At 40.8% G+C, this 57,671-nt stretch carries 52 protein-coding genes (2 of these 52 cut by a window edge); 25 read left to right on the forward strand and 27 right to left on the reverse strand.

The annotated features are described in order from the left end of the window. The 9 genes from BUB03_RS11090 to BUB03_RS11130 form a co-directional block, all read left to right on the forward strand. A protein-coding gene (locus BUB03_RS11090; RefSeq protein WP_228417843.1) for a peroxiredoxin crosses the window boundary here: on the forward strand, positions 1-125 show its 3' end. It extends 478 nt beyond the left edge of the window; 125 of the gene's 603 nt are visible here — the last part of the coding sequence; the start codon falls outside the window, past its left edge; the stop codon is at positions 123-125. Next, on the forward strand, positions 115-1,557 hold the full coding sequence (locus BUB03_RS11095; protein ID WP_073063032.1) for a leucyl aminopeptidase family protein: 1,443 nt from the start codon (positions 115-117) through the stop codon (positions 1,555-1,557). The genes BUB03_RS11090 and BUB03_RS11095 overlap by 11 nt, the downstream gene beginning before the upstream one ends. Then, positions 1,550-2,521 carry a ribonucleoside-diphosphate reductase small subunit gene (locus tag BUB03_RS11100; RefSeq protein ID WP_073063745.1) on the forward strand — a complete coding sequence of 324 codons (972 nt, stop codon included), beginning with the start codon at positions 1,550-1,552 and terminating at the stop codon, positions 2,519-2,521. Before BUB03_RS11095 ends, BUB03_RS11100 begins: the two co-directional genes overlap by 8 nt. 14 nt (positions 2,522-2,535) lie before the next feature. Then, positions 2,536-3,120, forward strand: a complete 585-nt coding sequence (def, locus tag BUB03_RS11105) for a peptide deformylase (protein WP_073063035.1) — start codon at positions 2,536-2,538, stop codon at positions 3,118-3,120. A gap of 19 nt (positions 3,121-3,139) precedes the next feature. After that, positions 3,140-5,479, forward strand: a complete 2,340-nt coding sequence (locus BUB03_RS11110; RefSeq protein WP_073063039.1) for a ribonucleoside-diphosphate reductase subunit alpha — start codon at positions 3,140-3,142, stop codon at positions 5,477-5,479. Between the two features lie 20 nt (positions 5,480-5,499). Beyond that, positions 5,500-6,270 (forward strand): type I methionyl aminopeptidase, encoded by a 771-nt coding sequence (map, locus tag BUB03_RS11115; protein WP_073063042.1) that lies wholly within the window; start codon positions 5,500-5,502, stop codon positions 6,268-6,270. 16 nt (positions 6,271-6,286) lie between these two features. Beyond that, positions 6,287-6,922, forward strand: a complete 636-nt coding sequence (locus tag BUB03_RS11120; RefSeq protein ID WP_073063045.1) for a 2,3-bisphosphoglycerate-dependent phosphoglycerate mutase — start codon at positions 6,287-6,289, stop codon at positions 6,920-6,922. Between the two features lie 125 nt (positions 6,923-7,047). Beyond that, positions 7,048-7,341, forward strand: a complete 294-nt coding sequence (locus BUB03_RS11125; protein ID WP_228417845.1) for a hypothetical protein — start codon at positions 7,048-7,050, stop codon at positions 7,339-7,341. After that, the gene (locus tag BUB03_RS11130; protein ID WP_073063050.1) at positions 7,338-7,787 is read left to right on the forward strand and encodes a BT0820 family HAD-type phosphatase; all 450 of its coding nucleotides are present in this window, start codon (positions 7,338-7,340) and stop codon (positions 7,785-7,787) included. The genes BUB03_RS11125 and BUB03_RS11130 overlap by 4 nt, the downstream gene beginning before the upstream one ends. An 82-nt stretch (positions 7,788-7,869) precedes the next feature. On the opposite strand, the gene BUB03_RS11135 is transcribed toward BUB03_RS11130, so the two are convergent. Beyond that, entirely contained in the window at positions 7,870-8,247 is a 378-nt protein-coding gene (locus BUB03_RS11135; protein ID WP_073063053.1) for a metal-dependent transcriptional regulator, read from the reverse strand. 228 nt (positions 8,248-8,475) lie between these two features. Between BUB03_RS11135 and BUB03_RS11140 the strand changes: the two genes are divergently transcribed. The 5 genes from BUB03_RS11140 (at position 8,476) to BUB03_RS11160 (ending at position 13,216) form a co-directional block, all read left to right on the forward strand. Continuing rightward, positions 8,476-9,396 carry a metal ABC transporter solute-binding protein, Zn/Mn family gene (locus BUB03_RS11140; RefSeq protein ID WP_073063056.1) on the forward strand — a complete coding sequence of 307 codons (921 nt, stop codon included), beginning with the start codon at positions 8,476-8,478 and terminating at the stop codon, positions 9,394-9,396. Between the two features lie 4 nt (positions 9,397-9,400). After that, the gene (locus tag BUB03_RS11145) at positions 9,401-10,186 is read left to right on the forward strand and encodes a metal ABC transporter ATP-binding protein (protein ID WP_073063059.1); all 786 of its coding nucleotides are present in this window, start codon (positions 9,401-9,403) and stop codon (positions 10,184-10,186) included. 63 nt (positions 10,187-10,249) lie between these two features. Then, the gene (locus tag BUB03_RS11150; RefSeq protein ID WP_262484333.1) at positions 10,250-11,482 is read left to right on the forward strand and encodes a metal ABC transporter permease; all 1,233 of its coding nucleotides are present in this window, start codon (positions 10,250-10,252) and stop codon (positions 11,480-11,482) included. 15 nt (positions 11,483-11,497) lie between these two features. After that, positions 11,498-12,394, forward strand: a complete 897-nt coding sequence (locus BUB03_RS11155; RefSeq protein ID WP_073063065.1) for a metal ABC transporter permease — start codon at positions 11,498-11,500, stop codon at positions 12,392-12,394. 24 nt (positions 12,395-12,418) lie between these two features. Continuing rightward, positions 12,419-13,216, forward strand: a complete 798-nt coding sequence (locus BUB03_RS11160; protein ID WP_073063067.1) for a hypothetical protein — start codon at positions 12,419-12,421, stop codon at positions 13,214-13,216. 47 nt (positions 13,217-13,263) lie between these two features. Here the strand turns inward: BUB03_RS11160 and BUB03_RS11165 are convergent, their stop codons facing one another. Next, the gene (locus BUB03_RS11165) at positions 13,264-13,935 is read right to left on the reverse strand and encodes a metal-dependent transcriptional regulator (RefSeq protein ID WP_073063070.1); all 672 of its coding nucleotides are present in this window, start codon (positions 13,933-13,935) and stop codon (positions 13,264-13,266) included. 208 nt (positions 13,936-14,143) lie between these two features. Here BUB03_RS11165 and BUB03_RS11170 point away from each other — a divergent pair, with 208 nt between their 5' ends. The 4 genes from BUB03_RS11170 (at position 14,144) to BUB03_RS11185 (ending at position 17,962) form a co-directional block, all read left to right on the forward strand. After that, positions 14,144-15,244, forward strand: coding sequence for a di-heme oxidoredictase family protein (locus tag BUB03_RS11170; RefSeq protein ID WP_228417847.1), 1,101 nt, complete (start codon positions 14,144-14,146; stop codon positions 15,242-15,244). Between the two features lies 1 nt (position 15,245). Continuing rightward, positions 15,246-15,689 carry a Rieske (2Fe-2S) protein gene (locus tag BUB03_RS11175; RefSeq protein WP_073063076.1) on the forward strand — a complete coding sequence of 148 codons (444 nt, stop codon included), beginning with the start codon at positions 15,246-15,248 and terminating at the stop codon, positions 15,687-15,689. Further along, on the forward strand, positions 15,682-16,923 hold the full coding sequence (locus BUB03_RS11180) for a hypothetical protein (protein WP_073063078.1): 1,242 nt from the start codon (positions 15,682-15,684) through the stop codon (positions 16,921-16,923). Before BUB03_RS11175 ends, BUB03_RS11180 begins: the two co-directional genes overlap by 8 nt. A gap of 220 nt (positions 16,924-17,143) precedes the next feature. Next, positions 17,144-17,962, forward strand: a complete 819-nt coding sequence (locus BUB03_RS11185; protein WP_068944920.1) for an RteC domain-containing protein — start codon at positions 17,144-17,146, stop codon at positions 17,960-17,962. 8 nt (positions 17,963-17,970) lie between these two features. Here the strand turns inward: BUB03_RS11185 and BUB03_RS11190 are convergent, their stop codons facing one another. Together BUB03_RS11190 and BUB03_RS11195 are read right to left on the reverse strand one after the other, a co-directional pair. Continuing rightward, the gene (locus tag BUB03_RS11190) at positions 17,971-23,409 is read right to left on the reverse strand and encodes an N-6 DNA methylase (protein ID WP_073063080.1); all 5,439 of its coding nucleotides are present in this window, start codon (positions 23,407-23,409) and stop codon (positions 17,971-17,973) included. After that, entirely contained in the window at positions 23,399-23,833 is a 435-nt protein-coding gene (locus tag BUB03_RS11195) for a DUF1896 domain-containing protein (protein ID WP_073063083.1), read from the reverse strand. The genes BUB03_RS11190 and BUB03_RS11195 overlap by 11 nt, the downstream gene beginning before the upstream one ends. Before the next feature lie 171 nt (positions 23,834-24,004). On the opposite strand from BUB03_RS11195, the gene BUB03_RS11200 reads away from it, so the two are divergent. Further along, positions 24,005-24,181 (forward strand): histone H1, encoded by a 177-nt coding sequence (locus BUB03_RS11200; protein WP_073063086.1) that lies wholly within the window; start codon positions 24,005-24,007, stop codon positions 24,179-24,181. A 35-nt stretch (positions 24,182-24,216) separates the two neighbouring features. Here the strand turns inward: BUB03_RS11200 and BUB03_RS11205 are convergent, their stop codons facing one another. The 6 genes from BUB03_RS11205 to BUB03_RS11230 all read right to left on the reverse strand — a co-directional run bounded on the left by BUB03_RS11205 (position 24,217) and on the right by BUB03_RS11230 (position 30,510). After that, on the reverse strand, positions 24,217-25,101 hold the full coding sequence (locus BUB03_RS11205) for an ORF6N domain-containing protein (protein ID WP_073063089.1): 885 nt from the start codon (positions 25,099-25,101) through the stop codon (positions 24,217-24,219). Between the two features lie 38 nt (positions 25,102-25,139). Then, positions 25,140-27,218, reverse strand: a complete 2,079-nt coding sequence (locus tag BUB03_RS11210; protein ID WP_073063092.1) for a type IA DNA topoisomerase — start codon at positions 27,216-27,218, stop codon at positions 25,140-25,142. A gap of 2 nt (positions 27,219-27,220) precedes the next feature. After that, the gene (locus BUB03_RS11215; RefSeq protein ID WP_073063094.1) at positions 27,221-28,672 is read right to left on the reverse strand and encodes a DUF3945 domain-containing protein; all 1,452 of its coding nucleotides are present in this window, start codon (positions 28,670-28,672) and stop codon (positions 27,221-27,223) included. Positions 28,673-28,772: 100 nt separating this feature from the next. Further along, positions 28,773-29,054, reverse strand: a complete 282-nt coding sequence (locus tag BUB03_RS11220) for a helix-turn-helix domain-containing protein (protein WP_073063098.1) — start codon at positions 29,052-29,054, stop codon at positions 28,773-28,775. Positions 29,055-29,059: 5 nt separating this feature from the next. Next, entirely contained in the window at positions 29,060-29,413 is a 354-nt protein-coding gene (locus BUB03_RS11225; protein ID WP_073063101.1) for a helix-turn-helix domain-containing protein, read from the reverse strand. A gap of 251 nt (positions 29,414-29,664) precedes the next feature. Continuing rightward, positions 29,665-30,510, reverse strand: a complete 846-nt coding sequence (locus BUB03_RS11230) for an RteC domain-containing protein (protein WP_073063103.1) — start codon at positions 30,508-30,510, stop codon at positions 29,665-29,667. 397 nt (positions 30,511-30,907) lie between these two features. Here BUB03_RS11230 and BUB03_RS11235 point away from each other — a divergent pair, with 397 nt between their 5' ends. Continuing rightward, positions 30,908-31,510 (forward strand): Crp/Fnr family transcriptional regulator, encoded by a 603-nt coding sequence (locus BUB03_RS11235; RefSeq protein ID WP_052352591.1) that lies wholly within the window; start codon positions 30,908-30,910, stop codon positions 31,508-31,510. Positions 31,511-31,939: 429 nt separating this feature from the next. After that, positions 31,940-32,284 carry a mannan-binding lectin gene (locus BUB03_RS11240; RefSeq protein WP_040995112.1) on the forward strand — a complete coding sequence of 115 codons (345 nt, stop codon included), beginning with the start codon at positions 31,940-31,942 and terminating at the stop codon, positions 32,282-32,284. Positions 32,285-32,359: 75 nt separating this feature from the next. On the opposite strand, the gene BUB03_RS11245 is transcribed toward BUB03_RS11240, so the two are convergent. Continuing rightward, positions 32,360-33,142, reverse strand: a complete 783-nt coding sequence (locus BUB03_RS11245) for a helix-turn-helix domain-containing protein (RefSeq protein ID WP_073063106.1) — start codon at positions 33,140-33,142, stop codon at positions 32,360-32,362. 73 nt (positions 33,143-33,215) lie between these two features. Here BUB03_RS11245 and BUB03_RS11250 point away from each other — a divergent pair, with 73 nt between their 5' ends. After that, the gene (locus tag BUB03_RS11250) at positions 33,216-34,418 is read left to right on the forward strand and encodes a CynX/NimT family MFS transporter (RefSeq protein ID WP_073063109.1); all 1,203 of its coding nucleotides are present in this window, start codon (positions 33,216-33,218) and stop codon (positions 34,416-34,418) included. 60 nt (positions 34,419-34,478) lie between these two features. On the opposite strand, the gene BUB03_RS11255 is transcribed toward BUB03_RS11250, so the two are convergent. Both BUB03_RS11255 and BUB03_RS11260 read right to left on the reverse strand, forming a co-directional pair. Continuing rightward, a complete protein-coding gene (locus BUB03_RS11255) occupies positions 34,479-35,186 on the reverse strand; it encodes a DUF421 domain-containing protein (protein WP_083538920.1) in 708 nt (235 codons plus the stop codon). A gap of 66 nt (positions 35,187-35,252) precedes the next feature. Continuing rightward, a complete protein-coding gene (locus BUB03_RS11260; protein ID WP_073063114.1) occupies positions 35,253-36,017 on the reverse strand; it encodes an MBL fold metallo-hydrolase in 765 nt (254 codons plus the stop codon). 90 nt (positions 36,018-36,107) lie between these two features. On the opposite strand from BUB03_RS11260, the gene BUB03_RS11265 reads away from it, so the two are divergent. Beyond that, positions 36,108-36,425 (forward strand): winged helix-turn-helix transcriptional regulator, encoded by a 318-nt coding sequence (locus BUB03_RS11265; RefSeq protein WP_040995119.1) that lies wholly within the window; start codon positions 36,108-36,110, stop codon positions 36,423-36,425. Here the strand turns inward: BUB03_RS11265 and bioA are convergent. The 5 genes from bioA to BUB03_RS11290 all read right to left on the reverse strand — a co-directional run bounded on the left by bioA (position 36,379) and on the right by BUB03_RS11290 (position 41,258). Further along, on the reverse strand, positions 36,379-37,704 hold the full coding sequence (gene bioA / locus BUB03_RS11270) for an adenosylmethionine--8-amino-7-oxononanoate transaminase (protein ID WP_073063117.1): 1,326 nt from the start codon (positions 37,702-37,704) through the stop codon (positions 36,379-36,381). The two genes, BUB03_RS11265 and bioA, sit on opposite strands and share 47 nt — an antisense overlap. Positions 37,705-37,880: 176 nt before the next feature. After that, positions 37,881-38,867 (reverse strand): biotin synthase BioB, encoded by a 987-nt coding sequence (bioB, locus tag BUB03_RS11275; protein WP_073063121.1) that lies wholly within the window; start codon positions 38,865-38,867, stop codon positions 37,881-37,883. A 2-nt stretch (positions 38,868-38,869) separates the two neighbouring features. Then, entirely contained in the window at positions 38,870-39,484 is a 615-nt protein-coding gene (gene bioD / locus BUB03_RS11280; protein WP_073063123.1) for a dethiobiotin synthase, read from the reverse strand. A 57-nt stretch (positions 39,485-39,541) separates the two neighbouring features. Further along, positions 39,542-40,642 carry an aminotransferase class I/II-fold pyridoxal phosphate-dependent enzyme gene (locus BUB03_RS11285; protein WP_073063125.1) on the reverse strand — a complete coding sequence of 367 codons (1,101 nt, stop codon included), beginning with the start codon at positions 40,640-40,642 and terminating at the stop codon, positions 39,542-39,544. Beyond that, positions 40,635-41,258 (reverse strand): hypothetical protein, encoded by a 624-nt coding sequence (locus BUB03_RS11290; protein WP_073063128.1) that lies wholly within the window; start codon positions 41,256-41,258, stop codon positions 40,635-40,637. The genes BUB03_RS11285 and BUB03_RS11290 overlap by 8 nt, the downstream gene beginning before the upstream one ends. Positions 41,259-41,468: 210 nt before the next feature. Between BUB03_RS11290 and BUB03_RS11295 the strand changes: the two genes are divergently transcribed. Then, positions 41,469-42,956 carry an aminotransferase-like domain-containing protein gene (locus BUB03_RS11295; protein WP_073063131.1) on the forward strand — a complete coding sequence of 496 codons (1,488 nt, stop codon included), beginning with the start codon at positions 41,469-41,471 and terminating at the stop codon, positions 42,954-42,956. 213 nt (positions 42,957-43,169) lie between these two features. Here BUB03_RS11295 and BUB03_RS11300 read toward each other — a convergent pair whose 3' ends face one another. From BUB03_RS11300 to BUB03_RS11340, 9 genes are read right to left on the reverse strand one after another with little or no spacing between them, the layout of a single operon-like run. Then, positions 43,170-44,354 carry a PepSY-associated TM helix domain-containing protein gene (locus BUB03_RS11300; protein WP_073063134.1) on the reverse strand — a complete coding sequence of 395 codons (1,185 nt, stop codon included), beginning with the start codon at positions 44,352-44,354 and terminating at the stop codon, positions 43,170-43,172. Between the two features lie 2 nt (positions 44,355-44,356). After that, positions 44,357-46,798 carry a TonB-dependent receptor gene (locus BUB03_RS11305; protein ID WP_083538905.1) on the reverse strand — a complete coding sequence of 814 codons (2,442 nt, stop codon included), beginning with the start codon at positions 46,796-46,798 and terminating at the stop codon, positions 44,357-44,359. After that, positions 46,785-48,173, reverse strand: a complete 1,389-nt coding sequence (locus BUB03_RS11310; RefSeq protein ID WP_073063137.1) for an AMP-binding protein — start codon at positions 48,171-48,173, stop codon at positions 46,785-46,787. The genes BUB03_RS11305 and BUB03_RS11310 overlap by 14 nt, the downstream gene beginning before the upstream one ends. A 4-nt stretch (positions 48,174-48,177) precedes the next feature. Next, a complete protein-coding gene (locus BUB03_RS11315; protein ID WP_040995130.1) occupies positions 48,178-48,423 on the reverse strand; it encodes an acyl carrier protein in 246 nt (81 codons plus the stop codon). A 1-nt stretch (position 48,424) separates the two neighbouring features. Then, positions 48,425-49,828, reverse strand: coding sequence for an MATE family efflux transporter (locus tag BUB03_RS11320; RefSeq protein WP_073063140.1), 1,404 nt, complete (start codon positions 49,826-49,828; stop codon positions 48,425-48,427). Next, a complete protein-coding gene (locus BUB03_RS11325; protein ID WP_073063143.1) occupies positions 49,825-51,639 on the reverse strand; it encodes an IucA/IucC family protein in 1,815 nt (604 codons plus the stop codon). The genes BUB03_RS11320 and BUB03_RS11325 overlap by 4 nt, the downstream gene beginning before the upstream one ends. A gap of 8 nt (positions 51,640-51,647) precedes the next feature. After that, positions 51,648-52,964 carry a lysine N(6)-hydroxylase/L-ornithine N(5)-oxygenase family protein gene (locus BUB03_RS11330; RefSeq protein ID WP_083538906.1) on the reverse strand — a complete coding sequence of 439 codons (1,317 nt, stop codon included), beginning with the start codon at positions 52,962-52,964 and terminating at the stop codon, positions 51,648-51,650. Continuing rightward, a complete protein-coding gene (locus BUB03_RS11335) occupies positions 52,957-55,383 on the reverse strand; it encodes a GNAT family N-acetyltransferase (protein ID WP_073063146.1) in 2,427 nt (808 codons plus the stop codon). The genes BUB03_RS11330 and BUB03_RS11335 overlap by 8 nt, the downstream gene beginning before the upstream one ends. Further along, a complete protein-coding gene (locus tag BUB03_RS11340) occupies positions 55,355-56,881 on the reverse strand; it encodes a pyridoxal phosphate-dependent decarboxylase family protein (RefSeq protein ID WP_073063164.1) in 1,527 nt (508 codons plus the stop codon). The genes BUB03_RS11335 and BUB03_RS11340 overlap by 29 nt, the downstream gene beginning before the upstream one ends. 217 nt (positions 56,882-57,098) lie before the next feature. On the opposite strand from BUB03_RS11340, the gene BUB03_RS11345 reads away from it, so the two are divergent. Continuing rightward, on the forward strand, positions 57,099-57,671 hold the 5' portion of the coding sequence (locus tag BUB03_RS11345) for a TauD/TfdA family dioxygenase (RefSeq protein WP_073063169.1). Its footprint extends 525 nt past the window's final position; only the first 573 of its 1,098 coding nucleotides appear in the window; its start codon is at positions 57,099-57,101; its stop codon lies off the right edge, out of view.

Genomic DNA, 57,671 nt, shown 5'->3' on the forward strand with positions numbered 1-57,671 from the left:
GCAGAAATGTAAACGAAGTGCTTCGGGTACTGGACGCTTTGCAAACCGAAGAACTCACCGCCTGTGGCTGGACGGCAGGAGAACAGACTTTAACAGCAAAACTAAAAGAACAAAATGCAGGATAGCTACTTGAATGTAAACCTTTTATCTTATGTAAAGAAAGAAGATGTTTCCGAAGATGCTGCGAACATCATACTCATAGCAACAAAAGAACAGTCTGAACGCTATGCGTTTCAAAAATCTTTGGCACAAAATATAGATAAGGCATTTGCTGAAAACCGGACGGAAGTTATTATCACACTTGGCGATAAACAGAATTTTATTACCATCACTCCGAACAAAGAAACCGAACCTTTGCGGCTGGCAGGAGCTTCGTTGTACACCGCTCTGCAAAAACAGCAAACCCAAACGGCAAAATTGCGGGGGCTGGAAGAACTTACGGAAGTAGAACGCTATGCCTTTCTGGAAGGAATGCTGTTGAGCAGTTACGATTTTAATAAATACAAAACAAAAAAGAAACAGCTTCCCATTGAGGTATATATCCGTAACCGTTCCTTTCCGAAGGATAAAATTACTGAACTGAAAACAGTTGCGGAAGCCGTTTCATTGACCAAAACATTGGTCAATGAGCCGGTCAATTATATGGATGCTTTGCGGTTTTCTTCGGCAGCAACGGAAGCCGGAAAACAGTTCGGATTTGAAACCGAAATCCTGCATAAAGAACAGATTGAAGAATTGAAAATGGGCGGGTTACTTGCAGTAAACAAAGGTTCGGAAACACCGCCTACATTCAATATTTTTCATTACAAGCCCGAAAATGCTGTCAACGAAAAACCGTTGGTGCTTGTAGGCAAAGGCGTAATGTTCGACACGGGTGGCTATTCGCTGAAAATAAACGGGAATATGCTCACGATGAAATGCGATATGGCAGGCGGTGCGGCAGTATTGGGAGCAGTTGCCGCTATTGCAGGAAATAAATTGCCTTATTATGTAATTGGGCTTGTTCCCGCTACCGACAATAAGATTTCTTCCAATGCTTTGGTAGTGGATGATGTGATTACGATGATGGATGGCACTACGGTTGAGGTGCAGAACACCGATGCCGAAGGCAGATTGGTACTGGCTGATGCTTTGACCTATGCCAAAAGGTTTGAACCGGAACTGGTCATTGATATGGCTACCTTAACAGGTGCTTCGGCTGCCATTACAGGCTCGTTCGGTATCGCCGTGTTGGGGAATAGTCAGGAGAAAATAAACGAACTCAAAGAAGTCGGAGAACAGGTTTACGAACGTTTGGTTCAATTACCGCTCTGGAAAGAATACAAAGATTTACTGAAATCCACAGTTGCGGATATGAGCAATCTGGGTGGTCCCATAGGTGGTGTAAGCACCTCTTCCATTTTCCTGGAGCATTTTACCGATTATCCGTGGTTACATCTTGACATTGCCGGAGCTGCATTTGTGAAAGAAAACAAAGGCTACAGGCAGAGCGGAGCGACGGCTGTGCCGGTACGGTTGCTATATGAGTTTATTAAGAGAAAATGCAAAGATGATTGAACCGATTTTACAGGATAACAAAGACCGTTTTGTCATCTTTCCCATTCGGCACGATGACATCTGGCAATTCTATAAAAAAGCAGAAGCAAGTTTTTGGACGGCAGAAGAGGTGGACCTCTCTCCGGATATGAACGATTGGCAAAACAAGCTAAGCAAGGACGAACGTTATTTTATCTCACACGTACTGGCATTCTTTGCTGCAAGTGACGGCATCGTTAATGAAAACCTCTCCGTAAACTTTATTCAGGAAGTACAATATCCCGAAGCTCGTTGCTTTTACGGTTTTCAGATTATGATTGAGAATGTCCATTCGGAAATGTATTCCTTACTGATTGATACGTATGTGAAAGACCCAAAGGAAAAAGATTACCTGTTACGAGCTATCGAAACCATTCCCTGTGTAGGCAAAAAAGCCGATTGGGCATTACGCTGGATAGGGAGCGAGAACTTTGCCGAAAGGCTGATTGCTTTTGCTGCGGTGGAAGGAATTTTCTTTTCGGGTAGCTTTTGTTCCATTTTCTGGTTGAAAAAACGTGGTCTGATGCCGGGTTTGACTTTTTCCAACGAACTGATAAGCCGTGACGAAGGACTGCATTGCGACTTCGCTTGTCTGTTATATGTCAATCATTTGGTAGGCAAACTGCCGGAGGAAACTGTACAGAAAATAATAATAGATGCGGTTGATATTGAAAAAGAATTTGTAACAGATGCTTTACCGGTAAGGCTTATCGGGATGAATGCCGAACTGATGTGCCAGTATATCGAATTTGTAGCCGATAGGTTGCTTGTAGCATTAGATTGTAAAAAGGTTTGGAATGCTACCAATCCTTTCGATTTTATGGAGCTGATTTCCTTACAAGGCAAGACCAACTTCTTTGAACGCCGTGTAGGCGAATATCAAAAGTCGGGCGTAGCACAGGGAGCAAAAGAGAACAATACCTTTTCGATGGATGAGGATTTTTAACAGAATAAATAGAAATGGAATTAGCGGTTTACGGATATGGAAATAATGTGCTGAAAATGACGGCAGACAAGGTAGATACAGGCTTTCAGGGACTGGATACGCTTATCGCTGATATGTGGGAAACAATGGAACAAGCCCAGGGATGTGGATTAGCAGCTCCTCAAATCGGAAAATCACTACAACTCTTCGTAGCCGATAGTAAGATTTTGTATGATAATATGGACGAAACAGAACGACAGGCAATTTTCACAGAAGGTGATACCGGGATACGGGAGGTATTTCTCAATACGGAAATCATAAGCCTTTCCGATAACAAATGGGAAGAAACCGAAGGCTGTTTGAGCCTGCCGTTTCTTTCAGGAAAAGTAGTCCGCTCGTGGTCGGTGGAAGTTCAATATCAAAATCAGGATTTTGAAACCATCAGAAAAACTTTCAGTGGAATGACAGCCCGTGTAATCCTGCACGAATACGACCATACGCAGGGCATTTTATACATAGACCGGGTAAAGCCATTGAGTAAAAAACTGATGGAAGGAAAACTGAAACAAGTGTTGAAAGGAAAAGTAGCAACACCCTATAAAATGAAATTTAAAGACTAAAATAATTTAACGCAACTCAATGTTTGTAATAAAAAGAAACGGAAAACAGGAAGCGGTACATTTCGATAAAATTACAGCAAGGCTTCATAAATTAGTGTATGGACTTGCAGTCAACGAAAAGGATGTCATAGAAATTGCCAAGAAAGTAATCCAAGGTATCTACGACAATGTAACCACGACCGAACTGGATAATCTTGCCGCTGAAACCGCTGCGGCTTATACTACAGTGCATCCTGATTTTGCTGTGCTTGCCGCACGAATTGCGGTCAGCAACCTGCATAAAAATACCTTAAAGTCGTTTTCCAAAACGGCTAAAATACTATACGATTATATCGACCCGGTAACCAATACACACGCACCCCTGCTGTCCAAAGAAACTTACGATATTATCCGTAAAAATGCCGATGAAATAGACAGCAGAATTATCTATGACCGTGATTATAATTTTGACTATTTCGGGTTCAAAACGCTGGAACGCTCATACCTGATACGAACCAACGGCAAAGTAACTGAACGACCACAACATTTGTTTATGCGTGTGGCAATCGGTATCCATAAAGAAGACATTGAGGCAGCAATCGAAACCTACAACCTGATGAGCGAAAAATGGTTTGTTCACGCTACGCCCACATTATTCAATGCCGGAACTCCTAAACCACAGATGTCATCCTGCTTTCTGTTGAGTATGGTCGAAGACAGCATCAGCGGTATTTTCGACACACTGAAACGCTGTGCATTGATTTCCCAATCTGCCGGCGGTATCGGTATCAGCATTCACAATGTACGGGCAACGGGCAGTTACATCAAAGGTACAGGAGGTATTTCCAATGGCATTATTCCGATGCTTCGGGTGTACAATGACACGGCACGCTATGTTGACCAGGGCGGCGGTAAACGCAAAGGAGCGATTGCGGTTTATCTCGAACCGTGGCACGCCGATATTTTTGATTTCTTAGACATCCGCAAAAATCACGGGAAGGAAGAAATGCGGGCAAGAGATTTGTTTCCGGCACTTTGGATACCCGACTTGTTTATGCAACGGGTAGAAGAAAATAGCGATTGGTCATTATTTGACCCGAACGAAGCACCGGGATTGTGTGATACATACGGTGAAGCGTTTGCTACAATGTATAAACAATATGAACAGGATGGAAAATTCCGTAAACAGGTTAAAGCCCGTGAATTGTGGAATGCCATTCTGGAAGCACAAATAGAAACAGGAACACCGTATATGTGTTACAAAGATGCGGTCAATGAAAAATCCAACCAGAAAAATATAGGTGTTATCCGTAGTTCCAACCTTTGTACGGAAATAATGGAATTTACCAATGCAGATGAAGTGGCAGTATGCAATCTGGCTTCGCTGGCATTGCCCCGTTATGTTTCCGAAAACGGTTTTGACTTTCAGAAGCTGTATGAGGTAACCAAAATCGTAACCCGAAACTTGAATAAGGTTATAGACGGCAATTATTATCCCGTACCCGAAACCGAAAATTCCAATTTCAAACATCGTCCGATAGGTTTGGGCGTACAAGGTTTGGCAGATGTGTTTATCCTGTTGCGATTGCCATTTGAAAGTGAAGAAGCAAAGCAATTGAATATTGACATTTTTGAAACCATCTACTTTGCCGCAATGGAAGCCTCTATGGAGCTGGCAAAGGAACAAGGTGCTTACGAGAGCTTTAAAGGTTCGCCTTTATCCGAAGGTAAATTTCAGTTTGATTTATGGGATGTGGAGCCGTCCGAACGATGGGATTGGAAAGGCTTACGCAAAGACGTAATGGAATTTGGAGTACGCAATTCGCTGTTGCTTGCACCGATGCCTACGGCTTCTACCTCGCAGATATTGGGAAACAACGAATGTTTTGAACCTTATACCAGCAATGTGTACAATCGTCGGGTTCTTTCAGGAGAATTTGTGGTGGTCAACAAGCATCTATTGAAAGACCTTATCGAATTGAATTTGTGGGATGCCAAGATGAAAAACAGGCTGATTACCGAAAACGGCTCCGTTCAAAATATGGAAGAAATTCCAACGGACTTAAAAGAATTGTACAAAACCGTGTGGGAAATCAAGCAGAAAACCATTATTGATATGGCAGCCGACAGAGGTGCTTTTATCTGCCAGTCCCAATCGCTCAACCTGTTTATGGCAGAACCGAATATGGCAAAGTTGACTTCGATGCACTTTCATTCTTGGAAAAGCGGACTAAAAACAGGGATGTATTACCTCCGCACCAAAGCGGCGGCAGATGCTATAAAATTTACGGTAGAAACGGTACAATCAGCAGAAGACAAACAGGCAGCTATTTCCTGCTCACTGGATAATCCAGAAGAGTGTATTGCCTGTGGGAGTTAAACAATTAATAATCAAAAGCAATGTCAATATCAGCAGAAACAGATTTAATCGGAATGCAGGCAGTAAGCAAAGCGGTCGCCCTTACATTAAGGGCAATGCAGAGTTATGCCCAACCCGGTATGTCCACAAAAGAACTGGATGATTTCGGAGCGAAGATGCTTTACAGTTTTGGAGCAAAATCAGCCCCTTATTCCACATACGAATTTCCGGGTTGTACCTGTATTTGTGTCAATCAGGAGGTGGCACACGGCATCCCTTCAGCCGCAAAAATATTGAAAGAAGGTGATTTGATAAACGTAGATGTGTCTGCCGAACTAAACGGTTTTTGGGCTGATAATGGCGGTTCGTTTGTATTGGGAAACGATATTCATAACCACGCTGTTTTGGTTGATGCATCCAAGCAAATCCTAAAGAAAGCAATAAGCAACATCAAAGCCGGTGTACGAATAAAAGATGTGGGGTATATTATTGAAACGGAAGCTAAAAGAAGAGGCTACAAAGTGATACACAATCTAACGGGACACGGCATCGGAAACAGGCTGCACGAAGAGCCGTCCATACCCAATTTCAGGGACAAAATGAATTTTAGCCGATTTAGGAAAAATACAGTTGTTGCCGTGGAAACATTTATAGCCACGCATTCTACAATGGCTGTATTGAGCAATCCGAAATCGGATGAATGGACACTTGTAGGGAATAAAGGCGGCTATGTAGCCCAGCACGAACATACCATTATCATTACTGACGGCACTCCTGTTATTTTAACAGAAGCCAACGGCATTTGGAATTAAAACTAAGCATAACATTATGGCAAAATTATTTTTAGTCCGGCACGGACAATCACAATGGAACCTTGAAAACCGTTTTACAGGTTGGAAAGATGTGGACATCACCGAATTGGGTGAAGAAGAAGCCCAACGGGCAGGTCAAAGTCTGAAAGACGAACAGATAGACCGTGCTTTTACTTCAAAATTGGTCAGGGCACAGCATACGCTGAACATCATACTGGATGAATGCGGAAATACGGATATACCGGTGATTATGAATGAAGCATTAAACGAACGCTCTTATGGCGACCTCGAAGGGCTTAACAAAGCCGAAACAGCTCAAAATTTCGGAGCCGAACAGGTACATATCTGGCGACGTTCATTCGACATAGCACCTCCGGGTGGGGAAAGTTTGAAAGACACCTATGACCGTGTGATACCATATTTTGAAAGTAATATCAAACCTCAGTTGGAACAACACAAAAATGTACTCATCGTGGCACACGGAAACAGTTTGAGAGCATTGATTATGTACCTGGAACATCTTTCTCCCGAAGAAATACTGAAAAGGGAAATTGCCACAGGAGAGCCTTTGACGTATGTTTTTGATGAACAGATGAATGCTGTTAAGCTGGGAAGGCTTACTACCCACACAAGTAATGAAGTCATAACTTAAAATAATATTCTATAACTAATACCTTTCGTTCAAAAACAAACTTATTTCAGGTTATGTATCTAAACAAATTCGACAATCCGAAAGCTGAACCATTTAATCATTAATAATATCAGAAAATGGAAAAAATGAATTATCCGATAAGCCTGATTGCCGATAAACTTCAGATAGATGAAGTTTTATCCAAACGTTCAAATCAGGAAAAGTTTGAGGCACTGGCAGATTATTTAGATGGTTTGATACAATCCGATTTCAACAGATTATTGAATATCCTGTACCGTATAGATGTGTCAGAAGAGAAGGTCAAAAGAGCTTTGGCAGAAAACCAAAATAAGGTTCCGGCAGGACAGGTTATCGCAAAGTTGCTGATTGAACGGGAAACAGAAAAAATAAAACTTAGAGTAAAATACAGTAAGGAATGAACCTCATTGATACAAAAGGGAAAGTAATTGCCGTAGATTTTGACGGCACTATTGTAGAGCATAAATACCCCGAAATCGGAAACGAAATGTTGTTTGCTTTTACCACATTAAAAGCACTTCAATCCAAAGGACACCGGCTCATTTTGTGGACATACAGAAAAGAAAAAGAGCTGGAAGAAGCGGTTGAGTTTTGCAGGCAGAACGGAATGGTATTCTATGCTGTTAATGAAAATTATCCGGGAGAAACTGCCGAGGGTGATTTCAGCAGAAAAATCAATGCCGATATTTTTATTGACGACCGCAATGTAGGCGGATTTTTAGGATGGGATATTATTTGGCAAACCCTTCATCCCGAAGGAAGTGAATATGCACACCAATTAAAAAATAAAGAAGCTCATATCAATTACAAAAAGAAAAAAAAGAGCTGGCTTGGATTTGGAGGATAGAATAAGATATAAATTTAAACCAGCATTCACCTGGTTAGGTTTGTGTTCAAGTCAATTTTCAGATACGCTGTATCATTTAAGCCTAATTTAATACCTGTCTTATCTTGTCAAATAGTACAGGAACATCCAGCGTAATGATTTTTTCTGCGATATGTTCGCTGTCATCTATATTCATATCCAGATGTGTAATAAGAAACTGTTGTGTTAACGTCAATTGCTCCAAAATCAGCGATGCAATCCTGATACCTTCCGTTGTCATTTCACAACCGTGATATTTGCTGTACAAGACCAATTCTCTGCAAGACAATCTTTTCAGCATATCTGTGACAGAAGAGGCTTTAACTTGAAGTAATTTAGCTATTTGAGTAGTAGAAATATGCTTTCCCTCAGCTATTGAGGTTTGATAAATCTTTAACAGGTACATTTTTTCAGCATATGTCAGGTCGTTTATTTCTTCCATATTTCACTGTATTGGATTAAAATGCTTCGGGTCAAAATGCAAATATTAAGTATCTAAATATTTCAATAATCCGCATTAATACCTATCACAATAATCAGTTTTTATAAAAGCAAATATAGAATACTATTACTTAAAAGTTACACAAGTCTAACTTTTTAATTATATTTGCCTAAACATTTATTTTGAATATTCAATGAATGACTTAGAAAAAACGTATTTCAGATGAAGATGAAAAATCACTTACATTGTCTTTATGTCTTAACCGTTGCGTTCCTATTGTTTTCCTGTAGGGAGAACAAGAAATCGGTCACAGGCGAAAAACCCTATATCGTTACCACAACGGGAATGATAGCCGATATAGTAGAAAACATAGCCGGAGATTCGGCAAAGGTAGAAGCCATTATGCAACCCGGAGTGGACCCGCATTTGTACAAAGCAAGCCAGGGCGACCTCAAAAAAATAATGGATGCCGATTATATCTTTTACAACGGTCTGCACCTTGAAGGTAAAATGGGCGAAATACTGGAGAAACAGACCCACGTAAAGCCTGTGATTGCTTTGGGTGACTCCATCAGCCGGGGAAAAATAATCAGTGTATCCGACAATACGTATGACCCGCATATCTGGTTTGACGTACAGCTTTGGAAAGAAGCTGCGGAAATAACATTGAAAAGCCTTATCCGGCTCAATCCTGAAAACACGGTGTATTATCAGCAAAATGCCGATAAATACCTGAAAGAACTGGACAGCCTCGACCATTGGGTGAAAGCCGAAATTTCTACCATTCCCGAAAACAGAAGGGTACTGATTACCGCACACGATGCGTTCAGCTATTTTGGAAAGGCTTATGGAATTGAGGTAAGGGGATTGCAAGGTATATCCACGATGTCGGAAATCGGTTTGCGGGATGTTACCGATTTGGTCAATTTTATTATCAAAAATGATATTCCCGCAGTATTTGTCGAAAGTTCCGTATCAGACAAATCGCTCAAGGCTGTGGTGGAAGGCGTGAATAACAAAGGAAAAAAACTGTCCATCGGAGGTAATCTTTTTTCGGATGCAATGGGCGAAAAAGGAACTTCCGAAGGCACATACACCGGAATGGTAAAACACAATGTGAATACCATCGTAACCGCATTAAAACAGTAAACAAATGATTATTCAATCTGAAAATCCGGTATTGGAAGTACACGACCTCACGGTAAGCTATTCAAGCAAACCGGCTCTTTGGGGTGTTGATTTCAGTTTACCCGAAGGAAGCATTACCGGTATTATTGGTCCGAACGGTTCCGGTAAATCCACTTTGCTCAAATCCATAATGGGCTTGATTCCTCTATCAAGCGGCTATGTAAAAATATTCGGAAAAGACTTAGACCAGGTGCGCAGCCGGGTGAGCTATGTTCCCCAACGGGAATCGGTGGACTGGGATTTTCCGGTATCAGCACTTGATGTGGTATTGATGGGAAGATATGCCAAAATTGGAATGCTTCGCAGCATACGCAGTTCGGACAGGAAAATCGCAATGGAATGTCTTGAAAAAGTGGGAATGACTGATTTTGCCAAACGGCAGATTTCCCAGCTTTCGGGCGGACAGCAGCAACGTGTCTTTATAGCAAGGGCATTGGCACAGGAAGCCGATTTTTACCTGATGGATGAACCGTTTGCCGGTGTGGATGCAGCAACAGAAGAAGCCATTATCACTTTATTACGTGAAATGGTCAATGCCAAAAAGAACGTCATCGTTGTACATCACGATTTGGATACCATTACCGAATATTTTGATTGGCTCGTAATGCTCAATATGCGACTTGTAGCTTCGGGTCCGATGAAGCAGGTTTACATTCCCGAATTGCTCAAAAAAACCTACGGCACACGCTTATCTGTATTGGCAGAAGCAGGAGATTTACTGGCAAAAGATAAATTTTCCGAAAAAAAATAATCAACAGATACAATGGATAATTTCGTTAACTTTTTTTCATTCAATGACCCCAACGTCAGGTACGTGGTACTCGGGAGCATCCTGCTTTCGGTAAGTGCAGCCATTGTGGGTTCATTCATTGTGCTGAAAAAAAAATCTCTTGTGGGAGATGCCGTTTCGCATTCGGTATTGCCGGGTATCTGTGCTGCTTTTCTTTTTGCAGGTACTAAGAATACTTCACTGATGCTTGTCGGAGCGTTTATTTCAGGGTGGCTTTCGCTCGTTACGATAGACTATATAACCGCAAAATCAAAGATAAAGAAAGACGCTGCCATCGGGCTGGTGCTTTCGGTGTTTTTCGCATTGGGCATTGTGCTGATGACTTACATTCAGCAATCAGGTAATGCGGCACAAAGCGGTATGGACCGTTTTATATTCGGGAAGGCGGCAACACTTATAGGCAGCGACCTGATAACCTTTTCTGTTATTGCCGTGGTACTGATTGCGGTTACACTTGCTTTTTTCAAAGAATTTACGATTATAGCCTTTGACGAGCATTATGCCGAAGTATTGGGATTGCCTGTTCGGAAATTGGATTTGTTATTGACCAGTCTTACCGTATTGGCGGTAGTATCGGGTATTACCGCAGTAGGCGTTGTACTGATGGCTGCGATGCTTATTACACCTGCCGCTGCCGCAAGATATTGGACACACAATATCAGGCGGATGGTCTTGTTTGCCGCTATATTCGGTGCCGTTTCGGGACTGGCAGGAGCTTACATTTCATACATCGCTCCGGCGATGCCGACAGGTCCGTGGATGGTGGTGGTTTCGTCATTGATTGCTTTTTTCTCGTTCTTTTTTGCCCCGTTGGGTGTTGTCCCAAAAACGTTGAAACGCAACAAGAACAGCCGTACTATGATGGATGAAAATATCCTGAAGCTGTTTTACCAAATAAGCGAAAAGGGCGACAATTTCAAAATGAAAAGAACGGTGGAGGAATTGCTGGCTTTCAAAAAAATGCAACCGACCCAATTAAAATCAGGAATGAAAAGATTGAACCGGCAAGGTCTTTTGGATTACAGTAACCAACAGGCACAACTGACCGAAACAGGGCTTGTAAAAGCTAAAAAAATCGTTCGGTTACACCGTTTGTGGGAATTGTACCTGACAAACTTTATGGAAATAGCTCCCGACCACGTACACGACAATGCCGAAGAAATGGAGCATTACATCACGCCCGAGCTGGAAAAACAATTGGAAAAATATTTAGATAATCCTGAAACAGACCCGCATGGGACTGTGATACCGAAGTAATACAAAACAGATAAAATGATAGCATTGTGGATTATATTGACCGGAGCATTGGTGGCGATTTCCTGCGGATTGCTGGGCAGTTTTCTCGTACTCCGCAAAATGAGTATGGTAGGCGATGCCATCAGCCATGCCGTGCTTCCGGGCATCGTCATCGCCTTTTTATGGAGCGGCAGCCGTGATACGCTTCCTATGCTTCTTGGCGCAGGAGCCACGGGATTATTGGCGACATTCTTTATTGAATATCTGCACCGTAAAGCCCGCTTACAAACCGATGCTGCTATCGGGATTGTCTTTACCTTTATGTTTGCCGTGGGCATTATCCTTATCAGCACCTTTGCCGGAAAAATTGACCTTGACCAGGATTGTGTACTATACGGTGAACTCGCTTATGTACCTATCAATCTCTGGATACTACCTGACGGCACAAGCATCGGTCCAAAACCGGTGTATATACTTTCGGTAGTGCTGCTCTTGGTGGTACTGTTTATTTATTTCGGCTACAAAGAACTGAAGCTAACCTCATTCGACCCGTCTTTTGCTGGGAGTATCGGCATTTCTACCGCATTGTGGCATTACCTGCTGATGGCAGCAGTGTCTTTTACCACCGTAAGTGCTTTTGAATCTGTCGGAGCGATACTGGTTATTACCTTTCTTATTGGTCCGCCCGCAGCGGCTTATTTGCTTACAGAAGATTTAAAGAAAATGCTGTTCATTACCGTTGGCATCGGTATTCTGGTTTCTTTTACCGGATATTGGCTGGCTTACTGGCTCAATGCGTCTATTGCCGGATGTATGGCGTTAATGACGGGAGTTGTATTTGCCCTTGTTTTCGTGTACACACAGTTTGTACTGAAAAACAAAAGATTGAAGTTGGCAGCAAGGAATACTTTGCTTTCGCAAAAAATAGAGTAAACAGATTTTAAAAAATTATAAATAATGAAGAAGACATTTAGGATAATCGGGACTAACGTTATTGCATTAATACTTCTTTCAGGGTGCAATAGCAAAGGGCAAAAAGAACACAATCAGACAAACGAAGGCAATTTATCGGTTACTCCGGTAGAGCATTCCAGGGCTTTTCCCGGTGCAACGCTGAAAATACAGGGCATTCAGGTAAAAGAAACGACTTCATCGGATTCGGTGACTTTCAAAGTAAATTACGGCATTGAGAATTTTACGCTTACGGAACACACCGAGGACCACAATGCCCGTCATCTTGCCAATTCGCACGACGGACAGCATATCCATTTCATTATGGATAATTCGCCCTATACGGCATTGTACAAACCTGAAAATGAAATAAAACTCAAAAAAGGAACAGAACATTATTTACTGTCTTTTCTTTCCCGTTCGTACCACGAATCCATAAAAGAACCGAAAGCATTTGTACTGAACCGTTTCCAAGTAACAGATGATGGTAAATATCAGGAATTGGAAACATCCAAAACACCAATGCTGTTTTACAGCAGACCAAAAGGAGAATATGCAGGAAAAGATACCGAAGCTGTTTTGTTAGATTTTTATGTGGTAAATGCCAATCTTTCTGAACAGGGACACAAAGTAAATGCTGTAATCAATGGTGATACGTTTGTGCTGAACAAATGGCAGCCCTATCAGATAAAAGGTCTTCCACTCGGTGAAAATACCATCAGACTGACTTTAATTGATGCTTCGGGTAAGCAGGTGACAGGAGAAAATACATCTATTGAGCGAACAATTGTTTTGAAGGAATAGGAATTGATTAAATAGTAGTGAATAGTTGAACCTTTCTATGATACGGTTCAACTATTTTTTTTTCGCTTCTTACTGACAAGCAATTTATCACAAACTTTACTGCTCAGCATTTCATTTTCCTTATTGGCATAGCTAATAGCCATACTGCCGTCAAACGGTTCAATTTGTTTTATTTTAAGTTCAAGCCCTAAAGAAAGTTCACGACTGGTGAGGAACTTCAGCAAATCTTCAGAAGATAACTGTACAGCCATAAAAGTAACACTTTCACCTACTTTACAGTCACTTAATTTTAGGTAATTGTCTGATGCTATATTTCCATCAGCATCCGGGATAGGAGAACCGTGTGGGTCCACTTTAGGAAAGCCCAATAATTCATCCATTTTGTCAAAAAATTCTTGAGCCTGAATATGTTCGATTTGTTCGGCTATATGATGAACTTCCTCCCATCCAAACCCCATTTTCTCTACCAGGTACATCTCTGTCAATCGATGTTTACGGATAATAAGAGCAGCCTGCTTTTTGCCCTCATCCGTTAGTTTCAGTGGCTTATAGCTTTCGTAAACCACGAGTTCCTTTTCGGCGAGCCGTTTCATCATACTGTTTACAGTAGGCATTTTTATGTCTAACTGTTTACTGATGTCATTGACACTGGCTTCTCCTTTCAAGCTGGTCAGATTGTATAGAACCTTCAGGTAATTTTCTTCCGTTTGTGATATCATTCAGCAAATTTATCAAATATTAGCTCTGCCTAACAACAAAGTTAGAAATTATTTTGTTAGTATCATCTAACTTATTACTTTTGCTAAAGTAAATTTAAATATTAGACTAATGAAAAAAACCTGCATTGTTTTGCTTGGGATTATTACGCTCATTGCCTGTATTCAATCATGTGATAAGTTTGAACCTGATGAACCTGCTGAAGACGCATTGTTAGATGGTCCTATAGACGGATTAAGTTACGAGGAAACACAGCGATTTTTGGATGGTGATGTAACTTTTAATGATGAAGTATTTACCGTTGAAAAGGGTCTGGGACCTTTGTTCGTTGCCAATAGTTGTGTAAGTTGTCATGCTGGTGATGGTAAGGGACATCCTTTCAGTACACTTACACGATTTGGACAGGTCGATGAAACGGGAAATATGTTTCTTCATTTAGGAGGACCGCAGTTGCAAAACAGGGCTATCCCCGGCTATCAACCTGAAACAATACCTTTTGGAGCGACATTTTCAAAATTTACTCCTCCTGCCGTTACAGGTTTAGGATTATTGGAATTTGTTCCCGACAACGTTTTATTGGCAATGGCAGACCCGAACGATGCAGATGGTGACGGGATTTCGGGAAGGGTCAACTGGATTGATATTCCTTCTTTTGTAACGCCCCGCAGTGGCGGTGTTACCCAGGGAGGGAAATACATTGGTCGTTTCGGTAAAAAGGCAAGCGTATATGACCTGCTTCACCAAACAGTGGATGCTTTGACACAGGACATGGGCATTACCTCCGTGTATAATCCCATTGATGTTTATTCGGGAGAGGAAATTGACCCGGAAATAGCGACTCAGAAAGTTAATAATCTCGCTTTTTATCTTAAAACCCTAAAAGCCCCTGTACAACGAAAGCAAAACGACCCCGAAGTCGTATATGGCAAAGCCTTATTTACATCTGTTAGCTGTATAAGTTGCCACAAACCTCAGTTAACCACCGGAAACGCACCCATACCAGCTTTGTCATTTAAAGATTTTTATCCTTATACCGACCTTTTACTCCATGATATGGGACCGGACCTCGACGATGGTTACACCGAAGGGTCTGCTAAAACTTATGAATGGAGGACACCACCGCTGTGGGGCTTAGGGCTGTCTCCTGATGCACAAGGGGGGACGTATTTTCTGATGCACGATGGCAGGGCAAGAAGTATAGAACAAGCTATTGAAATGCACGGAGGAGAAGCTACGCAGGCTCGCCAAAACTACAGGAACTTACCTCAAAAGGATAAAGATGCATTAATTAAGTTTCTAAAGTCACTGTAAAATGGACAGGAAAAAATTTATCAAACAATGTGGGTTTGCTTGCATTAGCAGCAGTATTGCTATGCTTTTGTTAGAAAGTTGTGCATCGGCTAAAACGGTTACCGGTAATATAATAGATACTGACATGGTAGTACCCCTGGATAGTTTCTTAACCGGTAATAACAAAACAGACTTTAAGAAATATATTGTTGTGGAACACCCACAGTTAAAGTATCCAATTTGTGTGTTCCGGTTTAGCAATGATGAATATGCAGCCTTATTGATGCAATGTACCCATCAGGGAGCGGAGCTGCAAGTATTTGGTGACCGGTTACAATGTCCTGCACATGGAAGCGAATTTGACAATAAAGGGAATGTTCAAAATGGTCCGGCAGATACCCACCTTCGCTCATTCCCCACTTTTATTGCTAATAATCAAATCAAAATCTCTCTTAAAAATGTATAAAAAATACTTATCCTTCTCAATATTAGTAAGCATGACCTGCTTATGTACTACTGTAAATGCACAGATAGATTCTACGCTTTTCAAACGAGTGACTCCACACGATTCACTAAAAAACAGTATGAACATGGATGCTATCTATAACCGTCCATTATTGTCTATGGGAAAATTGCCCGTTGCCGTAGGTGGATATATGGAAGCCAACTGGCAGCATTTGGGAGAAGATGGCGTTAGTGAAGGGCATCAGTTCCAGTTCAGGAGGTTCACCATATTTATGGCTTCTACCATTAGTAAAAGAATCAAATTCATGTCGGAATTGGAATTTGAACCGGCTGAAGGTGAAATAGCCGTTGAGTTTGCAGCTTTGGATGTAGAATTTCATCCATTGTTAAATTTAAGGGGAGGTATGATTGTGAACCCGATTGGTTCTTTCAACCAAAACCATGATGGTCCCAAATGGGAATTTACCGACCGCCCCATATCGGCAACGCAATTGCTTCCGGCGACCTGGAGTAATGCCGGGTTTGGTCTATATGGAAAAAAATATAGTGGCAACTGGATGTTTGGTTACGAAGCCTACTTGTCCAGTGGATTTGACGGAACTATAATCAATAATGAGCAGAATAAAACTTATCTGCCGGCAGCAAAAGATAATGCAGAACGTTTTGAGGAATCTACCAGTGGAGAGCCTCTTTATACGGGCAAAATAGCAGTCAGAAATAACAAGATTGGAGAAATCGGTTTATCTTATATGGGAGGTGCTTACAACAGCTACAATGATGATGGTTCGGATATTGACGACAGAAGGACATTAAGTGTATTTGCCGTTGACTTCAATACAACACTTCCTACACTTAATACATTTATTACAGGTGAATGGGCATGGATAAATGTTGATGTTCCCGAAACCTACACACAGCAATATGGCAATAAACAATATGGAGGTTTTGTGGATATTGTACAACCTGTTTTAAAAAGAAAAATACTGGGATGGGATAATGCCACACTAAACCTTGCTTGCCGGTTGGAATATGTCGACTGGAATGTTGGAAAATTTAGAGAAACAGGAGAAAAAATGGGTGATGAAACTTGGAGCGTTGTCGGCGGCGTAAGTTTTCGACCAAATGCTCAAACTGTGATGAGACTTAATTACAGACATCAACGGACAAAAGACCTTTTAAATAATCCACCTGCATTATTGGGAGGCTTTAGTTTTGGTATTTCTACATATTTTTAAACAATTGAATAGCATTTTATAAATACCTCAAGGATATAGTTACGGAGGAGAAAAAATTGCTTTTCCAACCTGGGTTTTTCTTAACTCTAAATATCAGGTATTGTTCAGATACAGCGGAGTATTAAAGCCTCTGGAAGTAAAAGAATTACTAAAAGCCATTGAACAATCTCAATAAAGCTTCTTTGATGGATTGCTTTATTTTTCTGTTATATGAAAATATATGGATATAGCCTATAATAAAATATCACAAAAACTTGAAAGAGAAATTAGAGAATTGGAGATTGAATACGATTGTTCGATACAACGGATAGAAGACGTAATTCAACTTATTATCCAAACCTTGTCAGATTTAAAGAAGTTTGTTTTAAAACAAGGGTTTAAAAATGCTGATGAGGAAATCTATTTTTTCAAACATCAGAAACCTGTCATTGTTGCAAAGCTCATTTACTACAATGCCGTCTATAAAATCGAAACAAAAAAACCTAATGGAGCAAAGGCTATTAAAAAATACCTCAATGAAGAATTGAGAAAGCTAAAAAGGTATTTTGACAACAATCTTGAATTTTATAAGTACTACCGTACAAACAACACCTTTATTGATGATAAGCTGTTTATTCGGGGCAAATACGATATAAAATTGAGCCTGGATACCATTTATTTTGAAACCGACCATAGATTTTCAACTTCCCACGATTATAAAGCGGCAAAGATTATCGCCAACGACCAGATACAAATTTATATTGAAGACCAACTGAATAATAACAATCAGAAGAAGCCATCTAACAATTTTGCTTTAAATTGGGCGGAAAGCAAAACAGCATTAACCGAATTGATTTACGCCCTGCATTCGCAGGGTGCATTTGGCAATGCAGATATAATAGCCATCGCCAAAACATTTGAAAGTACGTTCAATATCAGTTTAGGCGATTTCTATCATACGTTTATGGAACTTAAAGCAAGGAAAATAAACCCCACAAAATTCCTTGACAGCCTGCGTGATGCCCTAATCAGGAAAATGGATGAAGAGGACGAAATGTAGGAACATTTTTATAATGTCCCACGAGACAAATGAATACCTTTTGTCCGTACAATATTCTCCGAATTGTTTGGCGTTTCTTTCTGCTTTTCTACCTGCTCCGCAGGCTCTCTTTTAGTTTCCGGCGTAATGGATAACTGTATCTTTCGCTCAACAGCAGCAAGTTCCGTTTTAAGTTCGCTCAATCTGCCTTCTTTAGACCACGTACCGTTTACCACTTCTTGAAGAATGGGCAGGTCTTTTTGTATCTCCGCAATTTTCTTTTGTTCCTGCTCGATATAGCCGGGCAATTTCTCCAGTGCGTTGAGGAAGTTCATAGCCGCCAGCTTTTCATCTTTGGCAATCAGACCGTTATTGTAGGTGTATTTGATATTGCCCTCGCCTTGTACCAAAAATCGGTTTACCCGTATATCCACGCCCTCCTTTTCGGACATTTCGGTTTTTACCAACAGCGTAAATCCGTACAAACTACCGATTTCTTCATACTGACCTCCGGTGCGGGCTTTGTCCGCAAGCTGGTTGAGCTTTGCACCGATTTGTTTAATATCCGCATTGGGCGGTAAACCGTCCAACTGTACAGGATTTGCAATTGTACCGTCCGAACGTTTTTGTATGCGTTGCTGTAAGTTTTCCCAATCGAGGTTCATTCGGTTGAAACGGGATTGCGTGCTATCCAACAATTCCGTATAATCTTGCACCTTGTATTTGGCACTGAACTTGGAACGGTTGAACGCTTGCTTTTCGCTTTCCAACCCGGCAATCTGTTTCTCCAATTTGGCTTTATCTAACAGGTCTGTATTTCCTGATAGGATAGCCACGTATTCCGAAAAGTTCATTCCCGATTTTTCATCCATACTGCCCTCGTCAATGGTACGTTTGCCGAGGTTATTGTTTTTTAATTGGTCTATAAAAAGTTGCTTATTGTACAACAGGTTGAACTTATAACTATCCAATGATTTTTCAACGGCATAGATGATTACATCTACTTTGTTGTTGGCAAAGAACTTGGCAATCTCATTGCCTTTGCGGATTGCCCGACCGTCCCTTTGGGCAAGGTCGCTCGGTCGCCACGGCGTATCTAAATGATGAATGGCAACGGCTCTTTTTTGTGCGTTTACGCCTGTTCCCAACATACTTGTAGAACCGAACAGCACACGGATTTTACCCTCGTTCATTCCTTTGATAAGTTCCTTACGTTGCTTATCATTTTTGCCCTCCTGTATAAAACGGATTTCGTTTGCGGGTATGCCGTGGTCTTCCACGAGCTTGCGTTTGATTTCGGAGTACACATTCCATTCGCCCGGCTTGTATGTTCCCAAATCGGAGAAAACGAATTGCGTTCCTTTCTGTGCGTTGTATTGGTTGTAATACTTGGCAATGTTTGCCGCACAATACGAAGCCTTATTATCGGGGTGGTCATCATACGCACCGCTTACCATCCGCATATCCAAAGACATTTTGCGGGCGTAGTCCGTTGCGATAAGCATCTTTGCTTTTTCTTCGCTTTGTGATAAAGGTTCTCTTCCTAATAAGGTAGCATTTCCTGTTTTGGCAAACTCCATTAGCTTTTTGATAAAATCTTCCTGGTCGGGAGTAGGCGTTATGTTATACAATACCTCGTTCTTGTTGGGGCGGTCAATGCCTATATCTTTTGCCGTTCGGTAATCCGTGATTTCCGAGTAGAATTGTGCCAGCTCCGGCACTTTGATAAAGTATCGGAAACGCTCTTTTGCTACAATGTTGTTAGCAACCGAAAATTCATAATCGGTCGTTTTCCTTGCATAAATAGCAGCCCACGCATCAAAGGAGTTAATGCCCTGTTTTGCCAATGCCCGTGGTCGCAGGTATTTGAACAATAAATAAAGTTCAGTAAGTGAGTTGCTGATTGTTGTTCCCGAAAGAAAGGTCGCACCCATATCCGATTGGGTACGCTCCTGTATGGTTCGGATTGCAAACAGTAGGTTCAGTGCCTTTTGGCTTCCCTGTTGATTGCCCAATCCCGCAACCCTTGAATGCCTTGTGTTGAACATCAGGTTTTTGAATTGGTGGCTTTCATCAATAAATAAATGGTCTATGCCCATCATTTTGAAGTCCACAATGTCATCTTTGCGGTTTTCAATATCGTGTTGCAGGGTTTTGAGCTTGACTACGAGGTTGTCTTTTTGTTTTTCCGCTCCTTTGAGCATCCATTGCGTTATGTCATCGCCTTGACTTCGCATAACGTCAAGGTTTTCCTCTACGCTGTCCAATTCGTCTTGGAGAATTTCCTTTTGTATCTCGGGCGATTGGGGTATCATTCCGAATTGGTCGTGTGTCAATATCACGCAGTCCCAATCATTGTTTTTTATATCGCCAAAAATCCGCAGGCGTTTTTCGGGCGTAAAATCATCAACGCCGGGATAGAGGATTTTGGCGTGGGGATAAGCGGTGCGGTAGGCTTCGGCTATTTCGGGAATATTGGCTTTCAGCCCGATAATCATCGGTTTATGAGCCATTCCCAAACGCTTCATTTCCTGTGCACCTGTACACATTATCAACGTCTTTCCTGCACCTACTTCGTGGTCGCAGATAGCTCCGTTGTTGAGCTTTATCATCCAAACGGCATCTTTTTGGCTCGAATACAGGTCTTCAATGCCTAATCCCTTGCGGTCTAATCCCGGAAACTCCTGATGTGAGCCGTCATAGTCCGGTCGGACGAAGCAGTTAAAGGTATCGTTGTATTGGTCGGTCAGCCTTGTTTTGAACTCATCGTTTTGGGCGTGAAGCCAATCGGTAAAGGCGGTACGGATTTCGTCAATCTTGGTATTTGCCATTTGTATGGCTTCCATATCCCGCACCTTGACATCTTTGCCATCAACCGTTATTGTTTTTGAAATATCGGGTGTGGTATTGACAAGGGCGTGTTTGAGCAGGGCAATCCCGTCATACGTCCGGCTTTGGGCTTTGACCGCATATTTGTCCCAAATATGTACGTTCTTCTGTTTGCAGGTTACGGAAAAGTCATCGGTACTATCGGCATAATGGATATGCACTTCTGCCTCGAACAAGTACGAAGCAAATCGGGCGTAAATGCCTGTGGGTATCCATCGTTCGCCGAGATTAAAATCGAGTTCCTCAAATTCGATACGTCTTGGTCTTGCTTCCTCTAATACGGTAAGGCTTTCTTTGGCTTGGGCATCATCGGGATTGTTTTCGAGGTAGGCTCTTACTTCATTGGCTTTCTCCACTACATTGCCTGCAATCCAGCGTTCGGATATTTCATATTCCTTTTCTAATGGATTGTAATAGATACGACCGTGTAAGGCTTCTTTCAAAGTATCGGCAGGCATACCGCTGATTTCGGACATATAGTCCAAATTCACGCTTCCGTATTTGTTCAGCGAAGCCGATAAGGCTTCTTCGGGATTGTCCGTTGCTATGGTTGCAATGGAGAAACTTACAGGACGGTTGAATATATCCGCTTTGTGTATCACGCCACCAATGACACGCTCCAAATAGGGCATTTCTTTACCTGCACTGTCCGTTTTGATAAGTTCGATGTTTTTAGCATCGTTGAGATTTCCGTATCTTTTTACAAAGGCATTGTAAAGGCTGTTGAGGGTTTCCCGTTCGTCTTTATGTTCAGTGTGTAGTTCCGCTTCTTTGTTGTAAAGCTGTTGGTAAACATCACGTACAGCTATGTACGCTTCGGCTCTTGCTTTTTGCAAGGACGGTAATTGTAGTGGGTGGAAAACAGCCGTACCGTCTATTGTATCAACTTCTTGCAGATGACCGACCCAACCATTGTCCACAACAAGGCAGTCGTTTCGGTGGAACGGTTGCAGTTCGCCACAGTACGGAGCAGGTTCGGGAATAGTATTAGGAACGGTTACGGGAATGGCTGGCGTGTTCGCTTGGCCATTCCCACCCAAACCCGAAAACAGGAAGCCATTGGCGACCTGTTTTTTGCCGTTTATTTGTGATGTACCGTTTGTAGCTCCGTTAGATTTTGGCGGTGTATAAGACTGTTGCATCGCACCACCGAACAGGTCGGTTTGACGACCTATTGTACCCCGTCTTTTTTTAGTAGTTTGTCTTTTGGCTTGTGTGGTTCTTTTGGGTGGAGCAACCACCATTACGGGTTCATTCGCATTTTCAAACAGGTCAAAAATGCTCAATTGTTTTAATTCCTGCGGGCTTTCTCGATGAATGACCGGAGTTGGTGTAGGTTGTGGCTTTTGTTGAATGATAATAGGTTCGATTACTGGAGGCGTTACCTTTGGCTCAATCGGAATTTGTATTATAGGTTCATCATTCCGTTCGCCTTTGTACAAATTCAAATTCAGGTGCTTTCCAAAATCTTCTGAAAGCATTTGCTTCAAATCTTTGGCAATGCCCTCAGCTCCGTCCTTATGTGTATAGATGATTGCAGGTTGTCCGTAGGGGTCGGTATCAATTTTACGGTCGGTATGGATTACCCTCGTACCGTTCTGAAAGAAAGCATTGCTTGGCGTACCGTATTTGGTCTGTTTACTTTGGCAAAACAGTTCTTCCGTTTCGGTCAGACCTTGTTTTGCCGTATTCTTTTGCAGGATAATCAAATCGCTACCTACTTCCGTACCAGCATAATCGGTAAACAGGTTGTTGGGCAACCGGACAACCGAAACCAAATTATTTTTCTCCATTAACGCCCTGCGTATCGGCTCATTCTTCGGGCTGTTTAAAACGCCTTGCGAAGTAATGAACGCCTGCAAACCGCCCTCACGGAGCATATCATTTCCTTTCAGAAAGAAGTAATTATGAATGCTTCGGGCTGCCTGTACTTTTGCACTGTTCTTGCTTCGGGAAAAGGATAAATCAAACACGGAGGTATCGCCAAACGGAATATTACTTGCGACTACATCATAGCTGTTTTGTTCCTTTTCGGGGATTTCCTCAAAACCACTTATACGGATAGTACTTTCGGGATAAAGCTGTTTTAAAACCTTACCTGTCAGCAAATCCTTTTCATAAGCAGTAATTTTGGGTTGTTGGTTTTCGGAAAATGATTGTATAAATGAGCCGATACCTGCGGAGGGTTCAAGAAATTTCTGAATATTTACACCACTTTCACGCAAGGTTTCGGAAATCGCATCAATGACCTGTGGCGGGGTATAAAAAGCCGTCAGTACGGAGCTTTTCATACTATCCACATACCTGCGGTATTGCTTATCGTCTTCGGAGTTTTCTTTGAGCAGTTGGTGGAGTTCCTGCGTAATGGGGAATAAATCGTGGTCGGTTTTCCGCCAATGGTTGATGTCTATTTCGTCCGTTATGGGGTTCAGAACGAATTTAAGACCGCCAAATCCGCTGTAACGCATCAATGACAGTCTTTCGCCTACGGAGGCTTGTCGTTTCTCCTTTTCCAATGTAAAAGCAATCCGCAGCGCATCAATATTCTGTTGGAGGTGTTGCTTTTTACTAAAGCCCATTTTCCTCTATCCATATTGCAATTGCCCCGGTTATTTCGGTATAGAGCAGGTCAAACTCATAACCGTATGCAAAATCATCGGTTAGTGTATATCTTAGAAAAACAGGCTTGCAGACAGGGAGCATTTTAAGGGCGAACGGTCGCAGTTCTTCATCAGCCATCAGGGTATCAAACTCATTGCAGACCACTTGGAAAACCGTATCAAACTTGGAAAAGTGCAGCCCCTCGAAAAGTATGTAATTGGCTATTTCGTTGCATTGGTCGATAGCATTTCCGGAGCGAAACGCACCCTCGTAGGCATTGGCAGCCCACGATGAACGCTGGTCTATAAATTTTTGGTCGTTGGCTTTTTCGGGGAAGCTACTGTTTAATAGTTCTTGCAGTCGTAATCTGAAATACGACAAGTCTTTTTGCTGTGTACTCATACTATAATTTTGTTTAGAATTTTATTTAAAGCCTAAAATTATAGCGGTACATAAGTGTCTCTGAAGAAGTGGCAGGGTTTGGCGTTGAGAGGTAGGATTTGGCGTAAAGTGACAGGATTTAAAGGCAGAAAGTGTATTTTTGCCTGTTATAAATTTTAATCCATTATCATAATGAACGAACTAATTGAAAAAATCAACGCAAGCTATGAAGCGTTGAAAGCTGATGCAGAATTACAGGCAGAAAAAGGGAACAAGGCAGCAGGTACGAGAGCCCGAAAGGCTTCTCTTGATTTGGAGAAACTTTTAAAAGAGTTTAGAAAGGCTTCTTTGGAAACATCTAAAGCGTAACAATAAACCCTCCAAAATCGGAGGGTTTATTGTTGTTACTTGTTTAAAATTTGAAGCATTCTGCCGACCTCAATATCCATTCTCGAAAAGGCAAACCATTTTTTACCCAGGTCTTTTAGCGAAGCTCCAATATGGTAAAGTTCCGTTTGGTCAATAATCAAAAAACGGTCGTGAGCATCAGAGAAAGTCTTAATATCAATCGGAGGATATTGGCTGTTATAGCGTTGCAGGTCTAACCGTAACTGATTGCTGATGTTTTTGGTATAAATTGTTGCGGTTACGTTGTCATTGCGTTTGCCCAATAAGGTCAGTACTGTATCGTCCACATAATTATCCAACAGAATAATGGAGTTTTTGGCACTTCGGATAATATCGGAAACAAAGGTATAAGCATCAAAGACCTGTCCGTTGTAGAAAATACCTTTTTCGCTGTGGAGCTTATCGCTTTCCAAAGCCTTAAATATTTCCTCAAATTTTTGGTCGGCTTCTAATTGTTTCAGTTCTATATTGTCCAAACGATGAAACAGCGAAGCATTGCTGATGAGTATTTTTCGCATTTCTACAAAGGCATTCATAATCTCAATACTGACCTTTATGGCTATTTCTGAACGGAGTACCGAAGCCAGCATCGCTATTCCTGTTTCAGCGAAAACATAGGGTAAATAACGTCTTCCGCCATAATTCAAACTTGAGGTCACAAATTGTGACCTCAAGTTGATAGCATCAAATTCATCCTGTGTCAATTGAAAACGGAAATTTTCGGGAAAACGCTCTTCATTACGTTTTACTGCCTGATTGAAAACCTTGGTTTCCACTTGATAAATCCTTGCGAGGTTACTGTCCAACATCACTTGTTTGCCCCTTATGGTGTATATCAGGTTTTCAATTTCCTTTTGTGCTATTATAAGTTTATCTGTCATTATTACATTACAAAGAGGTTTTCCAAAAGCTAATATAGCTATTTCTTCTTTTTCTTCTCAAACTCAAAAGAGGTTTTGCAATCCGCATCCAATACGATATAGGCATCGAATTTCTTTCCCGCCTTACTCGTCATTCCTTTGATAAGGGAAGTTTTGCCCTTATTGACAAGGTTTTCAATATCGGCAATACCAATTTGTACACCGCAGATATTACGGAACTGCACCCAACTACAACTTTCATCAGGACATTTGACAATCTTATCACGGATAATAAGCTGTTGGCTTTTGCATTTCGGACAGGTAAGTCTGGGCAGGTTCGCATTGGCAATGGAGGTATGCAACAGTTCATCGGTAATGGATTCCGCATAGGTTTCCATTTCTCTTTGGAACACTCTTGCATCAATCTCGTTATTTTCGATTTTCTGCAAAGCCAATTCCCATTCGGCGGTCATAGAAACGTCCGCAATTTTTCTGTCTTTTACCAATCCATACACCTGCAATCCTTTTTCGGTAGGGATTAGGGATTTCTTATCTCTTTGGATATAATTACGGGTAAACAGGGTTTCGATTATTGCGGCTCTTGTAGCAGGAGTTCCGATACCTATATTTTGCAGGGCTTTCCGTTCGTCTTCGTTTTCGATTTCCTTACCTGCGGTTTCCATAGCCGACAAAAGTCCGGCTTCTGTATATAGCACAGGCGGTTTGGTTTTCTTTTCCAAAACTTCGGCTTCCTTGATTTTAAGTTCATCGCCTTTTTTCAGGTCGGGTAAATCCTGTATCGGCTCTGTGTCTTCGTCCGAAAAAGCACCTTTTATCGAACGCCAACCAGCTTCCAAAACCTTACAGCCTTTCAACGTAAAATCATAGTGTGATGCTTCCATTGCTATATCGGTTATCTCTTTGATACAGGCTTGCGAAATGGCTTCGAGCAGTCTGAACGCAATCATATTATAAACCTTTGTTTCGTCTGCATTGAGGGCAGACGGTATCTTGTCGGTAATCAACAAACCGTGGTGGTCTGTTACACGCAAATCGTTTACAATTCGCTTATTAAACCGACCCCATTTCAATTTGGATGTAGCTTGTTTGAAACTATCATTGTCCTGTAATGCCCTTACGAGGTTGGGGATTTCAGCCCACATATCTTCGGGAATGTATTTACTTCCGGTACGGGGGTACGTGATAAATTTCTTTTCGTAAAGGCTTTGAGCAATATTGAGGGTTTGTTCGGCTGATAGGTTCAGCTTTTTGTTGGCTTCTTTTTGTAAGCCCGTGAGGTCAAAAAGCAGTGGAGGTTGCTCCGTTACATTCTTGCTTTCCACAGATACAACCGTAGCAGTGCCGTGTCTTTGGATTGAACGCAAGGTATCTTCTGCCAGCTTTTGTTCGTCCCATTTCTTTTTGGATATGCTTTTGAAATCAATATCCTCTTTATGGTGTAATAGCTGAATTTGCCAATACTTTTTAACCGAGAAATTCTTGTTTTCCAAATAGCGTTTGCAAATTAAAGCCAATGTAGGCGTTTGCACTCTGCCCAGCGAATAAATACCATTGCCTGCGGCTATGCTCAATGCCTGTGTAGCGTTGATACCCACGAGCCAATCGGCACGGCTTCTTCCTTGTGCCGCCTGATACAATCCGTCAAATTCTTTTCCGTCTTTCAGACTGTCAAACCCTTGCTTTATGGCTTTTTCGGTAAGCGAACTTATCCAAAGCCGTTCAAAGGGTTTACGGCATTTCAGATATTCATAAATGTATCTGAAAATAAGCTCTCCCTCACGACCTGCATCGGTCGCAACGATGATACTGTCGCTTTTATTGAATAGTTCTTTAATTACTTTCAGTTGCTTCAATGCTCCTGTATCGGCTTGATAGCCTTTGTCCTTTTTGACCTTACGAACGGTCAAAACAAACGGGTTCGGGAGTATGGGCAATGAAGCCTTGTCAAACCCCGAAATCCCGTAATCTTCGGGCATTCCCAAACCTATAAGATGTCCGAATGCCCACGTAACAAAATAGCCGTTGCCTGTCAGGTAGCCGTCCTTTTTATCGGAAGCTCCCAACAAGCTCGCTATTTCCCTTGCTACGCTTGGTTTTTCTGCAATGATTGTTTTCATAATTAACTCACTTTTCTACCTTTTGATTTTGCAGGCTTGTTTTGTTGCTCCTGTTGCTTTTCATTTTTTGGTCTTTGTTGCCCCGACTTCAAAGGCTCTTTGATGTTTTTGGTCGCTTCGTTGGTTTTGCCCTGCGAATTGACGGCAGTTTGCGTTTTGTGGGCTTCGGTAGGTTGTATTCTTTCCTTGTATTGATTAGGAAACTCAAAGCCTGTTTTTCCGGTGTCTTTGTTGAATGTGATGTAACCGTTGTACGTTTGCCCTTTCTTATCAACCAGACCTGCCATATACACGGTTTGACCCGCTTTGAAATCCTTGTACTGCTCATCGGTCAGTTCCTTGCCACGGAATGCTCTTGGAGCTTCCTGCGGTTGGCTTTGCTGATTGCTTTGTTGGTTATTTTGCTTTTGTCCGTTGGAGTTGCTACGGTCAAACAAAAATTCGGGATAGCGTTTTTCGGCATTGTACTGTACCGTTGCCGAGAACTCCGTTCCTTTTGTAGAAATCATACCCTCCAATTTGAGCGGTTTGCCCTCCATTAAGGTTTGCTTTTGTTCATCAGTCAGCTTCACACCCTTTATATCATCTTGAATTTTAATGAAATCCGTTCGCAGTGCGATTACATCATTGGTAAGCCTGTCAATACTGATAATAGACGGCATTAGTTCGCCTGTTTTAGAATTGATTAGATTAACCACACGCCCCATATTGCCTGTTTCGAGCAGGTTTTTCTTGTCCTCATCTGTAAACTTGTGTCCGAAGAACTCAAAGTGCAGGTTAGGTTCTTTTTTGATACCGTGTATTGCCACGATAACATTTCCGTCTTCGCCTTGCTGTAAAGACAGACGGGCATCCGTGCGGAGAATTGTACTACCGAGATTAATGCCAATCGGTAAAAGCTCATTAGTTTTGTAACCTCTTAATAAGGGGTCAAGCAGGTTTCTTTTTTCAAGATATTCTTTGCTCAATCCGAGATTTTTCATTGTGTCCCAATCAATCTGTTCCGGCTGGTAGCGGTATTCGCTTTTTTCCGGTGTTGTTTGTGTTGTTGCCATATCATTATTATTTTCTTGTTTATTATTCTCTTTTGTATCGGTTTTCACTTCGTGCTTTTTCATTTCCTTTTCGCCCTCGGGAGTAGGATTATCAACCTGTTTCTGCATTTCCTTTGCCTTTTCGATAGCTTCGGGTTCAGCTACCTTAAAAAATGAAAAGTTGGTCGGGTTTTTCAGTTGGCTGAAAAAGTTGGAGAAGAAATTGGAAAAGAAATCACCGTGTTTGTCCACACGCATAAACTGATTTTGGTTCTTTTTAGTTGGGTCAACGGTTTCCATTTTTCCGTTTTCGTCAATACTCTTTACAGCTTGGATTTTCATTTTTTCTTTATCCAACACCAATAATATGTCCGATAACTGTTCGGGCATTTCCTGTTTGTTCGTTGTTTCTTCGCTCATAATCTGAAAATTTTAAAGTTTTAGTGCCGAAAGTAAATGAAGTAGTTACTGTATAACTTGAAGTGGCAGTCAAAGGCAGTGTTTGGCACTCATTGGCTTTCTATTTGTTAAAACTATCTCTGATGAATTGATGTACATCGGATAGCTTGTAATACAGTTTTCCGCTTATCGTATAATAGGGTAGCTTTCCGATGGAACGATACCGTTGCAGGGAACGGTTACTGATTTTCAGCATTTGCAGTAAATCCTGATTATCCAACAATTCTTCGCCGTCAATACTGTTACGTTTCTTTTTTAAATCGTCTATATGGTCGCTTAACATATCCAGCCTGTCGATTAGTCGTTCCATCCACGATATAAATTCCATTCTGTCAATATTCATAGCACTTACTTTTTGTCTGTTTTCAGCTTTCTACCTTTTTCGATATAGCTTTTGCCCTTTGCCATTAGTTCCTGTACATACTCGTCACTACTCTGTATGGCATTAGCGTTGAGCATATCTTTGATTGCTCCAATGGTGTAGAAGTATTGTCCATAAATTTTGGAGTACGCTATTTCGCCTTTGGTACGCATACGCCATAAGGTCTTTTCGCTGATGTGCAGATATTGGCATACCTCGTGATTGTTGAGCCACAAGTCATTATAACTGGTGTCTTCCTGTCTTTTCAGGTAGTCGGCAATGGCGTTGATACGGCTGTTTAGCTGTTGCCACGCTTCTTCTTCAATAGTGATTATTTTCATCGCATTGCTTTTTAATGTTCACAATGCAAAATTGGTAAGGGTGGCAGAGTTTGTCCGCCAAGCCTCGCCAATTGGTTGGGTGGTTTTTTGAAAATTTTTGCAATCGGGCAAAGCCCTTTTCAGACAAGCATTTTAGGGGATTTGGTATGTTTTGTATTCGGCTATTGGAAGTGTTCGCCCATTGGCGGATATTGGCACAAAAAAAGCAGTACACTTTTGATGTACTGCTTTGAACATATCTAATAATATAGCTAAAGGTCTTTGTCCATATATTCTTCGAGGGACATTTTAAGTTGGTCTAAAAATGCTGTTCTTGAACCAGCTCTTGTTTTCATACGGTGGAAAGAATGATGAACGTCGTTTAACGGAGTTCTGAACAGCACTTGAAAAATTAAGGCTAATTTTCGGATGCCGATTTTTCCGTGTGCAATGGAATTTGAGGCATACAGGGCGTAAATCAGTTCGATAAGTGCATTTTGGGAATTAGTCCAAGAAATATCCTTGTTTGCATCTCCATTTATTAAAATCGCATCAGGATTTTCTTCGGGATTGATTTTGGTAAGCAGGTAAGTGTAGAGGAGTTCGTTGGCTATAATGTGGGCAATCTTGTTATCATAATAGGTAGAAAAGCTAAGGTCAATTTCAAATACGCCACTCTTTAATCCATCGTGGTAATTGATTTGACCGAGCCGGAAGTAAATATGGTCCCGGTCAATTCTGCAAGCCCGATAGTACCTATAAAAATCCTCGTTGCAGATACTTTCTTTATATTCTGCTTTCAGCGTTTTCAATAGGTTCTCGTAATAGCTTTGATGTATCTTACCATTACTCACGGGGCAGGTCGTTTCAATACGAAACACTTTATTATAGTAAATGAGCTTTCCTAAAACCTGTGGCTTGATATTCTTGAAAAAGTCAATCTCCTGCTGTTCATCCACAAAATTATCCTGCAATACTTTTGCTTTTATGCTTCCCAGCATTTCATTTAGGAATAAGGTCATTTGGTATGCCTCGTCTGCCGTTCGCATCATTTGAGAAGACAGGTCATCTTCCTGATGTCTAATTTGCGATAATATTTTACTCAACACGATTTCCATAGCATAGTCTTTTTTGAAGTTATCACTATTTGTTTCGGAATTGCAACTATTGTTGTATGCCAAAATTTGGAAATAATATTGAAACCAATATCACAGGCTCTCCCCAGTGTGGGAATTTTTTCAAAGATTTTTATATTAGGGGGATGAAAAAAGGGTAAAGCAGTAATATACTTTACCCATTAATTTATTACATTTGCAGTAATGATTTACAAGGTAATCAAATGAAAGCAAGTGCAGTAAGCACCATTACTAAATCGTTACCGATAAGGTTTTCAATTCTTGTAAACTACTCTTTATTAGCCACTTTAGGCTATATTAATCTTTTTTGAATAAAAAATTAAAAATTGTAGAGATAAACCAATTTAAATTTATTTTTGCAACTTCAGAACAGTTGTATATGCTTATGATAATAGATGAAGAACTTTTATTTTCGTCAGGAGCGGAGCTGATGAATTATGCAGCAAATGATATCATTTTTAAAGAAAATGATTATCCTAAATATTATTTTCAAATCAAATCCGGAACCGTGAAGATCAATAACTATCATGAAAATGGACGCGAAATTATGCATAGTGTGCCTTTTGATGGTCATTGCCTTGTGGAAAGCTCCCTTTTTACGGATAAACCATATGCTGTCAACGCAGTAGCAATGGGCAACTGTGAGATTATCAGGTTGGATAAAAATAAATTCCTGGAACTTGTCGGAAATTCACCTGATCTGCTTCTTAAGCTCTACAGCTATACTGCGGAACGGATGTATTACAGACATGTAATGCTGAACAATCTTTCTTCACCCGACCCCGGAACCAAAGTTAAGCGGGTAATGGAATGCCTGAAATCGTATAACCAGTTTACAGATAAGTATTCTTACCAGTTTCCATTTACCAGGCAGCATCTGGCTTCCCTTACCGGTCTATGTGTAGAAACTGTTATCAGGGTTGTGAAGAAAATGGAAAAAGAAAAAACAGTGAAAATCCAGAATGGTAAAATATTTTACTGATGTTTTTTTGAAATGAGTATTCAAAATGAATGGAGCTCATCCTAAGTACTTTTTATCCTCTTTAAATATATACACTTTTTTATCAATTTATGACAATGTATTATCAGGCAGGAATACTATAAATGGGAAGAAAAATAAGGTTAACCGGCACCCTATTTATAAATAGAATTAATAAATTTTTTAAAATTTATGCTTATAGAATGTTTTACATAATATAAATTTTATTTATATTTGTGGATCGAAATAATTTTTTTTCATCATTTGTGTTTTTTTAAGGTCTCCTCTAGGGGGCCTTTTTTTATGGTCAAATATGAAATGTATAGGTTATAGGTAAAAATACGGAAAGAAGAATTTGGTACTTTCTACTCTACTATATATCTCTTTAAAGTGACAACTTTGTAATGTTAAACAACTTAAAAACATTACACCATGTCAACATTCAAAATCAACATCATTGCAGGACCACTTTGGAGCAATGACGAAGCACAAAAAATCGGAGGCCGTATTGCTGCGGCACATTTAGGAAAATTCACAGGACAATGGAGCACTATTGTCGAAGGCCAGATGAGCGTTATCGAAGTTGAATACGATACACAGCCATCCGGAAGTACAGAGTATACAATGGACGTTTTGGCAGGACCGATCTGGAGCAATGAAGATGCTAAGGAAATATGCCCTTCCATCTGTGCTTCTTACGGAGGTACCTGGAACGGACAATGGACAACAGTCGTTGAAGGCAAAATGAGCGTTTGCGGATGCACATTCAAGTTCTAGAACTTACTTTAGATTAATATGAATCTCCGGGGAATCCTGGAGATTTTTTTGCTCCGTGATATTACTTTAGCGAAATTATTGCGTAGTCTTTATAAAATCTGTGGGCCTGGACTGCATCACAGACTGGAAACTTCTTGTAAATGCCTGAACACTTTTATATCCCACCGCATATGCCGTTTCCGAAATGGTCAGGTGTCCCGAGGTCAGGAGTTCAAGGCTTTTTATAATTCTCAGAATCTGCTGGTATTTGCTTAAGGTCATACCGGTTTCCTTTTTAAAGATACGTTCCAGGGTTCTTAAGGAAAGGCTTGACATTTCACTCAGATCTTCAATTTTTATTTCTTCACGATAGTGATTATGCAGGTAAGCAATGGGCTGCGACAACCGTTTATCCGCAGGAAGTCTGATATGAAGCTTCAGCGAATGTTCTACAAATTGCGGCAATTCATTGAAAAGTGCTTTTAAAAACAGCATTTCATCACGATTATGATCCATATTCTTTGACCATCTTTCCGAATACCTGATCATTTCCTTTAAAACAGGAGGAACTGAAAAAACATTGGTCTGGAGGTGAAAAGAACTGTCTTTGTCCACTTCTGCAAACATAATCATAAGCTTGATTTTCTCCGAATGCGAATTGGTTTTGTGTAATGCGCCGGGAGGAATCCACGCGGCATGATTCTGAGGGAGGAGGTACATTTTTCCCTCTACCGTAATATACTGGAATCCACTTTCGACATACACCAACTGCCCTTTTTCATGGGAATGAAGGATATCGTCATGCCGCCAGTCCTCTTCAAACCATACAAAATAAGGCTTGTCCAGTTCGTCAAGATTTATAGCATCATGTGGATTCATGTCGTTTTAAGTTAAAACTTTGGCAAAATTAAACAAATCAACTGAATTAATTTTGCCTTAAATAAATTATATCATGAAGAATCAAACAAGAAAAAATGCTTCTTACGTTTTAATGCTGATTAATGTATTGGTTGTAATTCTGGTTTCCAGTAATCTGAGATCCCCTATTATTGCTGTTTCTCCGGTCTTAGGCGATATACGCGAAGCATTGAACCTGAGCAGTTTTCAGGTCAGCATGCTTACTTCTATTCCTTTGTTTATGTTTGCCACCTGTTCTGTTCTGGTCAGCAGGTTTTCGCATCAGCTCAGCATCAGCAGATTCCTGATGTATTCATTGATTATTCTGAGCTTCGGATTATTCCTTAGGATTACAGGGTCGCTTTGGATGCTGTTTGCCGGTTCGGTGTTTATCGGTCTGGGAATCTGTATCGGGAATGTGGTAACTCCGGGATACATCAAAAACAATTTTCCTAAACAGATTGGTTTAATGACAGGAATTTTCGCCGTCTCTATGAATCTCACCGCTGCACTGGCTTCAGGCTTCAGCGTAAGAATTGGGGAATGGACAGGTTTCGGATGGCGCGGTTCACTCGGCATATGGCTGGTGATTGCCGGACTTGGATTATTTGTGCTTGTTCTTGAGCTGTTGTTTAATAAGAAAAATAAAAATCAGTCAAAAACGGCATTAACTGTTTCTGATTTTAATATGTTCAAATCTGCACAGGCATGGAATATCAGCCTGTTTATGGGATTGCAGTCGTTATTCTATTACTGTATGATGGCCTGGCTGCCTTCTTTTTTAACTGATTCCGATATGCAGGTTGAAAGTGCAGGCTGGGTCCTGTTTGCTATTCAGATCACCATGATTCCTATTGCTTTCTGTGCACCGATTATTGCCAGTAAAATGAAAGATCAACGGGTTCTTATCATTTTCATCTGTACATTAATGTTTGGAAGTACGATGATGTTTATCGGGCTGAAGATTCAATGGATCTATGTTAATGCTGTGATTATCGGAATCTCTAATGGTCTTTCTTTCAGCTTATCCATTCTTTTCTTTTCCACCAGGACAAAAAACAGTGCCAATGCTGTGAAAATATCAGGAATGGCTCAGTCTGTAGGCTATCTGATTGCAGCGTTCGGGCCTCCGGTCTTTGGAAAACTGCATGATTGGGACATTTCGTGGAAAAGTTCTTTTGGCTTTCTAAGTGTTGCTGTAATCCTTATGTTCTATTTTGGGATGAAAGCAGCCAGAAATAAGTGTGTGGAAGATTAAAATGATAAAGGTGGCTGTATCCCTGCAAAAGATACAGCCTTTAATAGTTCTGCCAGTTTTTTATGTGACTCTTTTCCTGCCGCTGGCTTCTACCCATTCATCTTTTTTGCATTTGGCACAGTTTCCGGCATTCCCTTCGGTTTTGGATTCCGTATGTCCGCAGAAAGTGCAGGAATAAAAACCTTCTTTCTGTATATTTTTCAAAGGATTTTTTAATGAATCAGGCATAATAGGAAGTCCCGGCTTCACCTGTTCATCTTCATAGTAAAATACACTGATCTCACCGGAAATCTCTTCAATAGCCATTTCTATCTGTCCAAGCTGAGAAACTCCCTTCAACCGGAGCTCTGCGAAAAATTCGTCACTTCCAAGGTTTTCCTTTTTAAAATTATCAATGGAAAATTCGCCATTCCGGATGAGACAGATAGAACTTCCTTCCACCAGCTTTTCGAATTTTTTACTTCTGCCGATAAAATAAGTAACGACGCTGTATAAAAGAATGATGATGATAAAAACAAGGATGGAAGAAATAATTCCTACATCTTTATTAAACATGGGGTCACCCGCAGCAGACCCCAGCCCTATGATCACCACCAGCTCAAAAATAGAAAGCTGCTTCACCCCTCTTTTACCCAAAACTCTAAGCCCGATGATGATAGCGAGAAACATAATGGCAGTACGGAGAATAATCTCTAAAAGAAAGGACCATTCTTCGTGGCCCAGGAATAATTCTTTCCAGTTAAGTTCCAAAAGAAATAGTGGCATCATAGACATTAATTTTTAAAAAACATCCAAAAAATACGCCATTCGGGAAACAAACTGTTTTTCAATCCATCAGTCAAGAGAGCGGGTTTCTCCGTCCTGCAAAATAAAACATCTGTCCTGAAGATTATTTTCATTGATTTTGTCCTTAATAAATGAACGGTTTTCCTTACAATGGCTCACTGCCTCAAGGTGAGTCACCCAAACATAAGCTTCCGGCGCATGCTTGCAAACCTTGATAATATCCGAAGCGGTCATTATTATAGGATCTCCCACCACAAAAGTAGCGGCACCTCCTGCCACTATGATATGTTGAGGCTGATGTCTGTCGATTTCAGCAGCAATACCTTCATACCAGATACTGTCCCCGACAACGTATATGCTTTTTTCTTCCGTTTTAAAAACAAATCCATTAACCACTCCCATTTTCTTTCCTATTTCTCCGGTTCCGTGACGTCCTTCCGTCATGGAAATATTGATGTTCTGCCAGGCAACAGCATCTTTAACAGGAATAATATTTGTAAAACCTGATTGTGAAATCTGCTCTGCGATGCTTTCCGGACATAAGAGCGGAATATTTTTATCTAAAATCTCAATGGCTTTTTCATCCCAGTGATCAGGATGAAGGTGAGTAACCACCACAGCATCAATTTCGGACAGCCTTTCTTTCAGTATTTCTTCAGTGAATGGAAGATTTACCAGTGGATTCAGCAATTCATTGTCTGTCATCGGGAACAGTCCCAGGGAACCTTTCTTTCCAAGCATGGGATCAATTAAAATGTTTTTCCCTCCAATCTGGAGTACTAATGTGGCATTGCGCCATAATTCTAGTGTCATTTTGCTTAATTTTGTTCCGTAAAACTAGGACTCAATCAGAGCTAAATAATAGACGGTTACCAAAAGGTTAACCATAAATATTTGTAACATATGAATTTTGAGGAATTTAAAAACTGCGGGCTCAGAAGAAGCCTGGATATTCTCTCCGGAAAATGGAAACCATTAATTTTTCAGAATCTTTTTGAAAAAGACGAGGTCCGTTTTATAGAATTGTGGCGCAATATGCCGAGGGTCTCCAAGAAAGTGCTTTCGGAACAGCTGAAACAACTGGAAGAAAATCATATGATCCAACGGATTGAAGTCTATAATTTCCCTCCTGAAGTTTATTACAAGCTTACAGATAAGGCCCGTGAATTGGGTCCTATTCTTGACCAGCTGCACCAATGGGGAAATGAGCTGGCTCACTAAAAAGGTTCAGAACGTCAAGAATAGTCTGATAAATAAAATCCAGCTCTTCTGAAGTGATGCAATACGGCGGAACCAGATACATGATATTTCCCAACGGACGCATAATGATTCCTCTTTGCAGAAATTCATCATAAAGAATTTTTCCGGTTTCATTAAAATAAGAGGTATTTTGCTCTGTTTTATATTCAAAAGCGAGAATAGTTCCGGTTTGACGTACATTTTCAACATTCGGGTGGAATGACAGAGTTTTCACAAAATCTGAATGCTGTCTGCTGATACGGTCAATAGCAGCCAAAGTTTCTTTTTTCAGTAAAAGTTCCATGCTCGCCAGTGCTGCAGTACAGGCCAGAGGATTTGCGGTAAAAGAATGTCCGTGAAACAAAGTTTTATATTTGTCATCCGATAAGAAAGCATTGAATATAGCCTGTGAACAGGTGGTGATTCCCATAGGCATTGTTCCTCCGGTCAAGCCCTTTGAAAAGCACATGATATCCGGATCTTCGGTAAGATGATCGGCTGCAAACAGTTTTCCTGTTCTTCCAAAACCTGTAAAAACTTCATCCTGGATCATCAGAATTCCCAGTTTTCTGCAAAATTTCATAAGTTCGTCAAGATGTTCAGCTTCATACATCAGCATGCCTGCAGCGCCCTGCACCAGCGGTTCATAAATAAAACAGGCTGTTTCCTCTGCTATATTCCCAATTTCAACTTTCAGACGTTCAATATTTTCAGCATTGGGGGTATCAATAAAAACCACTTCGAAAAGCATACTTCCGAAAGGTTTTGTCCATACACTTCTTCCGCTTACAGACATGGCTCCGAAGGTGTCACCATGATAAGCCTCTTTAAAAGCAAGAATCTTAGTTTTTTCATTTCCAAGATTGTAGGCATACTGGATACACATTTTCAGAGCTGCTTCCACTGCAGTAGAACCATTATCCGAATAAAATACCTTTTCCTGATTACCGGGAAGCAGTTTTAAAAGGTTTTCTGAAAGCTGAACAGCAGGCTCATGGGTAAAACCCGCAAAAATAACCTGCTCCAATGTATTCAGCTGCTGAGAAACCCGTTCTGCTATGTAAGGATGGGCATGCCCATGTAAAGTCACCCACCATGATGAAACAGCATCAATATATTTTTTCCCATCATCACCATAAAGATATGCACCCTTCCCCCTTACAATGGGAACAGGATCTCCTGCCGTTTTCATTTGGGTGTAGGGATGCCAGTTGACAGCTTTATCTCTTTCCGCAAGGCGGGATTGTAGTGAAGTATTCATATAGAATGTATTTATGATTATTTTAAAGGGTGAAATGGCAAAGAAAGCAGAAAAAGCTAAGGGATCGAATAAGCGATTATGTAAATTTGTTACTGATCATGAACAAGCAAAATTCAGTAACAAGCATCTGGTTAAATAACCCGAACCACTTTTATTCCGCATCCCGAAACTCAAAACTAACAACAAGTATTTTCCTTCATCTTCATCGGCTTCAGACCCAGTTTTTCCAGCATCTGCATATCTTCAGAAACACCGGGATTAGGAGTCACCAATAAGGTTTCTCTTTCTCCGGTGAAAATAGAATTGGCTCCTGCCATAAAGCACCATGCCTGCTCTGTTTCATTCATTTCGATGCGTCCTGCGCTCAGTCTTACCATTGAGGAAGGCATGACAATTCTGGCGGTAGCGATCATTCTTACCATTTCCCAGGTATCTACTTTTTCATTATCTTCAAGTGGTGTTCCTGCTACCCTAGCCAGCGCATTGATAGGAACGGATTCCGGATGCTTAGGCATAGTGGCAAGCGTTAAAAGCATTGAAATTCTATCCTTGTGTGTTTCTCCCAGACCGATAATACCTCCGGAGCAAACTGTTATTCCGGCTTTTCTGACATTATTAATGGTATTGATCCTGTTGTCGAACGTTCTGGTTGAAATAATTTCTTCATAATACTGTTCAGAGGTGTCAAGATTATGGTTGTAGGCATACAGACCTGCTTCCTGAAGGCGTATCGCCTGTTCTTCGGTAAGCATTCCCAGGGTACAGCAAACCTCCAGCCCCAGTTCATTTACTCCTTTTACCATATCAATTACCCTGTCGAAATCACGGTTGTTTCTTACTTCACGCCATGCTGCCGCCATACAGAAACGGGATGAACCGTTGTCTTTAGCCTTTTGTGCATGAGCAATGACCGTTTCTGTGGGAAGTAATGCCTGAACTTTAATATTGGTGTGATAACGGGCGGCCTGGCCGCAGTACGAACAGTCTTCAGGGCATCCTCCGGTTTTGATGGAAAGTAATGTGGAAATCTGTACTTCTGAAGGATCATGCCACTCACGATGAACGGTTGACGCCTTGTAAATTAGTTCAAGAAGAGGCTGATGATAAATTTCTTCTATTTCTTCTTTCGTCCAGTTGTTTCTGATGGTTGTTTTTTTGTCCATTATCATAAATTTGTTTTTGTTAATTGTTCTGCAGCGGCTTTGATGCTTTCTTTTGTGGGCCGATCCATTTCAGGAATGCGGATGATCCTGGTTTCTTTTTTTATATATCCGGTGATTACTCTTTCTGTATCCGGAGGAAAAGTTCCGTTTAGGATGAGAAATTGCAGTTTAATTTCTTTTTGATATAATGCCATGACAGAGAGCAAAGTATGGTTAATGCATCCTAAATAATTTCTCACCACCAATCCTACAGGAAGTGAAAGTTTTTCAATCAGGTCGATCATAAAAACGTGGTCAGAAAGAGGTACCATGAGCCCTCCTGCTCCTTCCACAATGAGATTGTTATCTGTTTTGGGAAGTTTAAAATTTTCAATGTCAATTTCAATATTTTCTTCCGCTGCCGATTGGTGCGGAGATGCAGCGAGCTCGAAACGGTAGTCTTCGGGATGGCAGATCGTGTTTTTCGTCCAATGCTCAATTTTATGGCTGTCGGAGTTGTCTAAGTCTCCGGATTGTACCGGTTTCCAGTAATCTGCTTTAAAATACTCTACCAAAACAGCTGAGCAGATGGTTTTTCCTACTTCGGTTCCTATGCCGGTGATGAATAGTTTGTTCATTAGTGTTACGGGTTTCGAGATTCGGGATATTTATTTGCTATCTTAGCTTTCTTTGCCTTAAACAAATTCCTTTATAACCCCTGCCATTTCTAAGATTTCCTCTTCGGTATTAAAACTGTGAAGACATATCCTGAGTCTTTCAGTTCCGGTTTTTACCGTCGGGCTATAGACCGCATAGGTTAGAAATTTTCTGGCGGACAATTTTTCCTGCAGAGCTTTAAGCTGATGATTGTCAGGAATTATGATGGCTTGTATCGGGCTTATTTCTGATGAAGATGTTTTTATATTCTGATTTCTGAAGATGTTTATATTCTGATGGAGTTTTTGCGGTAGTTCAGGTCTTTGTTTTAAAAAATCATAACCTGCTTTTATACTCAGCCATATAAAGTCCTGGGCAGCTGTTGTGTAAATAAACGGTGAGGCAAAATTCACTAAATAAGATTTTACGGTTTCATTACAAAGAATGGCAGCTCCATGAGCACCCAAAGCTTTTCCATAGGTTACTACAACGGCAAAAACATCGTTCTGCAAATTATATTTCTCAACCAGACCATACCCGAAAACTCCGAAAGCATGGGCTTCGTCTACAATCAATGCTGCGTTATATTTCCTGGCTAAGGCTGCAATGCCCTTAAGAGGAGCAAAATCGCCATCCATCGAATAAAGACTTTCTATAGCTATATAGCATGTTCCGGTCTGCCTTTTCAGGATACTTTCCAGATCTTCAGGATCATTATGTCTGAATTTTATTTTTTTTGCATAAGACATTCTGCACGCATCATGAACCGACCGGTGAATCTGCTCATCAATGATAATGGTATCGTGCCGGTCCGGCAATGCAGAAAACAAAGCCAGATTGGCATTGTAGCCGGAATAGAAAAGCAGCGCATCAGAATATTGATGCTGTTGAGCGATATAGTGCTCTACTTCGCTCACTATCATGCTGTTTCCGCTGATCAGTCTCGATCCGGAACTTCCTGAAAGCAATACAGGATTTTCCTGAACGCACCTTAGCAGTTGCTGTTGCAGCTCTTCATTTTTCGACAGCCCGAGATAATCATTGGAATAGAAATCAATACCTTTTAATCCAGGCTTTAATGTTCTCAGTATTCCTGCTTCTTTTCTCCGGTCAAGAGCCTCCTGAAATTTTTTAAGCATAATCCAACTGTGATACTTCCTCTGTTATAGCATTGATCCACTGATCGTGCAGTTCTTTTTCTATAATCAGAATATTTTCTGCATGCTGCTGCCATTCTGCAGAAAATTCGTTGAGCTGGTTAATCATTTCCTCAAGGTGTCCCTCTTCTTCCAGAATGATAGATTTCACCATAATTCTTGAAGCCTCTTTCGTTAAAACATCCTGATAAACAGGATACAGCTCATCTGCCCTAACCTCAATAGCATAGGTTACAAAAAGATAGGCGGCATATTTTAACTCTTCTTTATTTAAATGAAATGCAGTCTGAAGATACCTGCATGTTTTGATATCTAAAGAATGAAGGTATTGTCTGGTTGCAACCGGAGCCAGAAGCTCATCTGCTTCATAAGTTTTGCATAGTTCAGGATCTATTTTCCCGATCTGTTTTTTTAAATAATAAGCGTGGCGGTGTTCTTCCGCAGCGTGTTTCAGCTGTATAAGGGTAACGGAAACCGGATGTTCACACTTAGAAATTTTTCTGGCGCCGGCATTTTCCATCAATGAAAGTGTATTCAGCCATTTGGCGTGGGTTCCGTTGTCCTTTACAATTTTTTCAAGCAGTTGATGAAATTCCATAGTTTTATCAATTTTGGTTTGAGTTACGGGTTTCGAGCTACGTGTTATTTAATTCGGAGATTAGAAGTTTTAGACTTCTATTTAAGCATTAACTTGAAATTAATATTATCTCGTATCTCGTATCTCGAAACCCGCAACCCACAACTTTAATTTTATTCACTCCAAAAGTAGTATATTGCCGGACCATTAAAAGGTGCCAGTTTTAATATTATGGATAGTCCGGTTAAAATTCCTTATCAAAGTTTTATTGAAATCGACAGAAATTCAGAAACATCGATCTATATGCAGATTGCCAATCAGCTTATTAATGCTATTCAAAGAGGTTTTCTGCCTTACGGAACCAAACTTCCCGGGACCAGAGCTTTCAGTGAAGTTTTGAACATTCACCGGAATACGGCAGTTGCCGTTTATGATGAACTATCTGCACAGGGCTGGGTAGAAAGCCTTCCGAACAAAGGGACTTTCATTATTGGTGAACATCAGGAGAAACCTGTACAGATGAAATATTTTGAAAAGAACAGCCTTCAGAACTATCCCAGGGTAACAGGATTTTCATTTAAAAGCTCAAATATTTTAGACAATCCTTTTGAACATTCGGACTGTGAATATGTTTTTAATGATGGGGTTCCGGATATAAGGCTGACTCAGATCGGCCAGCATTCAAGGTTTTACAGTTCGATTCTCAAGAGGAAATCCAATCAGAAAATGCTGGGGCACTACAATCATGACGGCAGTGAATTTTTTAAAGAACATCTTTCAAGATATCTTAATCTGTCCCGGGGGCTGCCTATTTCAAAGAATAATCTTCTCATTACCCGCAGTACTGAAATGAGTATTTATATTGTTTCCGAAATTCTACTTTCTGAAGGAGATACCGTATTGGTTGGGGCTTTGAGTTATTTTTCCGTGAATATGATTTTTCAGAAAAAAGGAGTGAATATCTTATCAATGCCTATTGATGAAGAAGGGATTATCGTGGAAAACGTCCGGGAAATCTGCAAAAAACGGAAAATCAGGATGCTTTACCTTACCCCGCACCACCACTATCCCACTACCGTTGCATTGAGTGCCCAGCGAAGGCTTGAACTGCTGGATCTTTCCTATGAATACGGTTTTGTGATCTTAGAGGATGATTACGATTATGAATTTCATTATGATAAAAGCCCGATTCTTCCTTTGGCAAGTGCTGATACCAATGGAATGGTGATTTACATAGGTTCGTTCGGAAAGTCTCTGGCACCGGGATTCAGGACAGGTTTTATTGTAGCTCCCGAAAATCTGATGGCTGAGATGCGAAAATATCTTGGAATTATAGACCGTCAGGGTGATATTTTAATGGAAAAAGCCCTGGGTGAAATGATTGAAGAAGGTGAAATAAACCGATATCTGAAAAAATCGTTAAAGGTTTATCAGGAAAGGCGGGATTATTTTGCTGAACTTCTGGAAGAGCATTTAGGAGCGCTGGTACAGTTTCAAAAACCATCCGGAGGTCTTGCTTTCTGGCTGGAATGGAATGTCCCTGTCAATCTGATGCAGCTGAGCAGGAATTGTGCAAAGGACAATCTTTTTATTCCGAAAACACTGCTTTACCAAACCAAGAATCTGACTGCTATGCGAATAGGCTTCGGGAATTTCAATGCTGACGAAATGAAAAGAAGTATAGGGATTTTTGCGAAAAATGCCAGGAGATTGCTTTAAATGTGGATGTTATCTCTCGTAGATTTTGCAGATGGAGCAGATTTTTGAGTATGACGTAACCTTATAGGTTTTAAAAACCTATAAGGTTTAAATTAAAAGTAATAGTTTCCCGCGGATCACATGAGTCCCACTGATGTTTATGTTTTTGTATGTACAGATATTTGGTATAAAAAAGTGCAACTGTTACGTTACACTTTTTTGAATTTTTATTTTTTAATTTGATAAAGGTTTTACTTTGACCTTCTTTCTCTTCGGTTTTTTCTTTTTTCTGTTGAGATAAATAATGAATCCCGTGATGGGAAGTGATGCGGCAATCATGCCTGCAAAGAGATATAGGATCCTGCCGGTCAGTCCAAAAATGCTACCCATGTGAAGGTCATAATTCCTCGCTCTTAATGCAGTTCCATATCCGATATTTTTGTTATTATACAACTGATGTTTTAAAATCTGACCTGAATACTGGTCAAAATTAAACTGTTCATTCTGGTATTGCCTATTGCCATAGGTAACTTCAGCATAATAGGTTCCTTCATCCGTTTTCGGAAAGGTGATAAGAGCAGATTTCTTATCAGCCAGGCTTTTTTCCACTCTGTTTCCAACTATATCGATAATATTCCCGGGTTTTGAAGATCCTTCGGAAGGAATTGTGCTTTTGGCTTTCTGATCAGTTTTTGCTTTTCCGTTCAGGGTATTTTTCATCCATTTATCGAAACCTTCAAAATTCCAGATCAATGCGGCATAAACAATAAGAAGCAAAGGAATAACCGTGTAAAATCCTAAGACATTGTGCATATCATAATTGACTCTTTTCCATTTTGCAGATGTTTTGATGAAAAACATTCCTTTCAAAGCTTTCTTATTCATCTTCCGGGGAAACCAGATCACCAATCCGGAAACCAGCATAATCATTAGTGTAAGGGTAGAATATCCTGTAATAGTTTTACCTATCTTTTCTCCCAGTAAAAGCCTGCGGTGAAGGTCCATTACGATCTCAAAAAAATCATTCTTTGCATTTTCCACTTCAAGAACTTTTCCGGTAAAGGGGTCTATATAAACCCTGTAATAATGGATATAAGTGCCCCAGTAAGTCAAAGCCTGATCGTTCATTTTCAGGGAACGGAATGCATAGCTTCTTGTAGGATCGGAGGATATCTCTACCCTGCTCACTTTCAGGCTATCCGGCAATGCCTGTTCCGCTTTTGTTTTAAGAACAGAAAACGGAAGCTTTTCCTTTTTAACAGTTTTAACAAAATATTTTTCCGGATTTATGGCATGTTTCAGTTCTTTTTCAAAAGCAAGGATACATCCTGTAACTGCCATTATTACAACTATAAGCCCGGATGTGAGTCCGAGCCATAGATGTAATTGATATGCTGTCTTTCTCAATACAGAGTTCATGATTAAAATTTAAGGCTGACCTCTGCAACAAAGTTACGGGGCATCTGGGCAACTATAACACCCTGTCCTGCAAAATACTGTACATTTCCTAAATTATTCATTTTAAATCCTAATCTGTATCGTTCTTTTTCAAGGGATACGGAAGCATTTATTAAAGTATAAGCCGGGAAGGTAAACTGTCCGGTAGTAAGGTTATCTACAGTAAACTGCTTCCCTACACGGTTCACACCAAAACCTACCCCAAGACCTGAAAGTCCCTTGATCGGCAATACGTAGCTCACCCATGAATTGAATACATTCGCAGGCCCTGAAGATGATGGACGGCGGCCTTCTACGTTGGCTGCAGCTCTTACAAACTTACTGTCGTTATAAGAATACCCTGCTATAATGTTCAGTCCCTGAATGGGGTTCATGGTGGTTTCAACTTCGAATCCTTTACTTCTCTGTTCTCCGTCCTGGATCGTTACATTATAGTTTGTTCCGTCTCGGGTCACAACATCTGTTCTTAACATATTATCAACCAGAATATCATAATATCCAACCGTAAAATTTACCCTGTTTCTCCAAAGATTACCTTTAAATCCTGCTTCCCACTGATTGGATCTCTGCGGCTTGAAATCCCCGCTGTAATCTGAAAGCGGCTGCGCAACCGGAACTACATTGCTGAAACCATTCATATAGTTGGCATACGCTGATAAATGCTCTTTTAAAATCTGATAGGATAAACCTAATTTTGGAGACCATGCATTCTGATTGAATGTTCCTGTACTGATATTCTTAATTAAATCAAGCTGTCCTTTACTTTCATAATGATCGAAGCGTAAACTCAGCAAAGCAACCAAACGTTCCGTAATATATACTGCATCAGAAATATAAGCACCATACATATTGCTGGATGCTGTATTTCTTACTAAAGGTGCTGTAGAACTCTGAATTTTTTGTAATGCCAGATCTCGGGATATATTACCATATGTGCCCGTTACCGGCGGTACTACCGGCGCTGTAGGATTTCTGGGATCAATATAATCAAATACAACAATCGGAGAAAGGTTATTATTCTGAGACTGGTTTAAATAATCTAAGCCAACTAGAAGTTTATTTTTAATATTTCCTATCTTGAATTCCCCGTTAAAATTCTGCTGAAAACTGGTAGATGCTCCTTCGCCATTCTGCCACTGTACATTACGCTCCAGAAGATTATCCGTAGCTCCTCTCATGAACTGGTACTGGTACAATCCCTCCGTTTTCCTGTAGTTTCTTGAGATCAAAGTCTGTGAACTCCACTGATCTGAAATTTTGTAATTCACCTCAGCCTTTACGTTGATGGAAGGTGCCTTTAAGCTCATGTCATTATTGGAATATGATTTTTTCCAGTCGTATCCAAGCTCATCCGGAGTTGTTGCAATAAAGGGTCTGGTCCTCGGTAAAAAGATAATCGGGGTGTTGGTTCCTTCGTAGGTGTAAATCTGAGCACCAAGACTGAATTTCAGTCTGTCATTCACCTGGTAGCTTAATGTAGGTGCTACAAACATCGATTTTCTGAACTCAGAATCCCTGAATCCGTTCTGATACTGGTAGGCAGCATTCAAACGGAACAATGTTTTCCTTGAATCCGTAATCGGGCCGTATACATCAGCCGTCACACGGTTCAGGTTATAGCTTCCCAAAAGATAAGAAACCTCGCCTCCGAAATAATCTTTAGGTTTTTTCGTCACCACATTCACCAATCCTCCAAAAGAATTCACCGTACCTCCATACAAAGTCCCGGAAGGTCCTTTGATGACATCCATCCGTTCAATATCTGCAGGGTCAATTTCCGAGTTGGTGGTTGCGGGAACTCCATCTACCATAGAAACCCTGGTTGGGAAACCTCTTAAATTATAATAAAAACTTCCGTCGCCTGCTCTTCCGGCACTTCCCTGCATTTTTACAACTCCCGGAGCATTTTTCAAGGCCTCAGACACGTCATAAATAAGCTGCTCTTTAAGGATCTGCTGGTTAATGCTTGTGTAGAACTGTGGATTTTCGATGTTTTTCAACGGCATTTTAGAGACGGAAGTACTGTCTTTATCCAGAAATTTGTTTCTGCTGAAAGCATACACGGTAATTCCCTCAATAACATTATTTTCTACGGAAGAAGTGTAAATTGCCGGAATTTCAAAGACATCTTTTTCGATGCGGATCTGCTCCCGCATCAATTCAATATCATTCAGAACCACCTGAAGCGTATATTCTCCCGGTGGCACATTATCAAAGTAATATTCTCCCGAATTATTGGTTTTTGCCTGATATGGCGTATTTACCAACCTTAAAAGCGCATTCTTTACGGGCACTTTTTCAGACAGCATGATCTTTCCGTTCACACGTTCATTCTGCTGTGCAGAAACAAAATGTGGAAGGCTGACAAGTAATAAAAGCAATATAGGGGTTTTAAATTTTTTCATGCTGTAAATTTTGTAGCAGAGGATAATTGATTTTGCCGTTTTGTGATAATGGAAATGATTCTATGTGTTCGGTGCGTACATACTGCGGATTGATCCGCAGCTTATTCTTAATGGTTTCCGTAATGATCTGGGGATCTATCTCTTTGTTGTCATACAGAACAATGATTTTTTTGTCATTGCCGTTCAGACAGACCACTGTATTTCCTTCCAGCTCATTTTTAAGAATAAATTCTACCTCATCAAGGTTGAGACGAATTCCGAAAAGCTTCATGATGCGCTTGATTCTTCCTGTGATGTAGTATAATCCGTTCTGCCCTCTTCTGCCCGTGTCTCCTGTATGAAGAAACTTCGGCTGCTCGTAGGTAGACAGATCTTCAAGCTTGTTGGCATAACCTCCGCTGATGCTTGAATGTAAGAACAGCAGCTCATCCGTTTCAGGATCGATCTGGAAGCTTCCGCCATATACCGGTGTCCCGATAGAGGTTTCCTCTTCAAGAAGCCCATCTGTGGTAAGGTAGGCCATTCTTCCGCCTGCTTCGGTTTGTCCGTACTGGGCAAAGAACTGTTTGTCGAATTCATGGCAGTAGCTGAAAATAGTTTTCCTCAGCTCAGCATTAATGACACCTCCTGTGTGAGTCATGTATCTCAGGCTGGTGCTGTCTTTTCTGAAAAAACCTATTCTGTTCAGGTTTTCATACAGATACGGAACACCGCCAAGTGTGCTGTAACCATATTCCTCCATTTCGTCCCAGAAGGCTTTCTGCATAATGTCTTTATCCGTACATACTATTCTTCCCGCCCGCATGCAGTTGGTGGTAAAAATAGAAAAACCGTACACGAAATTAATCGGTACGTTAAACGGAACGACATCTGTTTCCAGGATCGGCATGTACTGAAGGATGCTGATGGCATTCTGATAAAGGTTTTCATCGGAAAGCTTCACCAGCTTCGGAATTCCGGTGGTTCCGGACGTACTCAGCAGGATCTTGATTTCGGGATGAATAACCACTTCAGATTTATAATCTTTTTTAGCAAAAATTTTCACCGTTTCCGAGAATTCCTTCAGCTCATATCCCTGAACCTCATCTCTGGAGGGATCAAAGATATATTTCGGGCGGTACTCTGCTTCCAGACGCTCTTTAAACTCAGGGTGAAGTTTCTGTCCCAAAACGGCAATAGCATGGGCCGTCCCGTAAAAATTGAGCAGAACCTCAACACTGGACAGCTGGTTATCATTGTACAAAAAGATCAATCCTTTCTCTACAGGATTAAGGCCTAAAGACCGGTACAGCGTTCCAACGGGCGTGGTGGCACCGCTGGAAGCATCTGTAAACAAGAGGGTCTTGTTGGCAATTACATTTTCTAAAATTTTCATATACTTAGTTTTCTACGAGTACATCGTATTTTTTCATTTTTTCTCGAATCTTCCCGACGGTTCCCATTTCAAGGATGTCGTTGAAGTCAAACTTTACCTGGTAAAACTGTTCCAGGGCTTCTACAATAAGCAGATGTGACATAGAATCCCATTCAGGGATTTCCTGATAGGTAAGATTTTCATTTACCAGTTCTTTTTTTACAGCGATTGCTGATGCTATAATTTCGTAAAATTCGTCTGTTGTGTGCATTTTAAATTTTTATAGTTTTCCATTTACCATTTTTGAAGATCATTAGGAACAAAACAGCCAGTACAATTTCCGAAGAAACAATGGCAGTAAATATTCCTTTCAGTTCCCACTGAAGCCTTACCCCAAGCAGATAAGCCAGAGGAAGCTGAATCACATAGAACATGATCATGTAAAGCAGGGTTACCTGCATAATATTACCGGCAGCATTGAGCGCACGGCTGATCACCATTGTAAAGCCCAATAAAAGATAAGCCATAGACACCACGTGGATGTACTGTACGGCGTATTGGGCTACCTCGGCTTCTTTAGTGAAGAAACTCACCACATATCCGGCAGCAAATTGCCAGAATATGGCAACCAATATCAGATAAGTCATATTGATTCCTCCGGCTCTCCACACCGTTTTTTCTGCACGGTCAGGGTTTCCGGCGCCCAGATTCTGTCCTGTAAGAACGCCTGCGGCATTTCCTATTCCCCAGGCAGGCATTGTAGCCACGGAGGCAATTCTCTGAGCGATAATGTATCCTGCAAGTGCCGTAGTCCCGAAGGTTGCGATAATCTTAACCATAATCAGCCAGCTGGAAGCAGGAACAATATACTGAACCAGGCCTCCCAGGGCGATTTTCATGATTTTCTTAAGCAAAGGCAGATCCATGCGAAATTTCATCAGAATATTGACACTTGTTTTGCGGGTAAGAAGAATAAAGAACTGATATAAAACCGCCAGCAAACGTGACAGAACGGTGGAATAAGCCAGTCCCATCAATCCGTAAGCAGGAATAAAACCCAATCCGAAAACAAGAATTACGGCAAATACCATACTTGAGATATGGCAAAGCCACAGGGACTTCATCGCAAGATCGGCATCTCCGGCACCCCTGAACAGCCCGTTGATGGACAGGCGCAGAATCACCAGACCGATGCTTAAAAAGACCAGTCTGGAAAAAAGAAGACCATTTTCAACGATTCCTGTATCAAATCCAAGAAAGCTGATGATTTCTCCTGCGAAAATGAATGACAGACCACCGATCAGTAAAGCAAATGCAGAAGCCAGCAATATGATGTAGTGGGCAGTTCTTCCCATGCCTTCCTGATCCTTTTCTCCGGCTCTTCTTGCCGTCAGTGTTGCTGCAGCTATACCCAAACCAATGGCAATGGCATTGGCAAAATTGATATAGTTATCAGCAATTCCTACAAGACCGAGAACCTTATCTCCCAGTTTTGCTATAATTAAAAGATTGATACTGACAAAAGCAGATTCCATCACCAGTTCCATGACCATAGGAATCGCCAGGCTGAAGATAGAACGGTTAATGCTTCCTGAAGTGAGCTCCGATTTTCTCCCCGTCATCGCTCCGTACGCAAATACAGAACCTTCCTTTACAAGATGCAGAAGCTTTCTCATACTGCTTCTACAGGGTTTTTATTAGCAATCTGAAACAGAGGATTCGGCAATGCACCATCCTTTTTTGGAATGGCAAATGCTTTGTTTTCACTGTAACCTCCATTTTTCAGGCGCAGACTGTTGATGTAAAATCTTTTGAATGCAGGAACATACAGGTCATATTTTTCATAACGCTCATTCAGATGGGGATTATGATTTTTATAATTCTCTATACATTCATGAACAAGGGTCCAGAAGGTCTCTTCCTCAAGGCCTGAATACGTATGCAGAACATTGGATAGATATCTGAAAAATGCATCAAAAACGCCCAAAAGAATTGACAACGGAACATTTTCCTTGTTGGAAGACTGGATCAGTCCGTCTGCCAGATGATCGGGAAGTTTTTCCCTTGCTTCTGTGGTCAGCACAATATCATCCACAAAATCTTTGATCACAATTCTCTGCGGTACTCCGTTTTTCAGGACCACCATGATGTTTTCTCCGTGAGGTGTTACACAAAGAGAATGGGTATAATAAATGTGAAGAAGCGGGGTAAGATAAGCGTCCAGATAATCTTTGATCCACTGTTGAATACTGATTCCTGCCTGTTCTGCAAAAGCCTGTACCAAAGGAACTCCGCTCTGATCTACAAAAAGAAGGGAAGCCATGGTGAACATTTCTTCGTCTTCTTTTAAATATTGACAGGCACTTTCACGCCATAAAGCTCCAAGGAATTCATTGTACTGGTATGGAACGCCGGTAATTTCACTGTACTGAGGGTGCAGGTAAGCAATAGAAGCTTCTTCTCCTAAAAATATCGTTCCTTTTGTTTCCAGATAGGAATCGTCTTTGATGAGTCCTTTTACCCAGTCTGTAATGGCCGGAGCGATTTTCATCTGCTTAGGCGACAGTCCCCTGATGTTTCCTGTGCTTAGAATGGAAACCGCTGTTTTCAAATATCTTTTTTCAGGATGATCCATATTAAACAAAGTTCTGATACTCTGTTGAGGGCTGTAGGTATCACTTCCTTCCCCTAGGAGCATTAAAATACCGGATGCAATATCTCCTGCAAAATGAATTTTCAGCTTATTTTCCCACTGCCAAGGGTGCACCGGAATCAGATTATAATCCTGAACAGATTTTCCTGCATCAGTAAGTTTTTGCTGAAACTCTTCAAACAGGTTATCCCCCATTTCGGAACGGTAAAATCCTTCCTGATCGATATGTTTCAGCGATTGGAAAGCTGACCTGTCGTTATGTGCCGCAAGCCACAAAACTTTTAAGTCCTGTCCTGCTTCCGGAGCAAATTTTTCAAGATCGGCAGGGGAAAATCCTAATCTGCTTTTATTGACGATCACCCACGGATGGCCTGTCATCTGATGCTCTACTGTCTGGTAGTTGCTTAATGCAAGCTGTTTTGAAGACATTACCCCTCTGGATAAGATCAGTGCATCACAATATAAAGTATGAAGCAATTCTTCAGTATACCGGGCTAATGTATTGGCATCCAGATCAAATATAATCTGCATTTCAAGAAAGAACCTGGCGATATCTAGTGTTGAGGTTTTTACACCGTTCTCGAGCTTTTCAATACTGTCTTTATCAATATGCCAGTAATCCATCATTCTTTCCTGTCCGCGGAAACTGTATTTGATATTTTTAACTCCGGTTTCAAGTTTAAATACGGTAAATCCGGATTCATCCTGAAGTACGGGAATCGGTTTCAGCCTTTCTTCATGCATCAGTTCTGCAATGGTCTTAGCCATAAGATCCCTGTTGGCCTGCAGCCAGATTTTCTGGCTGATGGTTGTATTATTTAAAGTGGTGTTCATTGTTCTAATTATATTTTAGCAGTGGGCATTACAGCATGTTTTTCTACGTCAAAATCCTGGAAAGCAATTTTCTTTTCGATCTTGTAATATTCTCTTCCCAAAATATCATTGATGATATAGGAATTACGGTAGGCTGCCATTCCAAGGTCGGTAGAAATGTAGCTGTGGGTGTGCACTTCTGCATGAAGAACATAAATTTCACTGCCGTTATGATCTATAGAATAATTCCTGTTTACGGCAAACAAACCGCCTGAATCTCTTTTAATTCTGTCCTGAATATTCTTCAGGAAAGCAGGCTCTTGGTAACGGTAACCTGTTCCTACCACCAGGTAATCCGCTTCCTGTTCGTATGGAACTTCCTGCTCAAGTTGGGTGAATTCAAGGATTAAGTAGTCTGGATTGCTGTTATCTACCCTATCCAATTGACTGTTTGGAATAATGGTCAGTTTAGGATCCGCGTTATCAATATTCAGGTCATAGATGAAATCATAAATCTGGTTGATCAGATCATAATTGATTCCTTTAAACTGTGCCTGCTGCTTGCTCAGAATTGTCTTTCTTGCCGACTCTGTTCTGCCGTAGAAATAATCTACATAATCAGGAGAAGTAAGCTCTAAGGTCAGCTTTGAATATTCCATCGGGAAAAACCGATCCGGACGTGAATACCAGCCTAACCGGGTATCTTCGTTACGACTCTGTAATAAATCATAGAAAACCTCCGCAGCACTCTGTCCTGAACCGATCACGGCAATTTTCTTACCCTGGACTAAAAGTTCTTCCTTGCGGTATAAATAAGAACTTGTATGAAGGATACGTGAATCTTCTTTCGGAATAAACGAAGGAATATGAGGCTGGGTCCCTGTTCCAAGGATCAGTCTTTCTGTTCTGAAAACTTCTGTTTCCTTGGTTTTGGTGTGAATGGTTGTAATCAAATACAATCCGTCTTCATACACAATATCAACAACCTGTGTGGAGAAACGGCATTGTGGTAATTGGCTCACGACCCATTGACAGTAACGGTTGTATTCTTTACGCGGAATGAAAAAATCTTCCCTGATAAAAAATTTGTACAGCCTGTTGGTTTCTTTCAGGTAGTTCAGAAGGCTTAGAGGATTTGTAGGATCTGCCATGGATACACAGTCGCACAAGAAAGGTGTCTGTAAGGTTACATGATCGATCATCAATCCCGGATGCCAGTCGAAGCCGTCTCTCTGGTCAAGGAAAAGTGTTTTTAATTCAGAAATCGGATTGGATAAAGCGGCAAGTCCCAGATTGAAAGGGCCAATACCTATTCCGATCACGTTATATATATTTTCGTTATTCATGTTCAGCAATTTTTACGGTGAATTCTACATTTTTGTTCTGAGGGAATTTTTCCCAGTACCATTCCCTGTAGCAAAAGTTCAGATTGGCTTTTTTATGGGGCATTTCAATGACTTTATCTACTTTGAAGCCTACATGGGCTTTATTCATCATGGAAGCCAGGGAATCTACAGAGCCTTCCCCTACCATTTTTCCCACTTCAGGCTGAGCAAATACATAATCTACCATAGACTGTGTGGAAGGAGAAACGAATTTCTTCTTAGGATCAGTCGGAGCAATGAACTGGTGTGTTCCGTAATCGGTGGGCAGTACATCATAGTAATCGCCCACAATATCCCTGCACGGCCAGTATACCTCAATATTGCATGTAGGTTCACCGTTACTCATCACGATATAGCTGTGCGCTTCGTCTCCCGGAAGCATCAGGCGGTAATAGGTTTCCAGCTCATCAATCGGCCAGTTCATCTGCCAGATTTTCACTGCATGTTCACGGTTAAACCATTCATGAAGCATTTCAAGGTCCTGATCAAGATCTATCGGTCTCATGGTGACTGTCACATCATCTTTCTGAAAATAACGGCTGAAAAACACTTCTTTTCCTTTCGGCTGGATCAGTTGATCCGAGAAATAATGATAATGAAGAAGGTTCGGGACTTTAGCATAGGAAATAGCTCCTGCACTGGTAATTCCATCAATTTCATTAGCTACCGCTTTAAAATTGGTTTTTGTTCCCCAATGGCGGTTTTCAAGCGCGTAACGGGTAAACTCGGAAGGCATTTCGTGGTGAATCTGTTCAAATTCATCGTATAAAATATTGATCAGGTCTCTTTCACTGGCCCATCCCGTTTTTCCTAAAGAGGCAATAAGTGCAGAAAGGTTACTTACCAGGACATGATAAGAGATAATGTCCAGAAGACGCTCATCCCTGATGAAAAGATCTTCGATTTCAGGATATTCTTTAGAAAGCTCACTGTATTGTTCTCTTGCGCTTTCTCTCAGTAAATAGCCCTGAGCGTCCCTTACAAAAAGAGTTTGTGGCAGCAATTGGTCATCCAGTTTGATCAGAAGATTTTGCTGATGTGCTTCCGGAGTCATCCCGTACTGACTGTATAAATGGTTCAGCGGAGTAATTAATAATCGAATATACTTTTCAAACCAGATTTTTACAGATTCCTCCGGACTTGTTCTCAATTTTTCTGAAACTTCCGTAAAGAATTGCTGGATGAAATTTTGTCCTTCTGAAGGCTCATCCTGACAAAGTCTTGCCAGTAAAATGATTTTATCTTCCGGTGAAAACGGATTTTCACGGACCAGAAGATTCAGGCTTTCAATATTTTTATCTTCATGGTAAACGCCTAATGTTACAGGCTCCAGAAGCAGTTTAAACTGACTAAAATCCTTTTCAAACGATGCGCCCGCATGCTTACGCCACAATGCTGATGCATACCCTCTGGCCAGATCTTTCTCGGTGTTGATTCTGATGGATCCCGTTAAAAGAACATTTAAAGAAAATTTAGGCATCCACGGAATATCCGGATTGTACATACTCCTGATGGAAGAGGTAGAATAAAATTCTTCGCCCAACGTTCCTATGTGGATCAATGTACGGTTACCGATCATTTCAGCACCTTCTTTGGCAGATAAAAGATAGCTGGCTTCCCAAGGATGGCACGGAAAGGTATAAAAATCTGAAATAGTTTCCCCTTCATTCAGGTATTTCTGTTCAATGTTTTCAGGTAATGAAACCATGCTTTTCAGAAATTCGTTATAAGATACATTTAGTACTGAATTTTCTTTTACACAGCTTTTGTGGACCAAAAAATATTCAAGTTGAACCCCTTTATTGAATTCAGGGCCGTATAGAAGCTGTTCTTCTCTGGAAAAGCCCATTCTTGCTTTTGTAAAAGGATGAAGATTATGTCCTACGGGAAGCTGCTGTTCAGATTCAAGGAAAGAATAGGTTAAGGTATTTTTATCTTTCAGACCTTCAGTCATGATCATTTGGAGATTGTGGAAACTGCTTTGAATTCTTTTGGTAAAAAGTTCCAGTCCCTGCCGGGTTGGTTTTTCAGAAAGTTCATGATAAACCAAATCGATAAGTTGATTCAGATCTGCTTCAGCAACCGTCTGGTTTTTATGATCAACGATCCATAAAGGCATTCCATAGTTATGAAAAGTACTTTCGGAGTGGTAAGAAACGGGAGCAAATAAAAACACATCGCTTTTCTTCAATTCAAACCTCATGTGCAGCGGATAGATACTGTTTTCCAGTGCCTGAGCCGTCAGTGTATCATATTTCGGAACTCCCTGATAGAATTTTCCGTTTCCAAGCTCGCGGAGCATTCCGTTCAGCAGGATTCTTACTGTAATTTCCTGTGCCTGTTCTGTAAACTTAGTTTGCTGTACTAAAGTCTTCTCCATGAGCTTTTATTTTGTTTAAAATTTGATGAACGTCTTCTGTTGTTGTAATCGGGTTAAGGAAAGTGAATTTCAGATAGAAATTTCCATCTACTTTTGTACTGGCTACCAGAACCTCTCCGCTGTAGAAAAGCTTCATTTTGATGTGTTGGTTCAAAGCATTCAGGTCTTTAATATCGGTTCTGATATAACGGAAAACCAGAACGCTTAAATCTGTATCGGAAAGGAGTTCAAAGTCAGCATTTTCTTTGATCATGGAAGCAACATCTTTCGTAAGATCGATTACGGTATCCGTATATTCGGAAAGCTGTTCCTTACCCATCATTCTTAGCGTAAACCACAGTTTCAAAGCATCAAACCTTCTGGTACTCTGGATAATGGATTTGTTGATCTGTGCAGGGATTTCTTCCTCATCCATTTCTGCAGGATTCAGATAGTCTGCATGGTGTTTCAGGATTCTTAATTCCCTTTTATCCTTTACAATAAATGCACTGCTGCTGATGGGCTGGAAGAATGATTTATGATAATCTATCGTCACAGAATCTGCTCTTTCAATACCATTCAGAAGATGACGGTATTTTTCGCTTAATAATAAAGCACATCCGTAAGCGGCATCTACATGCATCCAGATATTGTAATGTTCTGCTATATTGGCGATATCTTCCAGCGGATCTACGTTTCCGAAATCTGTAGTTCCTGCCGTGGCTACAATTCCGATAGGAATGTTTCCCAGCTGCTCTTCCCGCTTGATGTATTTTTTAAGTAAAGAAATATCCATACAGAATCTTTCATCCGTAGGAACTTTAACGATACTTTTCTCGCCCAGTCCCATGATTGAGGCATTTTTTAAGTTGCTGAAGTGAGATTTATCAGAAACAAAGATTCTGAAACGTCCCGCTTCCTTTGGAAGACCATCCAGCTTAATATTGTGATGGTATCTTTTTTGGGAAAAGCAGTCGCGCATCATCACAAGGCCCATCAGGTTACTTTGTGATCCTCCGGCTGTGAAAACACCGTCACTGGTTTCTGCACTGTATCCCAACTGTTCAGCCGTCCAGTCGATCAGTTTTCTTTCCATAAATGTTCCCCCGGCGCTCTGGTCGTAGGTATCCTGGGAGGAATTGATAGTGCTGACAAGGATTTCTCCGGCCAGTGCAGGGATTACGACAGGACAATTAAGGTGTGCCACATATTGTGGTAAGTGGAAAGCGGTGGCGTGCTTTACATATATAGTATCTACTTCCTGAAGAAGTTCGTGGTAAGAAGACAGTTTTTGATTAAGGTCTATCTTTTCTACCATGCCTTTCATTTCTTTGGCTTCTATTCCGCTGAAGGGTTTGGTATTTCTGTGAAGAAATGTTCCCACAAGGTCTAAAGTTTCTTTAACGGCGGAACGATAGTGATCATAATTATCAGAATGAAAAATATTTCCAAAATTCCCCGAAATGTGAGGTAAGGAAGCAGCCGGGATCTCTCCGGCCTGCATTTGAGTGTTATTCATATATAGTATTGTAAGGTGATTTTTAAAATCAATAAGTTGTGTGAAGGTATGTGACATATAAGTATATATACCTGACAGTCAAGTTTTTAATTTTTACATTTTATTTATTTTTTATTTGGTGGTTTGTAAATTATTCATAAATTTGAATTCGCAATTGTTATTTAGAATAATTAAAAACAAATATAGAAATTTAATTCACACACCAAATATTTTTTTAATGAATTCTCCAGAAATTTTAGATAACAACAGTATTACCACGGTAAAACTGCTTCCCGGAGTGATTGAAATCACCTCGCAGGAAAGAAGAATGATACAGGATGCAGCGGCGCATCTTCAGAGAAAATACGGCAGCTATGAAAACCGTGACTTTATTACCCATGTGCATCAACTGGCCTCCTATTTTTTACCGGAAAGACTTCTACATATAGCAGCTGATTTTGCCAGTGACTTTTCAAAAGACCAATATGGAGCCATTGCGTTCAGAGGACTGATGGATATAGATCAGGAAAGCATCGGAACTACGCCTCCCAACTGGCAGTCTGCAGATTACTCCAAATTCAATATCTATGGTTTTGCCTGCGCATTGCTTCATGGAGCGCTTCCATCGAAGCCGGTACAGTACTATTCCCAGCGTAAAGGCGGGGGATTGATGCACGCCATTATTCCTGACGAAAAAATGCGTGAGACACAGACAGGATCGGGATCATCAACGGATCTTTATGTCCATACAGAGGATGCTTTCCTGAAACATCAGGCTGACTTTTTGAGCTTTATGTACATCAGAAATGAA

Origin of the sequence: Chryseobacterium oranimense (genome assembly GCF_900129755.1) — a bacterium.
Lineage (GTDB): Bacteria > Bacteroidota > Bacteroidia > Flavobacteriales > Weeksellaceae > Chryseobacterium > Chryseobacterium oranimense.

Coding starts and splice junctions, on each gene's coding strand:
- BUB03_RS11255 (WP_083538920.1), bottom strand. CDS start 35,186: ATGATGCCACTATTTCTTTTGGAACTTAACTGGAAAGAATTATTCCTG.
- BUB03_RS11165 (WP_073063070.1), bottom strand. CDS start 13,935: ATGATATCACAAACGGAAGAAAATTACCTGAAGGTTCTATACAATCTG.
- BUB03_RS11185 (WP_068944920.1), top strand. CDS start 17,144: ATGGATATAGCCTATAATAAAATATCACAAAAACTTGAAAGAGAAATT.
- BUB03_RS11130 (WP_073063050.1), top strand. CDS start 7,338: ATGAACCTCATTGATACAAAAGGGAAAGTAATTGCCGTAGATTTTGAC.
- BUB03_RS11330 (WP_083538906.1), bottom strand. CDS start 52,964: ATGAATAACGAAAATATATATAACGTGATCGGAATAGGTATTGGCCCT.
- BUB03_RS11290 (WP_073063128.1), bottom strand. CDS start 41,258: ATGGAATTTCATCAACTGCTTGAAAAAATTGTAAAGGACAACGGAACC.
- BUB03_RS11145 (WP_073063059.1), top strand. CDS start 9,401: ATGATTATTCAATCTGAAAATCCGGTATTGGAAGTACACGACCTCACG.
- map (WP_073063042.1), top strand. CDS start 5,500: ATGTCAATATCAGCAGAAACAGATTTAATCGGAATGCAGGCAGTAAGC.
- BUB03_RS11175 (WP_073063076.1), top strand. CDS start 15,246: ATGGACAGGAAAAAATTTATCAAACAATGTGGGTTTGCTTGCATTAGC.
- BUB03_RS11215 (WP_073063094.1), bottom strand. CDS start 28,672: ATGAGCGAAGAAACAACGAACAAACAGGAAATGCCCGAACAGTTATCG.
- BUB03_RS11190 (WP_073063080.1), bottom strand. CDS start 23,409: ATGGGCTTTAGTAAAAAGCAACACCTCCAACAGAATATTGATGCGCTG.
- BUB03_RS11180 (WP_073063078.1), top strand. CDS start 15,682: ATGTATAAAAAATACTTATCCTTCTCAATATTAGTAAGCATGACCTGC.
- bioA (WP_073063117.1), bottom strand. CDS start 37,704: ATGAATACTTCACTACAATCCCGCCTTGCGGAAAGAGATAAAGCTGTC.
- BUB03_RS11205 (WP_073063089.1), bottom strand. CDS start 25,101: ATGACAGATAAACTTATAATAGCACAAAAGGAAATTGAAAACCTGATA.
- BUB03_RS11285 (WP_073063125.1), bottom strand. CDS start 40,642: ATGCTTAAAAAATTTCAGGAGGCTCTTGACCGGAGAAAAGAAGCAGGA.
- BUB03_RS11335 (WP_073063146.1), bottom strand. CDS start 55,383: ATGGAGAAGACTTTAGTACAGCAAACTAAGTTTACAGAACAGGCACAG.
- BUB03_RS11240 (WP_040995112.1), top strand. CDS start 31,940: ATGTCAACATTCAAAATCAACATCATTGCAGGACCACTTTGGAGCAAT.
- BUB03_RS11095 (WP_073063032.1), top strand. CDS start 115: ATGCAGGATAGCTACTTGAATGTAAACCTTTTATCTTATGTAAAGAAA.
- BUB03_RS11210 (WP_073063092.1), bottom strand. CDS start 27,218: ATGAAAACAATCATTGCAGAAAAACCAAGCGTAGCAAGGGAAATAGCG.
- BUB03_RS11320 (WP_073063140.1), bottom strand. CDS start 49,828: ATGAGAAAGCTTCTGCATCTTGTAAAGGAAGGTTCTGTATTTGCGTAC.
- BUB03_RS11295 (WP_073063131.1), top strand. CDS start 41,469: ATGGATAGTCCGGTTAAAATTCCTTATCAAAGTTTTATTGAAATCGAC.
- BUB03_RS11245 (WP_073063106.1), bottom strand. CDS start 33,142: ATGAATCCACATGATGCTATAAATCTTGACGAACTGGACAAGCCTTAT.
- def (WP_073063035.1), top strand. CDS start 2,536: ATGGAATTAGCGGTTTACGGATATGGAAATAATGTGCTGAAAATGACG.
- BUB03_RS11225 (WP_073063101.1), bottom strand. CDS start 29,413: ATGAAAATAATCACTATTGAAGAAGAAGCGTGGCAACAGCTAAACAGC.
- BUB03_RS11340 (WP_073063164.1), bottom strand. CDS start 56,881: ATGAATAACACTCAAATGCAGGCCGGAGAGATCCCGGCTGCTTCCTTA.
- BUB03_RS11310 (WP_073063137.1), bottom strand. CDS start 48,173: ATGAAAATTTTAGAAAATGTAATTGCCAACAAGACCCTCTTGTTTACA.
- BUB03_RS11260 (WP_073063114.1), bottom strand. CDS start 36,017: ATGACACTAGAATTATGGCGCAATGCCACATTAGTACTCCAGATTGGA.
- BUB03_RS11200 (WP_073063086.1), top strand. CDS start 24,005: ATGAACGAACTAATTGAAAAAATCAACGCAAGCTATGAAGCGTTGAAA.
- BUB03_RS11220 (WP_073063098.1), bottom strand. CDS start 29,054: ATGAATATTGACAGAATGGAATTTATATCGTGGATGGAACGACTAATC.
- BUB03_RS11110 (WP_073063039.1), top strand. CDS start 3,140: ATGTTTGTAATAAAAAGAAACGGAAAACAGGAAGCGGTACATTTCGAT.
- BUB03_RS11135 (WP_073063053.1), bottom strand. CDS start 8,247: ATGGAAGAAATAAACGACCTGACATATGCTGAAAAAATGTACCTGTTA.
- BUB03_RS11305 (WP_083538905.1), bottom strand. CDS start 46,798: ATGAAAAAATTTAAAACCCCTATATTGCTTTTATTACTTGTCAGCCTT.
- BUB03_RS11125 (WP_228417845.1), top strand. CDS start 7,048: ATGAATTATCCGATAAGCCTGATTGCCGATAAACTTCAGATAGATGAA.
- BUB03_RS11120 (WP_073063045.1), top strand. CDS start 6,287: ATGGCAAAATTATTTTTAGTCCGGCACGGACAATCACAATGGAACCTT.
- BUB03_RS11230 (WP_073063103.1), bottom strand. CDS start 30,510: ATGGAAATCGTGTTGAGTAAAATATTATCGCAAATTAGACATCAGGAA.
- BUB03_RS11235 (WP_052352591.1), top strand. CDS start 30,908: ATGCTTATGATAATAGATGAAGAACTTTTATTTTCGTCAGGAGCGGAG.
- BUB03_RS11325 (WP_073063143.1), bottom strand. CDS start 51,639: ATGAACACCACTTTAAATAATACAACCATCAGCCAGAAAATCTGGCTG.
- BUB03_RS11160 (WP_073063067.1), top strand. CDS start 12,419: ATGAAGAAGACATTTAGGATAATCGGGACTAACGTTATTGCATTAATA.
- BUB03_RS11100 (WP_073063745.1), top strand. CDS start 1,550: ATGATTGAACCGATTTTACAGGATAACAAAGACCGTTTTGTCATCTTT.
- BUB03_RS11250 (WP_073063109.1), top strand. CDS start 33,216: ATGAAGAATCAAACAAGAAAAAATGCTTCTTACGTTTTAATGCTGATT.
- BUB03_RS11155 (WP_073063065.1), top strand. CDS start 11,498: ATGATAGCATTGTGGATTATATTGACCGGAGCATTGGTGGCGATTTCC.
- BUB03_RS11140 (WP_073063056.1), top strand. CDS start 8,476: ATGAAAAATCACTTACATTGTCTTTATGTCTTAACCGTTGCGTTCCTA.
- BUB03_RS11265 (WP_040995119.1), top strand. CDS start 36,108: ATGAATTTTGAGGAATTTAAAAACTGCGGGCTCAGAAGAAGCCTGGAT.
- bioD (WP_073063123.1), bottom strand. CDS start 39,484: ATGAACAAACTATTCATCACCGGCATAGGAACCGAAGTAGGAAAAACC.
- BUB03_RS11300 (WP_073063134.1), bottom strand. CDS start 44,354: ATGAACTCTGTATTGAGAAAGACAGCATATCAATTACATCTATGGCTC.
- BUB03_RS11315 (WP_040995130.1), bottom strand. CDS start 48,423: ATGCACACAACAGACGAATTTTACGAAATTATAGCATCAGCAATCGCT.
- BUB03_RS11195 (WP_073063083.1), bottom strand. CDS start 23,833: ATGAGTACACAGCAAAAAGACTTGTCGTATTTCAGATTACGACTGCAA.
- bioB (WP_073063121.1), bottom strand. CDS start 38,867: ATGGACAAAAAAACAACCATCAGAAACAACTGGACGAAAGAAGAAATA.